47 protein-coding genes and 6 pseudogenes are annotated in these 56,421 nt (G+C 68.6%); 25 read left to right on the top strand and 28 right to left on the bottom strand.

The window, feature by feature from the left end:
* Nucleotides 1–756 precede the first annotated feature (756 nt).
* A complete protein-coding gene (locus ACIRDU_RS37185) occupies nucleotides 757–2,361 on the top strand; it encodes a tyrosine-type recombinase/integrase (RefSeq protein WP_403588400.1) in 1,605 nt (534 codons plus the stop codon).
* 70 nt (nucleotides 2,362–2,431) lie between these two features.
* Here the strand turns inward: ACIRDU_RS37185 and ACIRDU_RS37180 are convergent, their stop codons facing one another.
* Nucleotides 2,432–3,379 carry a LysR family transcriptional regulator gene (locus ACIRDU_RS37180; RefSeq protein WP_403588398.1) on the bottom strand — a complete coding sequence of 316 codons (948 nt, stop codon included), beginning with the start codon at nucleotides 3,377–3,379 and terminating at the stop codon, nucleotides 2,432–2,434.
* 99 nt (nucleotides 3,380–3,478) lie between these two features.
* Here ACIRDU_RS37180 and pcaD point away from each other — a divergent pair, with 99 nt between their 5' ends.
* From pcaD to ACIRDU_RS37165, 3 genes are all read left to right on the top strand, one after another.
* Nucleotides 3,479–4,285 carry a 3-oxoadipate enol-lactonase gene (gene pcaD / locus ACIRDU_RS37175; protein WP_403588396.1) on the top strand — a complete coding sequence of 269 codons (807 nt, stop codon included), beginning with the start codon at nucleotides 3,479–3,481 and terminating at the stop codon, nucleotides 4,283–4,285.
* Between the two features lie 146 nt (nucleotides 4,286–4,431).
* A complete protein-coding gene (locus ACIRDU_RS37170; RefSeq protein WP_403588449.1) occupies nucleotides 4,432–4,746 on the top strand; it encodes a MarR family winged helix-turn-helix transcriptional regulator in 315 nt (104 codons plus the stop codon).
* 110 nt (nucleotides 4,747–4,856) lie between these two features.
* Nucleotides 4,857–5,042 carry a hypothetical protein gene (locus tag ACIRDU_RS37165; protein ID WP_403588394.1) on the top strand — a complete coding sequence of 62 codons (186 nt, stop codon included), beginning with the start codon at nucleotides 4,857–4,859 and terminating at the stop codon, nucleotides 5,040–5,042.
* Between the two features lie 71 nt (nucleotides 5,043–5,113).
* On the opposite strand, the gene ACIRDU_RS37160 is transcribed toward ACIRDU_RS37165, so the two are convergent.
* Nucleotides 5,114–5,389 (bottom strand): hypothetical protein, encoded by a 276-nt coding sequence (locus ACIRDU_RS37160; RefSeq protein WP_403588392.1) that lies wholly within the window; start codon nucleotides 5,387–5,389, stop codon nucleotides 5,114–5,116.
* A 77-nt stretch (nucleotides 5,390–5,466) separates the two neighbouring features.
* On the opposite strand from ACIRDU_RS37160, the gene ACIRDU_RS37155 reads away from it, so the two are divergent.
* Nucleotides 5,467–5,664, top strand: a complete 198-nt coding sequence (locus ACIRDU_RS37155) for a DUF6896 domain-containing protein (RefSeq protein ID WP_403588390.1) — start codon at nucleotides 5,467–5,469, stop codon at nucleotides 5,662–5,664.
* On the opposite strand, the gene ACIRDU_RS37150 is transcribed toward ACIRDU_RS37155, so the two are convergent.
* Nucleotides 5,645–6,489 (bottom strand): IS5 family transposase gene (locus tag ACIRDU_RS37150; RefSeq protein WP_403588388.1). Its coding sequence is split into 2 segments (ribosomal slippage): nucleotides 5,645–6,156 and nucleotides 6,156–6,489, totalling 846 coding nucleotides; the frame shifts between segments, so codons are not numbered across the junction. The two genes, ACIRDU_RS37155 and ACIRDU_RS37150, sit on opposite strands and share 20 nt — an antisense overlap.
* 274 nt (nucleotides 6,490–6,763) lie before the next feature.
* On the opposite strand from ACIRDU_RS37150, the gene ACIRDU_RS37145 reads away from it, so the two are divergent.
* The gene (locus ACIRDU_RS37145; protein ID WP_403588386.1) at nucleotides 6,764–8,122 is read left to right on the top strand and encodes a hypothetical protein; all 1,359 of its coding nucleotides are present in this window, start codon (nucleotides 6,764–6,766) and stop codon (nucleotides 8,120–8,122) included.
* A gap of 842 nt (nucleotides 8,123–8,964) precedes the next feature.
* Nucleotides 8,965–9,579, top strand: a complete 615-nt coding sequence (locus ACIRDU_RS37140) for a hypothetical protein (RefSeq protein ID WP_403588384.1) — start codon at nucleotides 8,965–8,967, stop codon at nucleotides 9,577–9,579.
* Nucleotides 9,580–9,952: 373 nt separating this feature from the next.
* Here ACIRDU_RS37140 and ACIRDU_RS37135 read toward each other — a convergent pair whose 3' ends face one another.
* Nucleotides 9,953–10,867 (bottom strand): S41 family peptidase, encoded by a 915-nt coding sequence (locus ACIRDU_RS37135; RefSeq protein WP_403588382.1) that lies wholly within the window; start codon nucleotides 10,865–10,867, stop codon nucleotides 9,953–9,955.
* Between the two features lie 427 nt (nucleotides 10,868–11,294).
* Here ACIRDU_RS37135 and ACIRDU_RS37130 point away from each other — a divergent pair.
* A pseudogene (locus tag ACIRDU_RS37130) lies at nucleotides 11,295–12,169 on the top strand (IS5 family transposase).
* Nucleotides 12,170–12,444: 275 nt separating this feature from the next.
* On the opposite strand, the gene ACIRDU_RS37125 reads toward ACIRDU_RS37130, so the two are convergent.
* Nucleotides 12,445–12,615 (bottom strand): hypothetical protein, encoded by a 171-nt coding sequence (locus ACIRDU_RS37125; RefSeq protein ID WP_031106884.1) that lies wholly within the window; start codon nucleotides 12,613–12,615, stop codon nucleotides 12,445–12,447.
* Between the two features lie 1,094 nt (nucleotides 12,616–13,709).
* Between ACIRDU_RS37125 and ACIRDU_RS37120 the strand changes: the two are divergent.
* A pseudogene (locus ACIRDU_RS37120) lies at nucleotides 13,710–14,044 on the top strand (hypothetical protein).
* A gap of 269 nt (nucleotides 14,045–14,313) precedes the next feature.
* Here the strand turns inward: ACIRDU_RS37120 and ACIRDU_RS37115 are convergent.
* Entirely contained in the window at nucleotides 14,314–15,291 is a 978-nt protein-coding gene (locus ACIRDU_RS37115) for an NAD(P)H-dependent flavin oxidoreductase (protein ID WP_403588380.1), read from the bottom strand.
* 274 nt (nucleotides 15,292–15,565) lie between these two features.
* On the opposite strand from ACIRDU_RS37115, the gene ACIRDU_RS37110 reads away from it, so the two are divergent.
* The 4 genes from ACIRDU_RS37110 to ACIRDU_RS37095 all read left to right on the top strand — a co-directional run bounded on the left by ACIRDU_RS37110 (nucleotide 15,566) and on the right by ACIRDU_RS37095 (nucleotide 18,928).
* Nucleotides 15,566–16,345, top strand: a complete 780-nt coding sequence (locus ACIRDU_RS37110) for an alpha/beta fold hydrolase (RefSeq protein ID WP_403588378.1) — start codon at nucleotides 15,566–15,568, stop codon at nucleotides 16,343–16,345.
* Nucleotides 16,346–17,330: 985 nt separating this feature from the next.
* Nucleotides 17,331–17,567, top strand: coding sequence for a hypothetical protein (locus ACIRDU_RS37105; protein WP_403588376.1), 237 nt, complete (start codon nucleotides 17,331–17,333; stop codon nucleotides 17,565–17,567).
* A 175-nt stretch (nucleotides 17,568–17,742) separates the two neighbouring features.
* On the top strand, nucleotides 17,743–18,336 hold the full coding sequence (locus ACIRDU_RS37100; RefSeq protein WP_403588447.1) for a class F sortase: 594 nt from the start codon (nucleotides 17,743–17,745) through the stop codon (nucleotides 18,334–18,336).
* Between the two features lie 412 nt (nucleotides 18,337–18,748).
* Entirely contained in the window at nucleotides 18,749–18,928 is a 180-nt protein-coding gene (locus ACIRDU_RS37095; RefSeq protein WP_403588374.1) for a hypothetical protein, read from the top strand.
* Here ACIRDU_RS37095 and ACIRDU_RS37090 read toward each other — a convergent pair.
* From ACIRDU_RS37090 to ACIRDU_RS37070, 5 genes and pseudogenes are all read right to left on the bottom strand, one after another.
* Nucleotides 18,914–19,084 (bottom strand): annotated as a pseudogene (locus ACIRDU_RS37090) (IS5/IS1182 family transposase); the annotation flags it as partial. The gene ACIRDU_RS37095 and the pseudogene ACIRDU_RS37090 sit on opposite strands and share 15 nt — an antisense overlap.
* A gap of 255 nt (nucleotides 19,085–19,339) precedes the next feature.
* Nucleotides 19,340–19,717: a hypothetical protein gene (locus ACIRDU_RS37085; protein ID WP_403588372.1), complete on the bottom strand. Its 378-nt coding sequence runs from the start codon at nucleotides 19,715–19,717 to the stop codon at nucleotides 19,340–19,342.
* Nucleotides 19,665–20,483: a YdcF family protein gene (locus tag ACIRDU_RS37080; protein WP_403588370.1), complete on the bottom strand. Its 819-nt coding sequence runs from the start codon at nucleotides 20,481–20,483 to the stop codon at nucleotides 19,665–19,667. Before ACIRDU_RS37080 ends, ACIRDU_RS37085 begins: the two co-directional genes overlap by 53 nt.
* 307 nt (nucleotides 20,484–20,790) lie before the next feature.
* Nucleotides 20,791–21,666, bottom strand: a complete 876-nt coding sequence (locus ACIRDU_RS37075) for a PaaX family transcriptional regulator C-terminal domain-containing protein (RefSeq protein ID WP_403588368.1) — start codon at nucleotides 21,664–21,666, stop codon at nucleotides 20,791–20,793.
* Nucleotides 21,663–22,307 carry a GNAT family N-acetyltransferase gene (locus ACIRDU_RS37070; RefSeq protein ID WP_403588367.1) on the bottom strand — a complete coding sequence of 215 codons (645 nt, stop codon included), beginning with the start codon at nucleotides 22,305–22,307 and terminating at the stop codon, nucleotides 21,663–21,665. Before ACIRDU_RS37070 ends, ACIRDU_RS37075 begins: the two co-directional genes overlap by 4 nt.
* A 113-nt stretch (nucleotides 22,308–22,420) precedes the next feature.
* Here ACIRDU_RS37070 and ACIRDU_RS37065 point away from each other — a divergent pair, with 113 nt between their 5' ends.
* Nucleotides 22,421–23,482, top strand: a complete 1,062-nt coding sequence (locus ACIRDU_RS37065) for an alpha/beta hydrolase family protein (RefSeq protein ID WP_403588365.1) — start codon at nucleotides 22,421–22,423, stop codon at nucleotides 23,480–23,482.
* Nucleotides 23,483–23,557: 75 nt separating this feature from the next.
* Here ACIRDU_RS37065 and ACIRDU_RS37060 read toward each other — a convergent pair whose 3' ends face one another.
* A complete protein-coding gene (locus tag ACIRDU_RS37060) occupies nucleotides 23,558–24,232 on the bottom strand; it encodes a TetR/AcrR family transcriptional regulator (protein WP_403588363.1) in 675 nt (224 codons plus the stop codon).
* 104 nt (nucleotides 24,233–24,336) lie between these two features.
* Between ACIRDU_RS37060 and ACIRDU_RS37055 the strand changes: the two genes are divergently transcribed.
* Nucleotides 24,337–25,359: an NAD(P)-dependent alcohol dehydrogenase gene (locus ACIRDU_RS37055; RefSeq protein ID WP_403588361.1), complete on the top strand. Its 1,023-nt coding sequence runs from the start codon at nucleotides 24,337–24,339 to the stop codon at nucleotides 25,357–25,359.
* A gap of 530 nt (nucleotides 25,360–25,889) precedes the next feature.
* Here ACIRDU_RS37055 and ACIRDU_RS37050 read toward each other — a convergent pair.
* The 10 genes from ACIRDU_RS37050 to ACIRDU_RS37005 all read right to left on the bottom strand — a co-directional run bounded on the left by ACIRDU_RS37050 (nucleotide 25,890) and on the right by ACIRDU_RS37005 (nucleotide 41,376).
* Entirely contained in the window at nucleotides 25,890–27,590 is a 1,701-nt protein-coding gene (locus ACIRDU_RS37050) for an alpha-amylase family protein (protein WP_403588359.1), read from the bottom strand.
* Nucleotides 27,581–28,585: a TIGR03885 family FMN-dependent LLM class oxidoreductase gene (locus ACIRDU_RS37045; protein WP_403588357.1), complete on the bottom strand. Its 1,005-nt coding sequence runs from the start codon at nucleotides 28,583–28,585 to the stop codon at nucleotides 27,581–27,583. The genes ACIRDU_RS37050 and ACIRDU_RS37045 overlap by 10 nt, the downstream gene beginning before the upstream one ends.
* Nucleotides 28,586–29,437: 852 nt before the next feature.
* Nucleotides 29,438–33,010 carry a GH32 C-terminal domain-containing protein gene (locus tag ACIRDU_RS37040; protein WP_403588355.1) on the bottom strand — a complete coding sequence of 1,191 codons (3,573 nt, stop codon included), beginning with the start codon at nucleotides 33,008–33,010 and terminating at the stop codon, nucleotides 29,438–29,440.
* An 86-nt stretch (nucleotides 33,011–33,096) separates the two neighbouring features.
* Nucleotides 33,097–34,638, bottom strand: coding sequence for a glycoside hydrolase family 32 protein (locus ACIRDU_RS37035; RefSeq protein ID WP_403588353.1), 1,542 nt, complete (start codon nucleotides 34,636–34,638; stop codon nucleotides 33,097–33,099).
* Nucleotides 34,635–35,678 carry an ATP-binding cassette domain-containing protein gene (locus ACIRDU_RS37030; protein WP_403588351.1) on the bottom strand — a complete coding sequence of 348 codons (1,044 nt, stop codon included), beginning with the start codon at nucleotides 35,676–35,678 and terminating at the stop codon, nucleotides 34,635–34,637. Before ACIRDU_RS37030 ends, ACIRDU_RS37035 begins: the two co-directional genes overlap by 4 nt.
* Nucleotides 35,675–36,628, bottom strand: a complete 954-nt coding sequence (locus ACIRDU_RS37025) for an ABC transporter ATP-binding protein (RefSeq protein WP_403588349.1) — start codon at nucleotides 36,626–36,628, stop codon at nucleotides 35,675–35,677. The genes ACIRDU_RS37030 and ACIRDU_RS37025 overlap by 4 nt, the downstream gene beginning before the upstream one ends.
* Nucleotides 36,629–36,631: 3 nt before the next feature.
* Nucleotides 36,632–37,552, bottom strand: coding sequence for an ABC transporter permease (locus ACIRDU_RS37020; RefSeq protein WP_403588347.1), 921 nt, complete (start codon nucleotides 37,550–37,552; stop codon nucleotides 36,632–36,634).
* Nucleotides 37,553–37,566: 14 nt separating this feature from the next.
* Complete coding sequence (locus tag ACIRDU_RS37015) at nucleotides 37,567–38,544, bottom strand: ABC transporter permease (RefSeq protein WP_403588345.1); 978 nt, start codon at nucleotides 38,542–38,544, stop codon at nucleotides 37,567–37,569.
* Nucleotides 38,545–38,626: 82 nt separating this feature from the next.
* Complete coding sequence (locus tag ACIRDU_RS37010) at nucleotides 38,627–40,309, bottom strand: ABC transporter substrate-binding protein (RefSeq protein WP_403588343.1); 1,683 nt, start codon at nucleotides 40,307–40,309, stop codon at nucleotides 38,627–38,629.
* Between the two features lie 74 nt (nucleotides 40,310–40,383).
* A complete protein-coding gene (locus tag ACIRDU_RS37005; protein ID WP_403588445.1) occupies nucleotides 40,384–41,376 on the bottom strand; it encodes a LacI family DNA-binding transcriptional regulator in 993 nt (330 codons plus the stop codon).
* A gap of 239 nt (nucleotides 41,377–41,615) precedes the next feature.
* Between ACIRDU_RS37005 and ACIRDU_RS37000 the strand changes: the two genes are divergently transcribed.
* Nucleotides 41,616–42,605, top strand: a complete 990-nt coding sequence (locus ACIRDU_RS37000) for a carbohydrate kinase (RefSeq protein ID WP_403588341.1) — start codon at nucleotides 41,616–41,618, stop codon at nucleotides 42,603–42,605.
* Between the two features lie 677 nt (nucleotides 42,606–43,282).
* Here the strand turns inward: ACIRDU_RS37000 and ACIRDU_RS36995 are convergent.
* The 3 genes from ACIRDU_RS36995 to ACIRDU_RS36985 all read right to left on the bottom strand — a co-directional run bounded on the left by ACIRDU_RS36995 (nucleotide 43,283) and on the right by ACIRDU_RS36985 (nucleotide 45,205).
* On the bottom strand, nucleotides 43,283–43,465 hold the full coding sequence (locus tag ACIRDU_RS36995) for a hypothetical protein (RefSeq protein WP_403588339.1): 183 nt from the start codon (nucleotides 43,463–43,465) through the stop codon (nucleotides 43,283–43,285).
* 169 nt (nucleotides 43,466–43,634) lie between these two features.
* Complete coding sequence (locus ACIRDU_RS36990) at nucleotides 43,635–44,612, bottom strand: CU044_5270 family protein (RefSeq protein WP_403588337.1); 978 nt, start codon at nucleotides 44,610–44,612, stop codon at nucleotides 43,635–43,637.
* The gene (locus ACIRDU_RS36985) at nucleotides 44,609–45,205 is read right to left on the bottom strand and encodes an RNA polymerase sigma factor (RefSeq protein WP_403588335.1); all 597 of its coding nucleotides are present in this window, start codon (nucleotides 45,203–45,205) and stop codon (nucleotides 44,609–44,611) included. The genes ACIRDU_RS36990 and ACIRDU_RS36985 overlap by 4 nt, the downstream gene beginning before the upstream one ends.
* 394 nt (nucleotides 45,206–45,599) lie before the next feature.
* Between ACIRDU_RS36985 and ACIRDU_RS36980 the strand changes: the two genes are divergently transcribed.
* The gene (locus ACIRDU_RS36980; RefSeq protein WP_403588333.1) at nucleotides 45,600–45,968 is read left to right on the top strand and encodes a hypothetical protein; all 369 of its coding nucleotides are present in this window, start codon (nucleotides 45,600–45,602) and stop codon (nucleotides 45,966–45,968) included.
* A 91-nt stretch (nucleotides 45,969–46,059) separates the two neighbouring features.
* Nucleotides 46,060–47,472 carry a cytochrome P450 gene (locus ACIRDU_RS36975; protein ID WP_403588331.1) on the top strand — a complete coding sequence of 471 codons (1,413 nt, stop codon included), beginning with the start codon at nucleotides 46,060–46,062 and terminating at the stop codon, nucleotides 47,470–47,472.
* 513 nt (nucleotides 47,473–47,985) lie between these two features.
* Here the strand turns inward: ACIRDU_RS36975 and ACIRDU_RS36970 are convergent.
* Entirely contained in the window at nucleotides 47,986–49,422 is a 1,437-nt protein-coding gene (locus ACIRDU_RS36970) for an FAD-dependent monooxygenase (RefSeq protein ID WP_403588329.1), read from the bottom strand.
* Nucleotides 49,423–49,591: 169 nt separating this feature from the next.
* On the opposite strand from ACIRDU_RS36970, the gene ACIRDU_RS36965 reads away from it, so the two are divergent.
* The 3 genes and pseudogenes from ACIRDU_RS36965 to ACIRDU_RS36955 all read left to right on the top strand — a co-directional run bounded on the left by ACIRDU_RS36965 (nucleotide 49,592) and on the right by ACIRDU_RS36955 (nucleotide 51,272).
* Complete coding sequence (locus ACIRDU_RS36965) at nucleotides 49,592–50,191, top strand: TetR family transcriptional regulator (protein WP_403588327.1); 600 nt, start codon at nucleotides 49,592–49,594, stop codon at nucleotides 50,189–50,191.
* A gap of 98 nt (nucleotides 50,192–50,289) precedes the next feature.
* Nucleotides 50,290–50,493, top strand: a pseudogene (locus tag ACIRDU_RS36960) (transposase); the annotation flags it as partial.
* A gap of 272 nt (nucleotides 50,494–50,765) precedes the next feature.
* Nucleotides 50,766–51,272, top strand: a pseudogene (locus ACIRDU_RS36955) (GNAT family N-acetyltransferase).
* A gap of 865 nt (nucleotides 51,273–52,137) precedes the next feature.
* Here the strand turns inward: ACIRDU_RS36955 and ACIRDU_RS36950 are convergent.
* Complete coding sequence (locus ACIRDU_RS36950) at nucleotides 52,138–52,281, bottom strand: hypothetical protein (RefSeq protein WP_403588325.1); 144 nt, start codon at nucleotides 52,279–52,281, stop codon at nucleotides 52,138–52,140.
* Nucleotides 52,282–52,718: 437 nt separating this feature from the next.
* On the opposite strand from ACIRDU_RS36950, the gene ACIRDU_RS36945 reads away from it, so the two are divergent.
* Complete coding sequence (locus ACIRDU_RS36945; protein ID WP_403588323.1) at nucleotides 52,719–53,267, top strand: GNAT family N-acetyltransferase; 549 nt, start codon at nucleotides 52,719–52,721, stop codon at nucleotides 53,265–53,267.
* A 23-nt stretch (nucleotides 53,268–53,290) separates the two neighbouring features.
* Here ACIRDU_RS36945 and ACIRDU_RS36940 read toward each other — a convergent pair.
* Nucleotides 53,291–53,497: pseudogene (locus tag ACIRDU_RS36940) on the bottom strand (IS982 family transposase); the annotation flags it as partial.
* A gap of 328 nt (nucleotides 53,498–53,825) precedes the next feature.
* On the opposite strand from ACIRDU_RS36940, the gene ACIRDU_RS36935 reads away from it, so the two are divergent.
* The 3 genes from ACIRDU_RS36935 (at nucleotide 53,826) to ACIRDU_RS36925 (ending at nucleotide 56,330) form a co-directional block, all read left to right on the top strand.
* Nucleotides 53,826–54,410, top strand: a complete 585-nt coding sequence (locus tag ACIRDU_RS36935; protein ID WP_403588321.1) for a YrhB family protein — start codon at nucleotides 53,826–53,828, stop codon at nucleotides 54,408–54,410.
* 215 nt (nucleotides 54,411–54,625) lie between these two features.
* The gene (locus ACIRDU_RS36930) at nucleotides 54,626–55,636 is read left to right on the top strand and encodes a protein kinase family protein (RefSeq protein ID WP_403588319.1); all 1,011 of its coding nucleotides are present in this window, start codon (nucleotides 54,626–54,628) and stop codon (nucleotides 55,634–55,636) included.
* A 244-nt stretch (nucleotides 55,637–55,880) separates the two neighbouring features.
* Complete coding sequence (locus ACIRDU_RS36925) at nucleotides 55,881–56,330, top strand: hypothetical protein (protein WP_403588317.1); 450 nt, start codon at nucleotides 55,881–55,883, stop codon at nucleotides 56,328–56,330.
* The last annotated feature ends 91 nt before the right edge of the window (nucleotides 56,331–56,421 follow it).

Genomic DNA, 56,421 nt, shown 5'->3' with positions numbered 1-56,421 from the left:
CGAGGACGCCTGGCCTGCCACCAGCCAGTCCTACGAGGAGGTCGTGGCCCGGCTAAACCGGCCTCCGCTCCGGGCCGCGAGCGAGTCCACCCACTTCTACCGGCGCCGGGGTCCAACGCTCATTCTCCGCTGGCTCCAGGACCAGCCGGGCGTCACCTGGCAACAACGGTGGAACGCGAGCCCCGCCGCAAGCTCGACCGGGGGCACAGTGGAACAAAGACAACTCCAACTGGGTCGGCTACGACGCGGCGAATGCGAACGGCATCCTGAACACCGGCCTCTTCGCCCTGGTCTGCGCCGATGTGCTCCCGCCATCGCTCCACTGGCAGCTCACCCGGACCTCGACCAACCTGCGCGCCATCATCTGCCAATACCGTGACCCTGAGGGATTTGCCCGCCTCCAGGACTTGGTGGGCCCAGAAGCGTGGTCCTCTCATCTCGGCATCCGCGCCAAGAACGTGCTGGTCAAGCTGGTCATCGCCAAGGGCGGGGGTCTGGCCGACATCAATGTCGGAGACTCCATTGAGTACATGGAGGCGCATCGGGAACAGCGGGCCACGTCGGGCGGTCAAAGCCTGTTCTATTCCTGGCTGAGGGAACTGGGGCACCTCCCGCCCGACGCGCCCGTGTCACTGAGACTCCTGCACCGAACGTCCGGCCAGGTCTCGGTCGAGCAGCTCGTGGACCGCTACCGGCCACAGTCCAAGCCGATCCGGGACCTGCTTGGTCGAGTACCTCAAGGAACGCCAGCCCACCATGGACTACGCGTCCTTGGAGGACGCGTCGCGGACGCTCGTGAGGAACTTCTGGCTGCAGATTGAACGCATCCAGCCCGGCATCAACACACTCCGACTGCCGCCCGAAGTCGTGAGCGCATGGAAGCAGGTCAGCCGGACGAAAGTCACGCGCCGCCGACTGCCCGATGGCACAGTCCACGAGGCAGTGACGGAGCGCGCCAACTACGGCAGCCTCATGATCGGAGTTCGAGCCCTATACCTCGACCTGGCCCACTGGGCCGTCGAAGAACCAGAACGCTGGGGACCGTGGGTTGCTCCCCGCCCGGTCAGCGCTGCTGATGCCAGTACCTCCAAGCACCAGAAGCGCCGCAAGGCGAAGATGGACCAGCGCACCCGTGAACGACTGCCCGCGCTGTCCACTGTTGTCCGCGCCGCCAGCGCAAACTGGACGGAGGCCGGGGAGGGAATGGCCGCCCTACAGGCCGCCCCACTCGGCGGACAGTTCACGTTCAGGGGCAGAACCTACACGCGCCAGAAGAAGGACTCGTCGACTCCGTTCCGGGCCTGCGACGAGTCCGGTCGACGCGTCCATCTGGGTCTGCTCGAGGAACGGGCATTCTGGGCCTGGGCCACGATCGAGTTCCTGCAGCACACCGGCGCCCGCATCGAGGAGATGCTGGAGGCCAGCCATCACGCCCTGATCCAATACAAGCTGCCCACCAGCGGTGAAGTGGTACCTCTGCTCCAGGTCGCTCCCTCAAAAACCGACGAGGAACGGCTTCTCCTCGTCAGTCCGGAACTGGCCGACGTCCTCAGCACGATCATTGCCCGCGTCCGTGACCCTCGAACAGGCGCGATCCCGATGCTGCCCAACTATGACGTCGCGGAGAAGATCTGGAACCCGCCGATGCCCCTGCTGTTCCAGTGGACATACGGAGGCCAGCGCACATCAGTATCTCGGCAAATGATCCGCGACGGTCTCAACGAGGTCCTGGAACGAACCGGGCTCACCGACTCCGCGGGCCAGCCCCTCGACTTCGCTCCGCACGACTTCCGAAGGATCTTCATCACTGACGCGATCTGCAGTGGCCTGCCGCCCCACATCGCGCAGGTCCTCGCAGGTCACTCCGACATCAACACCACGATGGGCTACAACGCCATCTACCCGGCGGACGCCATCGAAGCCCACCGCGCGTTCATCGCCCGTCGCCGATCGCTGCGTCCCAGCGAGGAATACCGGGCCCCGACGAACGAGGAGTGGGACGCCTTCCTCGCCCACTTCGAGAAGCGCAAGCTCTCTCTGGGAACCTGCGCTCGCGCCTTCGGAACAGCATGCATCCATGAGCACGCTTGCGTCCGATGCTCGCTTCTCCGGCCCGAGCCGTACCAACAGAACCGCCTGATCGAGATCCGCGACAACCTACTCGACCGGATCGCCGAGGCTCAGCGCGAAGGCTGGCTCGGAGAGGTCGAGGGCCTGGAAATCAGCCTGGCCGGCGCCGAGGAAAAGCTGACCCAACTCGAAGCCGCACTCAAGCCTACGGTGATCCACTTGGGCCTGCCCACCTTCGATCAGATCGCGGGACGGTCCACCCGCTCTGATCGTCCCTCTCAGAGCCTTTGAACAAACATGAGGGCGCTTAGGACCTGTTGTTCTTTGGTTCATGGCGCGCATCAGCCGAGCTCCGGCAACATCACCTGTCGCGTTCCGGTGCCTTCTTCGCTCCGGGTACACGGCCTAGCGTCGGCTTCAGGACCGGTACATGGCGGGCCAAGAAGTCCCACAGCTGGTCGGCGACTGGCCCGTGCGGACGGTCGCGCCGTCGCGCCGCCGAGAGTTCCTCGACCACACCGGGAAAGTGCTGTCCGGCAATGGAAAGCAGGCTTCCATTGCGCAGCTCAGTCTCGATCATGAACCGCGGCACGTGCCCCCACGCCATGCCGTGCAAGATCAGCTCCTTCTTCATGAGGTGGTCCGGAACAGAGGTCTGGGGCGCGCCCTCGACCAGGAAATGGCCTTGTTCGGACGGATGCCGCGACGAGTCCCGGACCACGCATTGGGTTAGGGCCTGCATCCGCTGCGGTGTGATGTCGGCGTCCGGAGGGAAGGGCAGGAAGCCGGGCGCCACGACGGGCACCAGGGCGACGCGGCCGAGGTCGATCCACTCCATCCGTACGTCGCTCTTGGGGACGCGGTGCACGATGAGGTCGGCTTCATCCTCCAGCAGTCGCTCCCAGGGGCCGGTGACGGTCTCGAATAGCAGGTGCAGTCGTGTCTGCGGGCGCTGAGCGAAGAAGCTGCTGAGTATCTCCAGCACTGGTGGAAGCGGACATAGGTCCCCGAGCGCCACGCGCAGCTCGGACTCTTCGCCCATCGCCAACTGCGCGGCGTAGGTCTGCAGTTCCTCGGCGTCGTGCAGCAGGACGCGCACCTTGCGGTGGAAGGCGTGCCCGGCCTCGGTCAGCTGAACCCGATAGCCCGAGCGATCCAGCAGGTCCAGACTCAGCTGGCGCTCCAGCTTGGCGACCGCTGCGAACACAGAAGGGTGTGAGCGGTGCAATAGATCGGCGGCGGCCTGGAAGCCGCCGCCGCGCACAACGGCGTTGAAGCACTGCAATTCATGGAGCGTGAAGTTCGACATTATCCAGAGAATCTACAGTGTGTGTCCAATCTTTGTAATAGATATCTGCAGACAGTGTTCCTAGGCTGAGCGCATAGCCGCTAGATCACTGGAGCTGACATGACTTCTCGAACCCGTACCGCCATCACCACCGGAGACGGTGTCCGCATCGCCTACCGCTTCGACGGTGATGAGAACAAGCCCGTGCTGCTGCTTTCGAACTCCATCGGCACCGACCTCCACATGTGGGATGGTCAGGTGCCGGCTCTGACCGAGCACTTCCGGCTGCTGCGCTACGACGCACGCGGCCACGGCGCCTCCGGTGTCCCGAGTGGCCCGTACTCCATGGACCGGCTGGGGCGCGACGTGGTGGAGCTGCTGGATGCCCTGGGCCTGCAGCGGGTGCACGTGTTGGGGCTGTCTCTAGGGGGAATGGTCGCGCAGTGGTTGGGGATCCATGTTCCGGAGCGTGTCGACCGTCTCGTGCTCTCCAACACCGCCGCGTACCTCGGCCCGGCGAATCAGTGGGATCGGCCGATCGCCGAACTGCTGGAGGCCCCCGACATGCAGGTCACCGCGGAGAGGTTCCTGAACAACTGGTTCCCGGCCCGCATGCTGCGGGGCGACAACGAGGTTGTCGAGGGTTTCCGCCGCACTCTGCTCGCCACGCGGCGCGAGGGTGTGGCCGGCAGCTGGGCTGCGGTGCGTGACTACGACCTGCGCCGCACGGCCACACTCATCCAGAACCCGACCTTGGTCATCGCGGGCGAGCATGACACCGTCACGTCGGCCGACCACGGCAAGGAGCTCGCCGCGACCGTACCCGGGGCGCGGTTCACTGTCCTGCCCACGGTGCACATGGCGAACGTCGAAGGGCAGACGAAGTTCCTGGAGGCTGTGGTGGCGTTCCTTACAGAAGGGTCTTGACCTGTAGCGAAAAGTGGAGGGTGGCATGGGCGTGAGTAGCCGCAGGGCTGCCCGGGACGACTGGGCAGCCCTGCGGTATAGAGAATCTTCGTCTCAGGGCGTGACAGTCCTGGCTTCTTCGGGATTCTGCCCGTCGGCTTGTTCTCATCGAGCTACGGCGCGGGCCCGAACGCGGTACCCGCGTGCAGGAGCTGTCCGAGGCAGCAGGGCTGGACCAGTCCTCTACGTGTCGCCTTGTGACGCGCCTGGAGCGCAAGGGGCTCACGGCCAGAGTCTCCTGCGAGCATGACCGCCGCGGCGTGTACTGCACGCTCACGCCAGAGGGCCTCAAGCGCGGGCAGCAAGGTGAGGCGCGGTGCCGCGAGGAGTTGTCCGGGCTGTTGAATGTTGCCGCCTTCGATGACCGCTGGGCCTCCATGATCGCGCGCCTGCGCTACACGGCAGCCGACGTCACGCCCTGACGTCTTGTCCGCCGTGCCTCACCATCCACTGACCCGGTGCGATCCGACCTCTACAACGCCGGTCGCATGGGTAGTTCGGAGAAGGCCTCCTATGCACCCAGTGCAACCGGGTGTTGGAGGAGTGCCCGCACCTCACCGGGTGTCCCAGGGCCGACTACCTGCTCGCGCCCCCGGCGACCGGGCTGAACCTCCTCTACCCGGCCAGCCAGCAGTGGCGGCCCAAGGAAACCACCCGTCAGCGGGTGATCGAGCAGCTGGGCTTCGATCCCTTCGAGGGGCTCCATCCGGCCCCGTAGAGCGGAAAGCAGCGGGCCCCGGCGCCCCCTCGTATGGGGATCGCCGGGGCCCGCCGTCGGCCGCCGGATGCTCAGTCTTCGTCCGCCGGGCCGAAGACCCCAAGGCAATCCGCACACATGACCTTGCCGCGCCGCAGCGTCCTCGGCGAGGCCCTGATGACGTTGGGCGGGTCACACTGGCAGACGCCCTTGGCGTAGTTGCGGTCCTCCCGCTCCGGCTTCTGCGGGCCGTCATCCTCCTCGACCTCGTCGCCGTCCGCGCCCTCGTACCCTTCGGTGTCCAGGTCGTCGTCAGCCTTCGTGCCGGTCCGGGAGTGGCCACCCCGGACGCCGTAGAAGTTGGGCACGCGGGTGGCACGGATCGCCGCGTCCAGGGCCGATCCCCTCGCTTGAGCGACTGGCAGATGTCCTCGGCCTCGCCCGGTTGCGCCGGATCAGCCGGACTGATCACATCGGCGCCTACTCACACACGGTTCATGGGACAGGCTGCCGCTTCGTCAGCGACAACGGCACTGAAGTCGATGTGGACTTCGCAGCCGACGGGAGTGAAGTCTTCGACCTCTGGCGGCTGCGTCGGTACGGGCTAGGCCGTTTCCTTCGGATCATCTCGCTGACCAGATGAAGATGGCGGCGACGTGGAGTCCGGCCAGGTAGATGGTGGCCGTCTTGTCGTATCGAGTGGCCAGACCGCGCCACTGCTTGAGCTTGTTGATGCACCGCTCGACGGTGTTGCGCCGCTTGTATGCCTCGCGGTCGAAGGCCGGCGGGCGACCGCCGGATCGGCCTCGCTTCTTGCGCTTGGCGACCTGGTCGGAGGGTTGAGGAATCACCGCGCGGATCCCGCGCCGACGGAGATGTGTCCGGATCGCGCGGGACGAATAGGCCTTGTCGGCCAGGACCACGTCCGGGGTGGTTCTGGGCCGGCCGATCGGCCGCGGCACCCGTAATTTGGTCATGACCTCGGGGAACGCGGGTGCGTCGCCTGCCTGGCCGGGCGTGAGTACGAAGGCGAGCGGCCGGCAGCGGCTGTCCGCGGCGAGGTGGATCTTGGTGGCCAGACCGCCGCGGGACCGTCCGAGGGCATGGTCGTCTGGCTCACTGGCCGGGGCCCCTTTTGACGGGCCCCGGCGGCGTGCTGATGAGCCCGCACGATCGTGGAGTCGACCCCGACGATCCAGTCGAGATCGCCTTCGGCGTCGGCCTGGGCGAGCAGGGCGGTGAAGACCTTCTCCCAGGTCCCGTCAGCGGCCCACTTGCGCAGACGGTTGTGGGCGCCTTTCCACGAGCCGTAGTGCTCGGGCAGGTCCATCCAGGGCGTGCCGGTGCGGTACTTGAACGCGATCGCGTCGATCACCTGCCGGTGATCACGCCACCGCCCTCCCCGCTTCGGTGTTCGGTCCGGCAGCAGCGGCTCGATCCTCGCCCACTGGGCGTCAGTCAACGACACACATCAACCAACGATCAGATGATCCGAAGGAAACGTCCTAAGCCTGCCGGAGGCTGTTGACGTCACCGATGAAAATCTGCGGTCCGCAGTGAGGTCGCTGCAACCGCTTCTGACCGAGGGTGCGGCCGGGGTGGTTCAGCGTAGCCAACTCCGTTTCATCGTCTGACCAGCGTGTCTTGAAGCAGCTCAAGGTGGGCCCGACCAGCTCCCCCATGCCTTCATGCACCACAAACAGGGGGGAACCCTGACACCTCACATCATCAGGAGATCCGCGTTGCGCGCCGCCTGGGCCGCATGCGTCGGCTCCCTCATCGCCTCGGCCGCGATCGCTCCCCAGGCCATCACCCCGAGTACAGCCCATGCCGCCGACGAGGCGTGCACTTCCTCGGTGGGCACCTACGTGCTGAGGCCGTCGGGCAGCAGCAACGCCGCCAAGAAGCGGACTCTGGCCAAGTACATGGACTGGGGGCCCAAGGGGAGCGAGTCGAGCTTCTTTGACACGGAGTTCACCGCCCAGATAGCGGCAGCCAGCAAGCTGTTCACCGCACCGAACGGCTTGATCTACGAAATCTCCAGCAGCGACCGTGACGCGCCGCTGAAGTCCTACAAGGACAACACCGCCACCGGCGGCGCGCTGCTGACGCCGGTGAAGTCGTACAAGCCCAACTGGGCCGGGGCCAAGCGGGTGTGGTCGAACGGCAAGCGGATCTTCGTCGTCAGCGACGACACGGTGAACGTGCTCGAGCAGAGCGCACCGGCTACCGGCGACGGCACCATCAGTCTGATCGCTACACTCCCCCGCTCGAGCAGGCTGACCGAGATCATCACCGCTCAGGACGTGTGGATGGTCGGCTCGGTCATCTACACACTGAGCACCGATGGTGCGATAGCGCACCGCACCTACCTGGAGACCAAGGACTCCGCCGGCACCATCAAGCCGACGCTGGGCGCCACGGTCACCGACAAGACCGGGCTGAGCGGGGTCACACAGGCGTGGAGCCCCGGCCCCGGCGTCATCAACACCCTCAGCACCACTGATGATCCAGACACCACGGGCCGCATCAGCAAGTCCACCACGGACCCGTTCACCACGATCAACGACGAGGTAACCGTCGGCGTCCTGGGCGACGTCATGGCGGCCCCCGCCTCCTGCCTGGCCGACGCCGATCCCAACATCGTGCCCCACTTCGGCACCCGACGAGAACGACCTGCCGACCGCGCAGGAAACAACCGACCCCGACACACCGCAACCGTCGAACACGGTCACGGGAAAGTTCACGCTGGGCAACGGACAGCCCGCCGCCGGCCTGGAGGTCACCGTCACCGCTGCCGACGTCGTCGCCGGCAGCGACAGTGCCTCCGGAGCGAAGGAGCCCGTGCTGAGCAAGGCGATCACCACCGCCGACGGCACCTGGTCGGTGACGCTTCCGCCAGCCCTCCCAGAGGCTGTGCGCACGGCCATGGACGCCAACCGTGGCGCATTGAACCTCAACGCCACCACGACCGGGACCACCACCTCCGGCGTCCCCGTCCTCGGCATCGACGCCCTGGTCGCCGTACCGCCGCCCCGGCCCACGGCCCTGCGGGCCGCGAGCAGCGCGGACGCGACCGCTGCGGCGGAGGCGATCGATGACGGCCACAGCGTGCCCATGCTGCCCAACACCGTCGACGACGTCACGGCGAAGGACCCGACGCCGGAGCAGGAGAAGCTTTCGTTCGCCGCTCAGACTGAGGCCGACCCGATGGCCACGGACGACACGACGCCGACCTGGCAATCCGACCGAGGCACCCTCTCTGCCGATTACAACCCCTACCTCGCGGGCGGCAAGGACATCAGCGCGGAGAAGATCACTCCTCTCGCTTCGGGCTCGTGTGACAACGTGCGGTACAAGCAGTCCTCGAGGATCAAGTACACGGTGGTCGGCGAAGCCCACGCGAACTGGGACTCCAAGGCGACGTTCGAGTACGACGAGTCCATGAACAGCACCATCGACATCGACTTCAACAGCAACGGCGACTGGAAGGTCGGCGGCAGCAAGCAGGTGTCGCACGAGACGGGTGTGTCGACGGGTTACACCAACAAGGGCTCGTACTACGCCCGCCAGTACAAGGCGCCGATCGAGTACATCAAGTACAAGCACCAGCGGATCTGTTTCGGCGGTGTCCGCTCCACCTGGTACACGATCGAGGCCGGCCGCTACAAGGTTCCCTCCGGCGGCTCGGTGGGCAAGATCGGCAAGAACGTCTCCTCCAAGGACGGCTCCCGCAACTACAACCGGTCACGCAAGAGCCATCGGGCCAAGGTCGATCCGGGTACCTACTTCCAGCTCAGCAGGAAGAAGTCGAGTAAGTTCGGCAACGCCGTCAACTTCATGGGCGTCGCACTCGGCGTGACCACCGGCTACGACACCAATCACAAGCAGAAGATCACCGCGGGCAACCGCACCAATGCAAAGCACCTGATCTGGGGGAAGAATGGGCCGGTTTCGAGCAAGCCTGGCGTCTTCTACTCCAACTAGGCGCCGCGCCGCCCTTGGTGTTCTTGGCTGTTGCCTGGCGGCCCTAGCGGCCGGCGCCGTCTGGCTGATCACGGGCGCACCGGCCGGCGGGGTCCGCGAGGGCTCAGCGCTCGACGGTGGCACCCAGTCGGCCGGGGACGTCGGATACGAACACGCACAGGTCGGCGAGGAGTACTGGGCAGGACTGCCACTCCCCTGGAACACCTCCGGCCAGGACCTGGAGATCACCAAAGCGGAGTTCTCCCAGGTCCCCAAGGGCGTTAAGGTCATCGAGTACCAGGCCGTCAACGGCAACGAGACGGACGGGAACATCCTGTTCGCCCGCACCGACGGCAAGGGCGGCGTCCCTAGCCTGTCCCGAGCCCGCAACTACGCCGGGCACCCGTTTACGGTGAAGGCGAAGTCCGGCAGCGACATCCACTACGTCGCCCGGGTCAAGGTCACCGGCCCCATCCGCGGGGCGCTGAAGGACTGCCGGTTCTGGTACCGGCAGGGCTCTCAGCAGTACCAGCAGCAGCTGGACTGCTCAACCATCATCCGCCTTGGACCGCCCATCAAGTACGAGAACTGACGGGTAGGACCCACTGGCCCGTGCCGGACCCAACTGGCACGGGCCTTCCGCGGTACTGGCCGCCGCGCATGCCACCGAGCCACGTTCAGGAGGGTTCGCCAAGTGCAGGACGGCGCTTGCCCTCGTCGACATTCGATCCAGACCTGGGAGACCTTTACCGCGGTGCCGGCCTTAGACATGCAGAGAGCTGATGCCGGATCCGGCTGTGTGCGACCCGCTTACCAGCCTCTGGACGCTGCCGTCTTCGTTCACGGAATGGGCATGCCGCCTTCCCCGGGTCAGAGCCATCGTGGCGGCGGTTGAGGGCCGTGCGGGTGGCCCGAGCACGGAGCGCGCTGGTGCTCCAGCGAATCACGGCCATCACCCAGCCCGCCTACGCGCAGCCAGGCTGCTCGGACAACCATTCCGTTGCCGCGTCCAAGACGGGGTCCTTGCTTCCCCCGCGTCCGAGGTTGTCGACGACTGGCTGGTCAGGCGGGATGGGGCTGTCGTATGCACGCCCCGTGCGGTCGGCGTCCTTCACCTCTGTCAGGTTGAGAATGGCCCCGTCGGACAGTCGGTGTTGTACGTTGCCGGTGGGGACGCCTGTGGTGTCCTCGCCGAAGGATCGCGTATCAGGGCGCCCGCGGAAGGCCACAGTCACCGCCTCCCCAGAACTGGCAGTGGAACGGCTGGTGAGTATCGCAACAGGGGCTGATCCGCCGCCTATGGGAGGACTTGTTCCCCAGCCGGTGGAATCACCGTCCAGATGAGGGCTGCCCTTCTCAATGGACCACACCGTCTTCTTGCCGTCCGCATCGACGAACGACCCGACGTCGCCATCACCGAGGATCGGTCCCACGACGGTAAGCATCGGCCACATGTTGCCACCGCGGTTGCGGCGCAGGTCGATCACCCAACCGCAAGCGTTCGGACGATCAGCCTTCGCCACGGCATCTCGCCCCTCCCGCACGTACTGCTGATAGACCTTCTCAGATCCCTGCACTCCTGGGAGCGACAAATACCCCATGCCGCCGGCCAACACCCGCCCCTCAACAGGGCTTCGGACCTGCTCGTCCCCGTGCGACTCCTCTGCCCTCTTCGGGTCGAAGAAGCTACTGTGCCCGTCTCCCAAACTGCCCAGAGCCGCCTCAATGGCCCGATAGGTATCGCCAGGACGCTGCGCGCTGCCGGCTTCGATGAAGGCTGTTCGCCGTATCTCATCCCAGTCGACATCGTGGCGGCGAAGTGCCTTGTCCTCCATGAGGTCCAACGCGGTGGACAGGTAGGACCGGGCCTTGTCAGACATTGCCGCCCCCGGAGTCGACGCTTCCTCCCCCGAGCACCCAGCCCCAGCAGCGAGAACACACACCAACCCAGCAGCCCTTAAACGCGGCAAACGCCTCCAAACCATGTGCCCTCCCAGTCAGCCAAACCAGTCGATCTATTGGTGACCCTAACCTCCGATGATCAGTGCGCGGCCGACTCCGGTTCAGAAACGATGTCTAAGAGGTCGTTTTCACCTGGTCTGCCCGCGTATTCAGCGATTTTCGGGCCGCCGGGTTGTGGTGCTCGTACTGCTGGGGATACTGGTTGGTTTTTGCTGGTCAGGTGGGTGACAGGTGGGGCGGGGAGTGGCTTGCGCCTGTCTCATCCCAGGACGTCCGGCCTTCGCGGCCGCGTGCTTCCGTTGTCGTCGCTGTGTGCCTGGGCGCACTCGGTCCGCGGCGGTACGCCTGAAGCATGCCGACGCGACGCCGTATCCGAGTGATCTGTCCGATGCCCGCTGGGAGTTGATCGAGCCGGTGCTGGCGGCCTGGCGCTTCGAGCGCCGCGGCAGGGCTCTCGACTTCGGCCGGCCGCCGGAACACGACCTGCGCGACATCATGGACGCGATCTTGTACGTGGACCGCACCGCGGTGCAGTGGCGCTACCTCCCGCACGACTTTCCGCACTGGAATACGGTCTACGGCTACTTCGCCAAGTGGGCGGACGAGAGCGTGGCCGCTCAGCTCAACGGCCTTCTCCGGCAGCTTCTACGGGAGAACGAAGGACGGGACGCCGAGCCGTCGGCCTGTGTAATCGACGCGCAGAGCGTCAAGACCTCCACCAGCGTCCCGCCGCCGGCCAGGGCATCGACGCCGGGAAGAAGATCGCGGCCAGGAAGCGGAACATCGTCACCGACACGCTTGGACTCTTGCTTGCCGTGCTGGTCACTGCGGCAAGTGTGCAGGACTCCGCCGCCGGCGCCCGGCTCCTGGACCAGGTCGCCGCTGACCATCCTGGTATCCGCAAGGTGTGGGTCGACGGCAGCTACCGCTAGCACCTCGTCGAGCATGCCGCCGTTCTCGGCATCGACATGGAAATCACCGCCCGCAAGCCCGGCACCAGGGGTTTCGCCCCTATACCGAAGCGGTGGGCGGTCGAACGGACCTATGGCTGGCTCCTGCTGCACCGCCGACTGGTCCGCGACTACGAAACCCTGCCCACTCGCTCCGAAGCTGTGATCCACGTTGCCATGACAGATCTCATGGCCCGCCGCCTCACCAGCGAGAACACCATCTCCTGGCGCGACCCGACACCGCAGACCAAACACCCAATTCCGGGATGAAACAACGGCAGAAAACGACCTCTCAGGGCGGGGACCCTGGTGGCTGCCCGCTCCGGCTGTGAGGGGCGAAGCCAGCCGTGCGGGGTGTCGGGGTGTGGCTGGGGTCCGGCGGTTGGAGGTGCAGGTTCCGCTGCTTCACCGGGCCCCAGCTATGGAGCCTTGTGCCCGGGATGGTGGTGGATACACGGTTTGCCTGGCGGGATGTCCTGAGACCCAACAGGCCTGTGGGCCCCGGGAACACCCGGGGCCCACAGGCTGGCTTCTGTGTTGCGGGATTACCAGCGATACCAGCGGCCCTTGCGGCCTCCTGTGTCCGCACTGCGCAGCACGAAGCCCAGCAGCCAGACGACCAGCACGATGACGGCGATCCACCACAGTGCCTTGAGCGCGAAGCCCGCGCCGAAGAGGATCAGAGCCAGAAGCAGGACGAGAAGCAGGGGAACCATAGTTATCAACCTCCGTTGCTCCTGGTGCCCGGTGATTCGAAGAACACGCGGCTGATCTGCCTGGTTTCTTCACTGCTCTTGCGGGAACTGGGCTCAGTTTCGTCACTGGTGTTCCTCTCACGGCCAGCGGGCGCCCGGCGCGTCCGCGCCAATTCGGACGCGCATCTTGGAGCGGGACTTGCTGTCCGCGCCCCGCTCGCACTGAGTACGGGCACCAGGAGCACGACCAGGCCGTGCCCGAGTAGAGGGCCGAGGGCGGTTGGCTCTCCCCGCTCCTGAACCACCACCGTGCCGCCGGGAGCGTGGCGTACCAACGCGATCAGGTGGCTCTGCGCTGCCATTCCGCCAGGAACGCGGCGGCACCCGCAAGAGCGGGGAGCAGACATAGCGCCACCCACAACCTGGACTGCGCAAGGACAGGCCCCAGCAAGCTGGTCCCGTGCTCTACGAGAGTGTTCACATCACAGAGTCGAACGGACAGCCCAAAGTGCTGCCTCAGATCCCAAGATTTTCTGGATTGTGGTGTGACCCCGTGACCGAACCGATCACATCCGGCGCGGACGGCCTGGCGTACCACCGCGCGCACCGTGGCTGCGCGCCCTCCTGGGTGTCCCCCTGGCCGCCGTCCGTTCCGACGAACGCCACGCCACCCGCTTCCTGGAAAGCGTCCTGTGCCCGCCGCCCGCGACCGAAGGGAACATCCCGTGACCGGCATCGAAGAACTCCTTCCAGAGCCCTGCTCGTCCGCGAGCGCACCCTGCCCCGCGACACCGTCCCCGCATCACCCTCGCGACCGGCGCCCGAAGCCGCCCGCACCGGCCAGAGTGCTCCGAGTGGCAGCCGCCATGTGGCGGCCGAGGACCTGCGTGCCCTGTGCGAAACCCTCGTTTCCTACACCCCGCCGCACACCGTCGCAAAGTTCGTCACCGAACCCGCCGGACCCTTGAGGCCGCCGCCAAGCTCCAGGACGGCATCCGGGAGCGCGCCGTCGCCCACGGCCCCCGACCGCAGCCCGCCCCGGCGACGGCCCTGCCGCCGCACACCCAGCAGCCCGGCACCCAGCACACGCCGGGCCGGACCACAGGAGGAGTCGCGTGAGCACCCCGGAAGAACAACCCAGCCTTGATGACACCCGCGCCCGCGCAGCCGCCAAGGACAATCCGCCGCGCTCGACGAGGACCAGGAGCCCGAGTCCGATGAGCCCCTGGGGTGGCAGCCGATCTGGAAGCGGCCCCGGAAGTCGAAGGCGGCGAGCAAGCAGGAGCTGCGCAAGCAGCGGCGCCGACTCCAGGAGGCCGGACGCCGCCGCCTCGCCGCCGCGCAGTCGCGCCGGCCCCGGTCCCGGCAGAACCGGATCGGCAATGCGGCCGCGCGCCGCGATGCCCGTGCCCTGTCCCGGGTGCAGCACTCCACCGCCCGGATGTGGTGACGATGCCGGGCATTGATGGGGACATTTGAATCTCCCCACCCCCTGCTCGGAGTGGCTTCAGAGTTGCTCGGCTTGATCCCCAGGCAGACCCAGAGGTTGGGGCAAATCGGAACGAAGCCGGCGCCCGCAGCCGACGCCGGGAAGCATCCCGCGTAGAGGTGCGGGGATTCCCGGCGAACCTCCGTACGCCGACATCGTCGGTTCGGGTGGTCGAGGTCTGCTTCCGGTGCTGGAGGTTCGCAGGCGAAGGGTCGGGTGAAAGGCGACGATCAGTGCGGAGCGGCCCGCGTGCACGACTCGGCGGTCCGGTGCAGGATCGTCTCAGCGTCATCGACGATTCGCCGCACGATCTCGGCTGCTGGAAGGATGTCGTGGACGAGGGCCGCGGACTGTCCGGTGAACGGGAGGAACTCATGTCCTCGTCCGGCGAGCATGGCCTCCACAATGCGGGGACCGGCTTCGGCCGGCTGTACCCGCTCTGGATGCGCTTCCACATCCTCGAGAAAGGCGGTACGCAGCGACCGGGGGAAGCCGTAGGCATCAGGCCGTGAGAACGGCGGCATGAACCTGTCGCTGTGTGCCAGCTTGATCGTGTCGCGCGCCTCGGCGGCGACGATCCGGCTCTTCCACTCCTCAGCGATGTTCATCTCCACCGACGCGAGCAGCCGTGTGCCGATGACCACGCCCTGAGCTCCCAGGACAAGTGCCGCCGCCAGCCCCCGGCCATCGGCGATCCCGCCTGCGGCAACGACCGGAGTGCCTGCCGCGATGTCCACGACCTGCGGCACCAGCACCATGGTCGACACCTCGCCGCCCTGGCCGCCCGCCTCGCCGCCTTGGGCGACGATGACGTCCACGCCCGCGCGCGCCGCCTGCTCGGCCTGACGGACGTCCATGACCTGTTGAATCCACAGGATGCCCGCATCATGGGCGCGCTCGACCAGGTCGTCGGGGACACCGAGGTGGAAGGAGATCGCAGCCGGACGCTCGTCCAGCGTCGCCTGAAAAGCCTCCTCGTTCAGGGGGCGCAGGGTGTGGTTGATGGCGAAGGGGCGATCGGTCAGCTCCCGCATCCGGGCCCACTGACGCCGCAGATCAGAGACCGGGCGCACCGCAGTGCCCAGGCTGCCCAGGCCGCCTGACTCGCAGACGGTCGCGGCCAGCTCGACCTGGTCGAATGGTCCGTATGGTGCGCCGATGAGGGGCACCTCGATACCGAGCACGTCGCACAGCCGCGTCCGGAGCATTGCCGCCTCCTCCCGGCACCGCGATCGAGCGGAGCTGGCCGTTTTCTCCATTTTGCCCCGGTGGCCAGGTGTGTGCACTGCGGTCCGCGGCGGCAGCTGGCCAGGAGTGCTCGGAAAGGTCAGGAGCCGCAGCTAGGAGCCGAGCCGGTGCGCGGGGCGACGTGGCCGGTTGCCAGGCGGAAGTGACCGGAGGCTCCTTCGTGCTGTGTCCTAACCCGTTCCCCGATGAGCGACCGAATCATCACTTAATTGTGCATACCCATATTATGGGAATATGTCGGAGATTCAGCTCGCCAGCAACCGCCGTGGCACGGGGTCGCCTCTGGTTGTGATCCGGCAGCTGGACCGGGAGGGCTGGGCGCCCGTTATCGATCTGTTGGCCCACGAACGCGAGGTCGTGGCCGTCGACCTTCCGGGATTCGGCGACAGCCCACCGCTACCGGGCACAATGCCCACCGTCCAGGCACTGGCCACCGAGGTCGCCCGGTGGTTCTCCACGGTCGGCCTCACTCGCCCGCCCGTCGTGGGCAACTCGCTCGGCGGAGCCGTCGCACTCGAACTCGCCCGGGCCGGCGTGGTCGCCAGCACCGTAGCCCTGTCCCCCATCGGCTTGTGGGCCGGCCCCGGGGCCGCCTACGCCCTCGGCTCGCTCCGCTTCGCGCGCACGATGGTGCAGACCCTCGGCCCCCGCACGGCACGGCTGACCAGAAGCCCGCTGGGTCGAACACTCGTCTTCTGGCAACTCGCCGCGCGTCCCTGGAAGATGACGGCAGAGGCGGCCGACGGTGCCCTGCGCAACCTGGTCCGCTCACCAGGCTTCGAAGCCACACGCCGGGCAGCCCGCACCTACCGGCTCACCGGCTTCACCCCCAGCGTCCCGGTCACGGTCGCCTGGGGTACCCGAGACCTTCTGACACCCCGGCACCAGGCCCACCGCGCAGCCCAACTTCTGCCCGTAGCCCGCCATGTGCGGCTGCTCGGCTGCGGGCACTCACCCATGTCCGACGATCCCGGCCGGATTGCCCGCCTCCTGCTGTCCACGAGTACCGGCTGAGGCAGGGGAGTCGGCGTCCTGCTCAAGTCTCAACAACAGCCCCCCGCCACTGACATGCGGTCGGGCGCCACAAGAGAGGGAACAATGGGGCGGCCCAGCTCATCGGCGGCCTGCCGCTCGCCGACTTGCCCACTCCGTTGATGAGGGGGACTGAGTGGTGGGAGGAGCAGCCCCGGCCGTTTTCAAGAATCCCCATCAGCATCGTCCACCGGGTGGAGCCCACGATGTTCTGCATCCAATGGCGATGCACGGCATCGGGTGGACTTCACTCAGTGGACTCCACCCGATGGGATCCACCGAGTGGACTCCACTCCGGTGCGCCGGATGGCGATGCACGCCACGTGGTGCGCACCGCGATGTCCGCCACCGCATCCAGCCCGCGCACCACCCGACGATGCCCGGCACTCTCGCGCGCGCCCGGTGCGGGCTGTAGACGCAGGACGACACGCTGCTGTCCGTCCGCATCATGGTCACTACCTTGCCGGTCGTGGGATCCCAGATCCGCACGCCCGGTCACCTGTGCGGTGCATTTTCCAATCTCGACCTCGGGGCCGCTCACCTGCGTAAATGAGCAAAGGAGTGCGGTCGCTGGGTGTGGCCGGGTAACCCATCCGTCCGTATGTCGTGTTGCAGCCCTGACGATCTGTCGGTCTTCTCATGAGCGGAACACAACCACGGTGCCGCGCATTCCGGCCGGCCACTGCTTCCCCGGAGGAACTTCATGCATATCAAGTGTGCAAGCGCCGGTATCGGTCTGGTTCTCGGTGCCGTCGGTCTCTCGAGCTCAGCCGCAGCAGCCGGGAGCGGCCCCAGTGGAGATTCACGTATCCACATCAGCACGAGACACGCCGCCCCAGGCTCTACCGTCAGCGTCAGCACCACAGCCTGTGGCTCGGAGACCTATGGGAAGGGCGAGGCTGAGGCAGGAGGCAAGTTCCACCTCTTCCCAGGCGACCGCAAAGGCGTACTGACCGGCGAATTCCAGGTGCCGAGTGGCACCGAGCGCGGTGCTTACACCGTCACCCTGAAGTGCCCGCCCCGAGTCAAAGTCACGGGCACGTACCTCGTCGGCAGCGGCAGCCCCAGTGGAGCGGTCAATGCTGGTTTCGGGGCGGGCAACGACAAGGACACACAGCTTGCCCTAGGGGCGCTGCTGATCGCCGGAGCCGCCGCCGGAGGCGTGATCAAGATGCGCCGCCGCCCGGCCGGTGCCCGCACCTGACGCTCCCCTCTATCGGCCCAGCCCCCGGGCCCGTGTCGGTCCGGGGGCTCGAGTCGCAACCCGTCTCCACTCATTTCGGCCGCGAAGCGGAGGCGCCAGAGCGATGGCACCCGGCGACGAACCCGTCGATCCTTCACCCCCGTTCACCCCCTCCACCAAATTTCTCGCCTGCACCATGCTGGCGGGCTTGATGCTGGTGATCACGGCGCTCGGACAGCCTCCGCAGCCTTCGCCCGCGCAGTCCTACTCCCCCTCCCAACGGCCCGGTCCCAGCAACACCGCCTCGGCCCACTACCCCTCCGTGTCGGCGCTGCCCCCGTCTGAGCCAGTCCGGCTGCGGATCCCCATCATCGGCGTGAATGCCCCGATGACGGAATTGACCCTCGACGAGACAGGGGCACTGCGCCCGCCATCGGCAGATATGCCGGCCTTTGCCGGGTGGTACGGCGACGGCACGACCCCCGGCTCAGTGGGGACAGCCGTCACGACGGGACATGTCGACACGCACGAAGGTCCCGGGGTTTTCTACCGGCTCGGGGCACTGGCCAAGGGCGACACTATCGAGATCGCCCGGGCAGACCGGCGAACAGCAGTCTTCGCGGTCGACGCCGTAGAGCTCTACGACAAGGAGGCGTTTCCGGACGAGAAGGTCTACGGCAGTTCCCACCAGCCCGAACTACGCGTGATCACCTGTGGGGGTGAATATGTGGAAGAAACTGGTTACCGGGGCAATGTCGTGGTCTACGCGACGCTGACCGCGGTGACGTGAGCACACCGAACCAGCCTGTGCCCAGCTCGCCGTGTTCGCGGGCCGGCGGGTACTGCTGCGCTCACGGCGCGGCACGGACATGACGGCCTCGTTCCCCGAGATCCGGGCGGCGGCCCTGGCGCATCTGCCGGAGGACACCGGGCTCGATGGCGTGCTGGTGGTGTGGGAGCGGGCCCGGTTGGCGTTCGAGCGGCTCAGCAGCGGCTCGCCCGGCGCGGGGCAGCTACCGTTCACGCGGCGCGGGATTGGCCGGCGCACTTCGTGGCCTTCGACTGGTCCGCCGAGGCGACGACCTGACTGGCTGGCCGTACGCCCGGCGCCGTACGGCGTTGGAGGCGCTGTTCGCTGAGCACGGCCTGACGGCGCCGTGGGTGCTGTGCCCATCGACGACCGACCCGGCCGTGGCGCGGAAGTGGCTGGAGTGGACGCGGCCGGGGTGGAGGGGCTGTGCTTCAAGCGGCTGGAGGAGTCCTATCGCGGGGGCGTGCGCTCGTGGCGGAAGTACAAGGTGCGGGTCACCACTGAAGCCGTGATCGGCGCGATCACCGGGCCGCTCACCGCGCCCCGCACGCTGCTGCTAGGTCCTGTCTGACAAAGGATCTTGGGTGGCTTCGCGGAGCCAGAGGATGAGTGCGGCAAGGTGGACTCCGGCTTTGTAGCGGTCGGCGAGTTTATCGAAGCGGGTGGCGATCGCGCGGAACTGCTTGAGGCGGTTGAGGCAGCGTTCGACCACATTGCGGGCCTTGTAGCGGCGCAAGGTGACGATGTTCAGGGGCGGCGGAGTCGGTTCTCACCGAACGCGCCATTCGTGCAGCGGATCAGGACCCGTCGCATTGGGGGGCGTCCTGCGCCGATATGTTCCACGCCTCCGAGCTCACCAGGGTGGGCTGCCCAGACGGTGCCCATGCGTCCATGCGCGCGAGGGCCCCGCCGCTGTTACGGATCCAGGCCTTGCTCATCGGGTCCATGAACTCCAGCCGGAGTTGGACCAGGTCCCCTTCCGTCAGATGTTCACCACGATGACCTCCGAGCCCATTCGGTAGAAGTCGACAAGGTTCGCGTACGCCTTCTCCCGGTCCTCCTTGGACCGGCTCTCCTCCGCGGCCGCCCGCTGCTCCGCCTTCTCGGCGCGCTGATCCTCCCTGCCGGCGTACAGCTCGGCCCGAATGCCGAGAATCAGTCCATTCCGTCCGGAGGCCCGGACCTGGTACGGCAGTCCTTTGGGGACAGGGTCGTCCCGCAGCGGATCACCCATGTACCGCACGTGACGCAGCAGACCGAAGAACTGGTAGTCCCAGCCCCACGGGTAGGTGTCGTTCGTGACGGGGTCACGGCGGTCCAGGGGGTTGGTGAAGAAGCCGTCCGGCACGCCGGGGGCCATGGTCGGGGGGAAGCAGACGAGGAAGGGCGCGGGCGAGGCGCCCGGGGATGGCGGCGAATTCGCGCAGTGTCGCGGCCAGCCAGTAGGCGGGGGAGGTCGGCGCGCCCACGACGTGCACGGGCACGCCGACGCGGCGGGCCAGCAGGGTCGTGCGGTAGACGTGGAAGCCGCTGGTGACCACCGTGGCGCAGTGGCCGGGAGTGGCGCAGTCCACGAGGGCCGCGCTGAAGCGGAGGTTCTGCCCGGTGTTGACGGAGCGGTCTTCCCGCACGATCCGGTCGGCGGGCACTCCGCGTCCGCGCAGATAGTCGGCCATCGCGTCCGCCTCGGAGCGGACCTCGTCGTCGCCCTGGCCGCCCGAGACGACGAACACCACACGAGGCGTGTCCGGTGCGCGGGCGGCGTCGATCGCCAGGGCGCGCTCGAGCCTGCGGGTCAGCAGCGGGCCGGGCCGGTCGCCGTTGAGCCCGGCGCCCAGGACGACGACATGGGTGGTTTCCGGCAGGGGGGTGCTTCGGCCCCGGACGAACACGTAGCCGGCGAAGACCAGGAAGAGCAGACTGAGGTATCCCGCGGCCGCGTTCACCGCGAGGACGAGGGCACCGAACGCCTCGCCGCCGACCGCGTGGAAGACCACGTCGAGGCCGAGCACCGCCAGCACCGCGCAGCCGGCGGCCCCGGTCGCCAGCAGGGCTGCCTGCGGTCCGTAGCGCCGCACCAGGAGGACGCCGTCGGCCAACAACAGCAGGCCCACCGCGAGCGCCAAGAGCAGGACGGCGAGGACGGTGGCGATGGTCGGGTGGGCTGGCCACCCCTCCCCCGCCCGTGGCCAGCCTCTTCTCCGGCACAACCGATCCACCGCAGACGGCAGCGCTCGCGCGCGGCGTCGGCCAGGCGGAATCATCTGGACACCATTTGGAGCTGTCCGGGCGGCATGGCGTCTGAGCGTGCCAGTGCCCGACTGTCGTGGGTGCTGACGGCCGGGACTCCGTCACGACGCGAGGTCGTGCGCGCCCTGCGGGCCGGCAGCCTGGATCTCGTCCGGCAGGCTGAGCGGCGCGGTCGGTGCGTCCTCAGCGCGTGGCCCGGTCTGCTGCTTCTCGGGTGATGCCGGCATAGAGACGGAAGAGGGTCGGCCGGTCTTCGCCGTGGTCACGTTCGGACAGTGCCGCCCAGCAGCGGGCGACGAGTTCCCGAGCCTGGGTACCGGGCCAGGACTGGGGCAGGAGCTGAGGCGGCAGCAGCGGGTCAGGCTCCATGGCGCGGGTGAGTTCGGCCGCCAGCTCGACAGCGATGGTGAGCAGGACGGCTGGGGAGAGTTCGGCAGAGCCAGTGAGCCGGTCGAGGCGGGGTCGAGTGATGCGGCTGAGGCGGTGGTAGCGGTCGGCGATCTCCTGCAGGGGCCACAGGCGGCGAACGAGTTCGGCAGGATTCTGGGTGTCGCCCCTGCGTAGATCCGTGGTGCTGAGGAGGGTGAGCGCACTGTGGGCGCCCAGGCGGCGCGCCGCGTCTTCGACGTACGGCTCCCAGGCGTTGGCGCAGACGTAGAGTCCGCCCTGGAGCGGGGCGCCACCGAGGTGGACGAGCGTCTCGCGCAGGGCGTCCCGGGCGGTGCGCGCCGATTCGGGCACGGCGAAGGCGGCCAGGTGCCAGACGCCGTCCCAGGGGGCGAGCCCAGCATCCTGACGGAATGCGAGCCGCAGAAAGTCCGCGTTGGGGGCCAGGGCTTGTGTCGTGTCGTCCGTGGCGTGCAGCACTGCTTTACGACCGCGGCCTCGGGAGGTGAACCGGCGCTCGGCCACGAGGCGTTTGACGCACAGCCGTACCTGCTGGTCGCTCATGCCGAGGGACGAAGCGACGGTGTACAGGTCGTTCGCGCTGACCGTGCCGTCCTCCCGGATCAGCGCGTGGACGAGCATGCGGGTGGGAATCTCGATGTGGTCGGTCACGGCGCGCACAGTCCTCTCGGCTCGTCCGCCTGGACGGGGCGGTGCATGGTGGTCACCGCGCCGAACCCCAGCAGCCCGCGGAGATAGGGCGTGTGCTCGGTCCGCACGGCCGTGAAACCGCGCCGCTCGTACAGGGCTCTGGCGCGCGGATTGGTGTCGATCACGTCCAGTCTGATCTCCCTGCAGTGCTCCTCGGCCGCGACGGCTGTCACTTCCTCGATGAGCAGGCTTCCGATACCGCGGCCGCGCGCGTCCGGGTCGACGGCGATGCCGTCCATGACGAGCTGCCCGGGCGCCGGCCGGCGTTCGAACAGGGCGAGGAGCAGGAGTCGATACAGCCCTCCCAGGTATCCGTACGTGCGCAGCACGGCGGAGGCCGACCCCCCGGTAAGGGCCCGCCCGCCGAGCTGGTAGCCGGCGAGGCCGACGAGTTGCCCTCCGGAGATCGCACAGACCGCGCGGTCGGCGTTCAGATGGGCGGCGATGAAGGGCACCGCCTTGCCCGGCGGGTTCAGCGCGGGACCGAGTTTGCGGCCGAAGGCGTCCCAGTACAGCTCGGCCGCCCGCCACTCGGCTCCCACCGGAAGACCTCGCTGGACGGTCACGGGCCCGGCACCGTGGTCTGTCTCGTCCAATCCCATGCCGTCCCTCCCTTCGCCTCGGAAACCGACCTCCAACCTATCAGACCCACTACGATCGTTCCCGCAATGATAGTTTGAGACCCTGCGCACACCCGAACAGAGGCGGCCGTCCCATGTGTCCGAAGACCCAGCCCCGACGGCGCGGGCTCCGCATCACCGTGTGCTCACTCGTCACCGTCCTGGTCCTGGCCGCCGGGCTCGCCGGTGTGGTGCTGTGGCAGAACTCCTACGACTTCGACGAGCAGCGGGTCACGATCCGCCACGGCGGCCACACCCTCACCGGCGTACTGGCCACCCCCAAGGACCGCCGCAAGTCCTACGGCCTGGTCGTCTACGTCCACGGCGACGGCCCCATCGACGCCACCCACGACGACGGGTACAAGCCCATGTGGGAAGCGAACGCCAAGGCCGGCTACGCCTCTCTGTCATGGGACAAGCCCGGCGTCGCAGGCGCACCTGGCAACTGGCTGGACCAGTCCATGGACGACCGGGCCGACGAAGCAGCCGCCGCAATCGCCTGGGCGCGTGCCCGCCCGGACATCGACGCCGATCGAATCGGGCTCTGGGGCGCCAGTCAGGCGGGCTGGGTCCTGCCGAAGATCGCGGCCAAGACCCCGGTGAGTTTCGTCATCGCCGTCTCCCCCGCAATCAACTGGCTCCGGCAGGGCCGCCACAATCTCCTCGCCGAACTACGCGCCGACGGCGCATCGGCAGCCCGCACCAAGGCCGCGATCGCCAAGAGCGACACCACCCGCCGACTGCTCGCGCGGCACGCGACCTTCGAGGAGTACGTGAAGGCGACGCGCGGTGACACGGACGGCATGACCGCCGACCGCTGGGGCTTCATCTCCAAGAACTACACCGCGGACGCCACGCAAGATCTGCGCGCTCTGCGCGGCATACCCGTGCTGCTGACCCTCGCGGGCCATGACATCAACGTGGACACCGCCGACACGGAGCGCGTCTACCGCGAAGTGCTGGGCCCTCGCAGGGCATTGACGGTCAAACGCTACCCTCACGGGTCCCATTCGATGCTCAGACAGTCCGTCGAGCAGTCGGACGTCAGGACCACGCTCACCGCACTCTTCTCCCCCCGCTCGCTCTTCGTGAACGGATTCCTGGAAGACCAGCGACAGTTCCTGAAGGACCTCGGCCGCGGCGGCAACGGTTCTTGAGTGCGCCGCTTCCGGCAGCGGCTCACCACTTCGACACGACAACGAACCGGATGCGGCCGGTACGCCGCCGGCCCGTCAGCTCGACGCTTGCCGGAGGCCGTCGAGGATGAGGTCCAGCCCGAACTCGAACTCGTCGCCGAACGCGTACCCCGGCCGCATGACGTGTGTGGTCGCCATCTCGGTCAGATGAGGGTACTCACCATCGCCGAAACCGCTCATGATGGAATCCGCCAATTCGGCGGTCTCCTGCGGAGAGTCGAAGGGCAAGGCCTTCTCCTGCAGGGCGAATCCGTAGATGTAGCTGTCGAGAACCGACACGGCGTGGGCGGTCAGTGCGAGGGAGAACCCGCCCTCGCGCAGGCAGCCGAGAACGGCGTCATGGTGACGCAGGGTGGCTGGGCCGGGAGTGGACCGTGACTCCATCAGCCCGATGGCCCAGCGGTGGCGGGACAGTACGAGACGCATGGAGATGGCTCGCTGCCGCATGGCCTGTCGCCATTCGTCACCCGGCGTGGGCAGCTCGACCTCGGCGAACACCAGGTCGACCATGCCGTCGATCAGGTCCTCCTTGTTGGCCACGTGGTTGTACAAGGACATTGCCTCGACTCCGACGGCCTCGCCGAGCTTGCGCATGCTGAGTGTCTCCAGGCCACCGGCGTCGGCGAGTTCGACTGCGGCGTGCAGCACCCGTTGCCGGGTGAGCGTCTCGCGGCTCGCCTGCCGGACGGTACGTCGGGTCACGGTGGACATCACTTCCTCTCGGTCTCCCAGCATTGACGAGCTTACGCCGTAAGTGCTGTACTTACGGCGTAAGTATGCGGCCGACACGAATGGGACCAGGGACCATGCGGAACATGAGTGAGCGGATCGCAACCGCCCGCGAGACCACGACGATGGCGGCAGTCGTACAGGAGCGTTACGGCGCCGAACCGGAAGCCGTGCTGCGCACGGGGCGGCTCGCTCGGCCCGACATCGAGCCGACCGAGGTGCTCATACGTGTGCGCGCCTCCAGTGTGGACCGGGGCACCTGGCACATGATGGCCGGCCTGCCGTACGCGGTTCGGCCTGTGAGCGGCCTGCGCAGGCCGAAGCTCCCCAATCCCGGCCGCAACATCGCCGGTGTCGTCGAAGCGGTCGGCCCCGAAGTGACCGACTTCGCGCCCGGCGATGACGTCTACGGCACGGCAGTGGCCGCGTTCGCCGAGTACGCCGCCACCCGTCCTGACAGAATCGCCGCCAAGCCGCCGGGACTCACCTTCGAGGAGGCGGCGACGGTACCCGTCAGCGCGCTCACCGCACTCCAGGCGGTTCGCGACAGGGCCAAGGTCCAAGAAGGCCAGCAGGTCCTGATCACGGGCGCCGCCGGCGGTGTAGGCACCTTCGCCGTCCAACTCGCCCACGCCTTCGGCGCCCGGGTCACCGCCGTCGCCAGCACCCCCAAACTCGACGCCGTACGAGCCCTGGGCGCCGACCACGTGATCGACTACACCCGCGAGGACTTCCTTGCCGACCCCCGACGCTACGACGCCATCATCGACATAGCGGGCCAGCGTGGTCTGCGGGATCTGCGCCGGGCCCTCACACCCCGCGGCAGGCTGGTCATCACCGGTGGTGAAACGGACGGCCGCTGGCTGGGCGGCACCGACCGGCAGCTGCGGGCACACATGCTCTCCCCGTTCACCGGACAGCACCTGGGCACCTTCATCTCCTCCGAGCACGCCGACGGGTTGCGCGACCTGACCGTTCTCATCGACGCGGGCACGCTCATGCCTGTCGTGGACCGTGTCTTCCCGCTCGCCGAGACTGCCGCAGCCATCCGGCACCTTCTCGACGGCCACACCACCGGCAAGGTGGCGATCGCCCTGCCCTCGGAGTAACGCCGCGGGCCGCTTCCGGCAACACGCCGACCACCAGCGGCTCATGAACATCGCCACCTCCGGCGGCTGACTGGCCCCCGCGCCCGACACGCATGGGCGCGCCGGGAGCCCATGAAGACCTGATACTCCTCTACGAGAAGGCAGTGGGAGCCGCGCCGCGCTGAAGAGGCGGGCCGCCGCGCGGTCTTGACACGGCTACGGCAGGGCTCCGCGACACCTGTGCGCGCACCGCGGCAAGGCGGGTGACCAGGTCGGAGGCCGCACAGGCCCTGCCCGCCGGGATGTGTCCGGGCGGGCAGGAGCACCTGGTTTCAGCGGCCGGTGCAGCGAGGCACAGGAGCACGCCGTCGGCCAGGCCGTTTTCCGGGGCGGTGACCGGGACCGGCTCCGGGTGGTCCTGGGGCCGGTCCGACGAGGAGGGGCGACAGGGTCCTCGAGGTACTTCCCCGCTGCCATGCGGCACTTGCCGCCTCTCTTCGTCCGTGCCGAGGGCCTCGATCGCCTCACCTGGCTTTCCGGTGGGCACCGTGTCAGTCGGTGGCGACCCTTTCGGGGTCGTCGCCCGGAGTGCCGACGCGCAGCCACCGGTACCCGTAGGCGGGCAGCTCGACGGCGAGCCGACCGTCGTCGGACACGGTGGCACCCGCGTGCCCTTCGTCGAGCAGATCCGTCAGCCTCCCACCGGCCCCGACATCGGGCAGCCGTACCCGCGCGGTGACCGGCCGGCCGGCGAAGTTGTGCAGGGCCAGGACGCTCCCGTCGGTGGTGTGGCTGACGTGGGCAAGGACGGAGCGCTCCCCGCTCTCGAGCAGCCGGTACTCGCCCCAGGCCAGCTCGGGAGCCTCCCGGTAGCGCTCGGCGAACAGGCGCATGCGGCTGAGCAGGGAGCCAGGGTCGCGGCTCTGCTCGTACACGTTGACCTCCTGTGGTGCGAACGCGCCCTCCGGCAGAGGGTTGGGGAAGGTGTCGGGTCCACCGGTGGAGAACCCGGCGCCGGGCTCCGGGGTCCACTGCATGGGCGTGCGGACGGCCTGACGGCCCTCGGCGGCCAGGTTCTCGCCCATGCCGATCTCCTCGCCGTAGAAGAGCACGGGGGTGCCCGGCAGGGTGAACAGCAGGCTGTAGGCGAGTTCGATACGGCGGCGGTCGCCGTCGACCATGGGGGGCAGCCTGCGGCGCAGACCGCGGTCGTACAGCTGCATGTCCTTGTCGGGGCCGAAGGCGGCGAAGACCTCGGCGCGTTCGTCGTCGCTCAGCTTGTCGAGGGTCAACTCGTCGTGGTTGCGCACGAACGTGGCCCAGTGGGCGTCGCGGGGGGCCGCGGGCCGTTCCCGCAGCGCGGCGGCGAGCGGGCCCGCGTCCTCGCGCGCCATCGACAGGTACGTCTGCTGCATCCCGACGAAGTCGAAGCACATGGTCAGCTCGTCCCCGCGGTCCGAGTCGGGGTCCCCGAAGAACCGGCAGAGGCCGTCGTACGGCAGGTTGACCTCGCCGAGCAGTACGGACTCGCCGTTGCGGCGGCCGAGGAAGGCACGCAGGTCGGCGAGGTACTCGTGCGGGTCGGGCAGCGCGTCGGCATCGTCCTGACCGTCCGTCTCCAGCAGGAAGGGCACGGCGTCCACCCGGAATCCGGACAGTCCGAGTTGTGTCCAGAAGCCCATGATCCGTGCTATCTCGTCGCGCACCTCGGGGTTGGCGACGTTGAGGTCGGGCTGCTGCTTGTAGAAGCGGTGCAGGTAGTACTGACCACTGCCCTCGTCGTACTCCCACAGGCTGTCCTCCGCGTCGGGGAAGACCACTCCCTCGGGCCCGTTCTCGGGAGGCTCGTCCTTCCAGACGTACCAGTCCCGGTGGGCGGAGTCCCGGCCGGAGAGGGCGTCCTGGAACCAGGGATGGTCCTCGGAGGTGTGGTTGACGACGAGGTCGGCGATCACGCGGATGCCGCGGTCCCGGGCCGTGCGGACGAACTCGGTGAAGTCGCCGAGCGTCCCCAGGCGGGGGTCGACACCGTAGAAGTCCGTGATGTCGTATCCGTCGTCGCGTTCCCGCGTCGGGTAGAAGGGCATCAGCCACACGCAGGTCACCCCGAGTCGCACCAGGTGGTCGATGCGCTGCGTGAGTCCCGCGAAGTCGCCGATCCCGTCGCCGTTGCCGTCCTGGTACGTCTCGACGTCCAGGCAGTACACGACGGCGTCCTTCCACCACAGGTCGGACGTGCGGGTCAGACGCATCGGTACTCCTCGGCCGTGGCGGGCAGCGGGCGGGTGACGTCGAGACGCGGCAGCACCTCGGCACCGAACGCGTCGATGAACGCGTGCTGTTCACGGCCGACGTGGTGCAGCATCACCGCGTCGAAGCCGAGTTCGGCGTACTCGTGGAGCCAGGCGGTGTGCCGGCCGAGATCGGACGAGACGTTCACGGTGCCCGCCACCTGCTCGGGTGTCACGTGCTCGCTGACGATGTCGAACAGTTCGGCGGAGTCCAGGTCCCAACTCGCGGGCGGGGCGTGCACGTTGGTGCGCCACTGGTCGTGCGCCAGAGCGAGGGCCTGGTCGTCGTCGGGCGCCCAGCTCAGGTGCACTTGGAGGTGCACCGGCCCGCGCCCTCCCGCGTCGCGGTAGGCAGCGACGATCTCGCGCAGTCTTTCCCGGGGGGCGTTGACCGTGATCAGGCCGTCCGCCCACTGCGCACACCAGGCCGCTGTGGCCGTGCTGCACGCGGCTCCGATCAGTGGCGGTACGGCGGGCGGCAGCGTCCACAGCCTGGCCCGGTCCACGGTGACGAGTCCGTCGTGGCTGACCTCCTCCCCGTGCAGCAGGGCGCGGATGACGTCGACGCACTCGCGCAGCCGCGCGTTGCGGACGTCCTTGCGGGGCCAACCGGCCCCCGTGATGTGTTCGTTGGACGCCTCACCGCTGCCGAGCGCCACCCAGAACCGGCCCGGGTACATGGATGCGAGGGTGGCGACCGCCTGGGCGATGATCGCCGGGTGGTAACGCTGGCCGGGGGCGTTCACCACGCCGAACGGCAGATGGCCGGTGGCCTGCAGGGCGGCGCCGAGCCACGACCAGGCGAATCCGGATTCCCCCTGCCGGACGCTCCACGGCGAGAAGTGGTCCGAGCACATGGCGGCGGTGAATCCCGTCTGTTCCGCGTGCACCACGGCGGCGAGCAGGTCCGCGGGCGGTATCTGCTCGTGCGAGGCGTGTAACCCGTAAACAGTCATGCCGAGCGGTTACCCCCGGGATCCCCACGCAGCGCAGAGCAGACCGGAAGAAGCCCGCGAAGCCGTTGTGCCCCGGCGGACCGGCGGCGAACCCGGGCGCGCGTTTCGTCGAGTTCGTACCGTCAGAAGTTATGGGATCAAGAGCTCTGTGTCGGGCCGGTCCCCACACCACCGCGGGCGGGTTCACGGAGACGGTCTCGTGGACCTCCCCGGTGTCGACGAGCACCTCGACGGCCCGGGTGGCCCCGGTGTCGGGCACCGTCTGCGTGGCGGGGATCTCCCCTGCCTTCTGCTTGTCCTTTTTCCATAGTTTGATCCTCGGCGTGAAGGTGCTGCCCTTCTTGATGCTGGTGACGCTGCACAGTGTGGCCACCTGGGAGAAGGGGAGGCGGAGACCGCGAACGATGGGGGGTGGCGGGTGCGGTGGCTTGGGCCCGCCAGGCCAGCGGGATGTGGGGCAGCGGCCGGGTATCGCCTTCGACCACGAGGTCCTGGACGTCGGTGCGTCCGAGCTGGCTGAGCAGGCTCTCCAGTGTCCGCCAGATCGCCTCCTTCGTCTCCGGGGCACAGGTGGGCAGGAGCTCGCGCTCCACGGGCAGGACCGCCGCGTAGGTGTCCGCCGTCCTGCGGCGAGCGTGCCGAACGTGAGGCGTCAGGTCGGTTTCTGGCAGGCGGGGTTGGAGGCGAGCGCCGAGTAGCCGCCGATCAATGCACCAGCGGGGACACGCGCGAAGCCCCAGTCCTGGAGAGCGTAGCCTCACCGCTGATCGCCTCTCGTTCGCAGTGGCTCCGCCGCCCGTACTCGCAGGCGGAGCCTCTGCGGTCATCGCTGCAGGTCAGCTTGACAGGCGGTCACAGCTTCCTGGCGTGCGTGTCCTGGTACGCCGCCCTCCCTCCGAACACGTTGAGGCCGATGTGTCCGTTGGTGTACGTCGTGTCCTTTACGTCGATGATCTGTGTGCCGTTGAGAAACACCTGGATGCGGGTGCCCTGGGCGAGGATGCGGATCGGGTACGTGGTGCCGCGGCGGACCAGGGCCGGGACGCGGGCGAGGGCGGCGGCGTCGTCGAAGTAGCCGTTGGCCTTGGCGACCAGGCGGATCACCCGGAGGTCGGGGTCGATGTTGAGGCAGTAGGCGTCGCTGCCGTCGGCGGAGGCGCGCCACAGGAGGGAGAGGGCGCCGCCGGTGTCCGGGGCGGGGCCGCCGAGGCGGACCAGGGTGGTGAGGTCCAGGTCCGTTGCCGTACGGGTCGACATGGCGTTGGAGTCCTGGTCGAAGGCTCCCGCGCGGCCCGCGCTGTCCGTGGACCAGTGGCCGGCCGGGGTGATCGTCAGCTCGCCCAGGTCCGAGCGGAATTCGCCGCCGGTCGGGGCGACTGTCAGCGGCTTCACCCGATCCACCAGGCGGCAGGTGCTGTCCAGTCGGTGCACCTTGAGCGACTCGATGTGCGCGGTGCCGCCCTTGGCGTAGAAGGCCATGCCGTCGGCGTCCGGGGTGGGGAAGATCAGGCTGGTCACCGCGGCTTGGCCGTCCGCGCCGAATGCCTCGACCGACGAAGAGTCGACGTACACGCGCAGGGTCACGCGGCCGTCGGTCGCCTTCATCGGGGCGGTCGTGCGGCCCGCGAAGTACTGCGTGAAGTCGCTCAGTCCCGAAGCCGTCCGGTCGACGAACAGCTGGTTCGCCTCCGCGTTGTATCCGACCGTCGTGTGCTGGTCGTCGTCGGCCCGGAGCCGGAAGCCGATCTCCGTGGCGGTGCCGAGGGTGATCTCGGCCTCGATCTCGTAGGCGACGCCCTTCACGCCCGCGAGCGGGTTCGCAGAGCCGGGGCCGACGGAGAGGTCCTTGCGGGTCGTCGTGGCCGTGCGCAGAGGCGTCAGCTCCTGCACCGGGCGCTGCACCAGGCGGGCCCCGTCGGCGGTTTCCGTGAGCGTCAGTGCGCGGGGGATGCTCAGCTGGCCGTTCCAGGCACCGGTCGGGGCGCTGAACGGGTAGTCCCAGTTGCTCATCCAGCCGAGCCAGACGCGGCGCTCGTCGGGCAGTCCGTAGAAGGACATGGCGGCGTAGTAGTCGCGGCCGGAGTCGGCGCGCAGGGTCGTGCCGGCGCTCTGGTCGGGGGTGAAGTCGGTGCCGTTCCAGTCGCCGGTGAAGTACTGGGCGGCCGAGCCGTTCGTGGCGCGTACGGCGCCTGTGCTCAGGGTGAGGACCCACTTCACCTTGTCCTTGTCGCCGTCGACCGGGAGCGGGAAGAAGTCGGGGCACTCCCAGACGCCTGGGGTGACCCAGTCGCCGTAGCCAAAGGAGCTGACCTGGGCCCAGGTGAGGAGGTCGGTGGAGGTGAAGAAGCGGATGTGGTCGCCGCCGGAGACCACCATCAGCCACTGGGCGTGCTTGTCGTCGCGGATCACCTTGGGGTCGCGGAAGGTCCAGCCGGCGTCAAGGCCGCCGGGATTCTGCACGGCCGGGGTCGAGCCGCCGTGCCACTGCCAGGAGCGGCCCTTGTCTTTGCTGTACGCGATGCGCACGCTGGCGTTCCCGCCCGGCTTGTCCGGGTGGTAGCTGGTGTAGTACGCGATCAGGCCCGATCCGCCGTCGAAGAGGCCGGAGGTGTCGTCCGCGTCCACGATCGCCGAGCCCGACCAGCAGTTGCCGTACTCGTTCCAGGGCAGGGCGATCGGTAGGGCCTGCCAGTGGACGAGGTCGGTGCTGACCGCGTGCGCCCAGCGGCCCTCGTCCTGGTGGAAGAGGTGGTATTCGCCGTCGTAGTACACCAGGCCGTTCGGGTCGCTGGTGCGGCCGGCGAGCTGGGAGTAGTGGTACGTGGGGCGGTACGGCTCGGTGAAATAGTCGGCGGTGCTGGTGAACTCGACGTTCTGGAAGTACGACGTGCCGTGTGCGGCCGTGGTGCCGACGGCGGCGCCCGTGGTGCGGGACACGCGGGTTCTGAGGGCCCGTACGCCGTCCACGTACACCTCGATCGTCTTGCCGGTCGCGCGGGCCTCGACGCGGTAGGTGCCGCCGGGCGCGATGCGCCGGACCGGGCCGGAGGTGGAGGCGAGGCGGGCGCCGGAGGAGCGGTCAAGGAGCACGACGGTGTTCCGGCCGGCTTCCAGGCGTACTTCGTAGCCGCCGGAGGCGTTCGCGGATGCGCGCAGCACGAGACCGGCCGTGGACGAGGTGCCGACGGGAGTGATGTCGGCCCTCGCCACCAGGTCCCCTTCGGTGAAGGGAGCTGTGCGCAGGCCGTTCTCGCCTCGGATGCCGCGCAGGTCGGGGGTCCAGGTGCCTGAGCGGGCCGTCCAGCCCTCAAGACCGGTGACGAGGTCGGGGGCGGCAAGGTTCTCGAAGGACACAGCGCCGGCCGAGGCAGTGACGGCGAGCCGGCCCGTTGTGTGGGTGGAGTCCTGGGCGGTGATGGCGGGGCTGTAGCCGTCGGGTGAGAGGAAGTTCGTCTGCCAGTGCACGCGCAGTTCTGCGCCCTCGGCTTCGAGGCGCAGGCGGTAGACCGTGTCGGCCTTGATGGTGGTCGGGTAGGTGCCGAGGGTGACGTTCCCGTCGACGCGGTAGAGCCTCAGCCTGCCCTGGCCCGGGTCCACTTCGACACCGTAGCCGCGTGTGGTCGTCGCGTCGGTACGCACCAGCAGCGAGGCCACCGCGGAGGCGTCGTGCAGGAGCAGGTCGGCCTGGAACGCGGTGTCGTACGCCCGGGTCGTGGTGACGGCACGGGCGGTGGCGCCCTGGGACGGGTCCGCGTGCCAGCCGAGCGAGGTCGCCGTCCAGGTGCCGCCGCTCGTGGTCCAGCCGGTGAGGTTGGTGGTGACCGCGGAGAGGGAGGGTGGGCCGAAGGTGACGGTGCCGCCCTGGGCGAGCAGGCCCACGGAGCCGGTGTCGTGGCGGTGGTCCTCGACGCGGAGGAGCCGCTTGCCGTCGACGGCCACCGTCAGCTGTGGTCCGTCCACGGCCACCGCGAGGTCGTGGGGCTCCCCGGTCCGGGTGCTCTTCAGTGGCGCGGTGGCGAGTGTGTCGCCGCTCGCCAGGTCGTAGAGCCGTATGCGGGCACGGCTCGCGTCCAGGGCGGCCACGTATCCGGTCGAGCCGTCCAGGGCAGCCCGGAACACCAGAGCGCCCACAGCGGATGCGGATTCGGGCGTCATGCGCGCCGTGTACGTGCCCTTGGTCGCGAGCTGCTGCTCGGACAGGGCGAGGGCGGGGCCGCGACGGCCGGCAGTCGCCTTCTGGCCGCCGTCCGAGGTGCGGGTCCACGCCCCCGTGATGGGAAGGGGGTCGGGGATCGGGGTGGGGGCGGGGGTGTCTCCGGCGGCGCTCGGCGTGGCGGCCTGCGCTGCGGGGAGGCCGCCTGCGAGGGGCAGGAGGGCGGCGGTGGTGCCGGTTGCGAGCAGGAGGGTACGGCGGGACACGCTCATGGCGGCTCCTGAGGGAAAGGCAGGGAAGGGTGGGCCACGGCCCGGGGCGACGTCCACCCCGCGGGCCGTGATCGTGGGTAAGCAGGTCACGGCCACAGCGGGCGGGGTCCGTCGGTGAACGCCGACGCCATCTGCCAGGCGTCGAACCGCTCCAGGGTCACGTCACCGTCGGCACCGATGCCGACGCCGACGGCCTCGTCGGGACGGGTGGGGTAGATGCGGGCGGTGAGGGGCCGCCCGTTGGCGAAGATCTCCAGTGCGGAGTGGTCGACGAGGACGCGCAGGTCGACCCGGCCGTCGGCCTCCAACGGCAACTCGCCGTACCGTGGTTCGTTGTCGACCGTCGGATCGAGGCTGCTGGTTTCGCGGTGCAGATGCAGGGTGCCGGTTCCGTCGTGCGCCCGGCTCACCTCCACGACGGTGCGTTCGGCGCCGTCCGGTGTCTCGCGGAGGACGAGGCGGGCGGACGCTCCCGGGGCGAGGTGCAGGGTCGTCTCGATGTCCAGTTGGTCTCCGCGCACGGTGTGCAGCCGGGTGTATGCGGTCTCCAGCGGTCCGGCGGGAATCTGTAGGTGTTCCCGCCGCAACAGCCGCAGTTCGGGCACCGGGGCCTGGTTCAGGCGGCCGTCCGCGCCGAGCGTGACGATCCTCGGCAGGGACATCACACCGCACCAGCCGGCCTCAGCGTTCGCCTCGTCCGTGCGGCCCTCCTGGAGCCAGCCGAACATGATGCGGCGGCCGTGCTCGTCGCGGGTGGACTGGGGGGCGTAGAAGTAGCGACCGCCGTAGTCGAGGCGGTTCAGGGCGGTCGGGGTGAAGGTGTCGCCCTGGTAGTGGCCGGTCCAGTACAGGGGGTGGTGGGTGGTGCCCTCGTCCCAGGCGGAGAAGACCAGCACCTCGGTGCTGCCGGCCTTCTCGTCCTCGCCGAGTCGGAAGAGGTCGACGCACTCCCACATCGTGCCGGTCCAGTCGAGCTCGCCCCGGTTCTGCGAGGCGTCGCCGGTCAGCAGCGGGCCGACGTAGCGCCAGTCGCGCAGGTCGTCCGACTCGTACAGGAAGGCCGTACCGCCGACACCCCGAATGCCCGAGCCGATCAGCTGCCGCCACACCGCGTCCTCACCGGAGCCCTCCCGCCACACGCAGTGGTCGCGGAAGGCCGTGATGTCGACGCCCTCGGGCGGAGCGGTGATGACCGGGTTGGACTGGTCCTTGGTCCAGTACCGAAGATCCGCTGATCCCCTTGCCACGCACGGGAGTTCACGGTCTCCGTGCCTGCCGGAGTAGACGAGTGTGGGCACTCCCCCGTCGTCTACGAGGACGCCGGACCAGCAGCCGTCGCGGTCGGGGCCGTCGGTGCCGGGGACGAGGGCGACCGGTTCGTCGGTCCAGTGGACGAGGTCGGTGCTGGTGGCGTGCCCCCAATGGATGCGGTCGTGGGCGGCGGCGAGCGGGTTGTACTGGTAGAAGAGGTGGTAGACGCCCCTCCAGTGAGTCAGGCCGTTGGGGTCGTTGAGCCAGCCACCGGGCGAGGTGAAGTGGAAGCGGGGGCGGTGGGGGTCGCGCAGGGCGCGTTCGGCCAGCCCCTCGGCGGTGGGTGTGCCGGAGGGGAGGGTGAGATCGTGGGTCATGCGGCGGGTATCTCCGCTTTCTCGGTGTCGTCGGTGGCCTCGCCGTCCGGCCGGTCGGTGGCCTTGAGGACGCGGCGGGCGATGTCGGAGGCGGGTGCGCGCAGGTGGCAGCGCACCCAGTGCGGTTGACCGTCGTTCTCGCCGACGATGTGGCGGACGGGCTCGGTGCGGCTGCACGTGCCGTCGTCGCCGTAGGGGCAGGACGTGGGGTTGAGGATCGCTTCGCGCAGGCGGGCGCGCTCAGCCGGGTCGTAGCTCCCGGCCCGTTCGGGGTCGGGTACGGCGGACAGCAGCAGGCGGGTGTAGGGGTGGGCGGGGGCGTCCATGACGGCCAGTGCGTCGCCGCCTTCGACGATTTCGCCGGCGAACATGACCATCGTGGTGTCCGCGAGGTAGCGGGCGGAGCCGAGGTCGTGGGTGATGTAGAGCATGGCGATGTCGCGCTCGTCACGCAGGCGCCGCATCAGGTTGAGCACGCCGACGCGCACGGAGACGTCCAGCATCGACGTCGGTTCGTCAGCGAGGATCAGCCGGGGTTCGACGGCGAGGGCGCGGGCGATGGCGACGCGCTGGCGCTGGCCGCCGGAGAGTTCGTGCGGGTAGGACTGGAGCATGTCCTCGGTCAGACCGACCGTCGCCATCAGCTCCCGCAGGGCCTCGGGTGTGGCGGGGTGGCCGTGCAGGACGAGAGCGCGGGTGAGGAAGTGCTCGATGCGGTGGACGGGGTTGAGCGAGCCGAAGGGGTCCTGGAAGACCATCTGGACCTTGCGGCGGTACGTCCGTGACGCCCGGCGCCGCTCGGTGCGCAGGACGTCCTCGCCGTCGAGCAGCACCTGTCCGGAGGTGGGCTGTTCGAGGCGGGCGAGGCAGCGGGCGATGGTGGACTTGCCGCTGCCGGACTCGCCGACCAGGGCGGTGATCCGGCCGGCCGGCAGGTCGAAGGAGACGTCGTTGACGGCGCGGACACGGCGCCGGGAGAAGACGGTGCCGACCTGGAAGTCCTTGGTCAGGCCGCGTACGGACAGCAGGGGTTCGGTCATCGGGGGCCTCCTTCCGGGCTGCGGGCCACCCAGCGGCCGGGTGCGACCTCGCGCAGGTCGGGGATGTTCATGGAGCAGTCCGAGCGGTTCTCGGGGCAGCGCAGGTGGAAGCCGCAGCTTTCGGCGGTGCGCGGGGCGTCGAAGAGGCCGGTGAGCTCTTGGCGCGGGCCGGTCAGCGGCGGGAAGGCGTTCATCAGCGCCGCGGTGTACGGGTGGAGGGGATCGGCGAACAGGTCTTTGGCGTCGGCGAGTTCGACGATCCGCCCGCCGTACATCACGCCCATGCGGTCCGACAGCTCGACCATCAGGGACATGTCGTGGGTGATGAAGAGGATGGAGAAGCCCAGCTCCCGCTGGAGGTCACGGATCTGCGCCATGATCTCCTGCTGCACGACCACGTCGAGCGCGGTGGTCGGCTCGTCCATGATCAGCAGCCGGGGTTTCAGGGCGACGGCCATGGCGATGACGACGCGCTGGCGCATACCGCCGGACAGCTGGTGCGGGTATGCCTTGAGGCGCCCGGGGTCGATGCCCACCAGCTCCAGCAGCTCGCCCGCCCGCTCCCGGGCGGCCCGCTTCTTCAGCTTCTCGTGGGTGGTGAAGATGTCGACGATCTGCTCGCCGATGGTCAGGACGGGGTTGAGGGAGTTCATCGCCGACTGGAAGACCATGGCGATCTGCCGCCACCGGAAGGCACGCAGCTCCCGCTCGTCCAGCGTAAGGACGTCGCGGCCCTGGAAGCGGATGCTGCCCGCGGTGATCTCCGCCGGAGGCTTCAGCAGCCGCATCACCGCGTTGGCGATGGTCGACTTGCCGCAGCCGGACTCCCCGGCGAGGCCGAAGACCTCTCCGGCGCCGATGGAGAAGGAGACGTCGTCGGCACCCACGACAGTGCGTCCGGCGCCGCGGTATTCGACGCGCAGGCCGCTCACCTCGAGTACGGGTTCCATGGCTCAGGCCCTCCTCTCACGCCGGGCACGGCGGCTGCGCAGCTTCGGGTTGGTGATCTCGTCGACCGCGTAGTTGACCAGCGCGAGCGCGAAGGCGACGAGCGCGATGCACATGCCGGAGGGGACGAAGGCCCACCACGCCCCGGTCATCAGTGCGCCGTCGTTGCTGGCCCAGTACAGGTTGGTGCCCCAGCTGACGACGCTGCTGTCGCCGAGGCCGAGGAACTCCAGGCCGGCCTGTGCGCCGATGCCGAAGATCACGCAGCCGAGCAGCGTGGTCATCACCACGGACGCCATGTTGGGCAGGATCTCGCGAAACATGATCCGCAGGGGTCGTTCTCCGGTGACGACGGCGGCGGCCACGAAGTCCTTGCCGCGGATCGACTTGGCCTGCGCCCGCAGCACCCGGGCCGAGCCGGCCCAGCCGGTGACGACGAGGACCAGGATCACGGTGGAGGTCCCGGGCGGCAGGAACGCGGCCAGGATGATGAGCAGCGGCAGCCCGGGCAGCAGCAGGAAGATGTTGGTGACCAGGGTCAGCGCGTCGTCCACGATGCGGCCGAGGTAGGCGGACGCGAGGCCGACGAGGATGGCGACCGCGGTCGCCGCGAGCCCCACGGTGAACCCGACGAACAGGGAGCTGCGCGCGCCCCACAGGGTGAGGGCGAGCACGTCCTGTCCCTTGGCGGTCGTCCCGAGCCAGTGCGCGGCCGAAGGGGCCTGGCTGCCCGTGGAGTTGATGAGGGACGGGTCGCCCGGCTCAAGGACGGGGGCGAGCAGGGCGAGCAGCGCGCAGAGAGCGAGCAGGATCAGCCCGGCAAGCGCCTTCTTGCTGTCGATGAGCTGGCGCAGCAGTCCGCGCCGGCGGGACGTGGGCGCGGTGGCGGTCGGCGTGGTGGCCGTCGCGATCTCGATGGCGGTCATGTCGGCAACCCCCTTCAGCGGACGCGGACGCGCGGGTCGAGGCGGACGTAGACGAGGTCGACGAGGAAGTTCGCGAGCAGCACCGCCGCCGTGATCGTCAGGAAGATGCCCTGCATCAGGGGGTAGTCCAGGCCCTGGACTGCCATCAGCAGCTGGTAGCCGATGCCGGGGTAGGCGAAGACGACCTCGGTGAGCAGGGCGCCGCCGACGACGAAGCCGAGCGCCATGCCGAAGTTGGTGACCGAGGGCAGCAGGGCGTTGCGTGCGGCGTAGCGGAACATGATCCGCGACGGGCTGAGCCCCTTCGCCTCGGCCATCGTGATGTAGTCCTCGGCCGCTGTGGCGATCATGGTGTTGCGCATGCCGAGCATCCAGCCACCGATGGAGACCAGCACGATGGTCAGCGCGGGCAGCACCAGATGGGTGGCGACGTTCGAGACGAACTCGCCGTTGAAGCCGGGTGTCAGTCCGACGTCGTAGGCGTGCCGCAGCGGGAACCAGCCCAGGCTCACGCCGAACAGGTACAGCGCGCCCATCGCCAGCCAGAAGTACGGGAAGGAACCGACGAAGATCAGCAGGGGCGGGAAGGCGGAGTCGAGGACGCCGCCGCGCCGCCAGGCGGCGACGATGCCGAGGAGATTGCCGAGGACTGCGGCGATGACGAGGGCGACACCGCCGAGCAGCAGGGTCCAGCCGATCTGCTGGCCGATCACGTCGGAGACCGGGGTCGGGAAGCGAGTGATGGAGATGCCGAGGTCGCCGGTGAAGACGCTCTTGACGTATGAGAGGTACTGCTCCCACAGGGGGCGGTGGTCCAGGCCGAAGAGTTTGCGCAGTTGGGCTATCTGGTCGGGCTGCATGGTGCCCTGGGCTTGAGCGAACATCCGGGAGACCGGGTCACCCGGCATCAAGCGCGGGAGAACGAAGTTCAGGGTGATGGAGGCCCAGAAGGCGAGCAGATAGAACCCCAGGTTACGCAGGATGAGACGCACGGGTCGTGCTCCTGTCGGTGGGGGCGAAGGGGTCGGTGGCGGGGCGGCCGTCCGGGGAGGAGGACGGCCGCCGGTCCGTGCGTCAGCCCTTGACGGGCTTGAGCGAGGTGAGCACGAGGATGGTGCTGCCGTTGCGGTTGCCGAGGGTCGCGTACGGGTTCTTCTCGGAGGGCCAGCCGGTGAAGCGGGCGTCCGTGTACGCGCCCCACTCGGGGCCGGTGAACAGCGGGACGATCGGCGCGTCCTTGTTGTACAGCTCCTGCAGGCCGTTCATCTGCTCGCGCTGCGTCTTGTCGTCGGTGGCGGCGGCGAAGGCGTCGATGAGCTTGTCGGCCTTCTTGTCGCCGAAGCGGTGGTAGTTCTCGGTGGCCTGCTGGCCCACCGGCTTGAGCATCTTCGTCGACATCACGCCGCGGTAGTACTCGTAGGGGGTGGCGCCGTTGTTGCTCCACACGATGCCGGTGTCGAAGGTGCCGGTGTTGTACGACGACTGGACGGCCGACCAGTCGGGCGTCTTCACGGTGGCGATGATGCCGACCTTCGCCAGGTCCTGCTTGATGATGTTGGCGACGGAGATCCAGTCGGAGGAGGCCGAGCCGACGGAGATGTCGAGCGTGAAGTTCTTGCCGTTCTTCAGCTTCCGCTTGCCGCCGCTCTCCTTGTAGCCGGCCGCGTCCAGGGCCTTGGCCGCCGCGTCACTGTTGTACTTCGTCCACGTGCAGGAGGCAGCCAGCGACGTGTCGCGCCACTTGTCGTAGGTGCGGGCCAGGCCCGTGCAGTCGGCGGGCTCGGCGTAGCCGTTCATCGCGACCTTGGTGATCTGGTCCCGGTCGACGGCCATGCTGAGCGCCTTGCGCACGGCCGGGTCGTTGAAGGGCGCCTTGGTGGTGTTCAGCTGCCAGTTGATCATGGCGCCGGTGGCCGGGAACCAGTAGTGGTTGTGCTTCTTGTCCTTGGCCACGAAGGACTTCTCGATGTCCGGGATGAACGACTGCGTCCAGTCCACCTCGCCGCTGGTGAAGGCGATGTTGGCACTGTCGTTGCCGGAGAAGGCGAGCATCTGGATGCCGGCGATCCGCTGCTTGGCCGGCTGCCAGTAGTCCGGGTTCTTGCCCAGCTGGTACGACTGGCTCTGGAACTTCTCGACCTTGGTGTACGGGCCGGTGCCGACCGGGTTCGGGTTGGTGAACTTCGCCGGGTCCTTCACCTTGGACCAGATGTGCTTCGGGACGATCCAGTGGCCGCTGATCTCGTAGAAGGCGGGCGAGAAAGGCTTGTTGAAGGAGAACTTCACCGTGTGCGCGTCGAGGGCGGTGACCTTGTCCAGGTAGTCGAAGCCGCCCAGCACCTTTTTCTGCAGCTGGAAGGTGTAGACGACGTCGTCGGCGGTGAGCGGCTTGCCGTCCGACCACTTCACACCGTCGCGCAGCGTGAAGGTGAGGGACTTGGCGTCCTTGGCCTGCTCCCACTTGGTGGCCAGCCACGGTGTGTCCTTGGCGTCCGACATGCTGTGCACGACCAGCGGCTCGTAGATCGCCTGCAGGGTCATGGGGGCGGGCTGCGGGGCGAGCGGGTTGAAGTTGCGCGTGAACGTCGCCAGGTCCTCGCGCGGGATGGTGAGCATCTGGTTGCCGGAGGTGTCCCCGGCGCCGGAGGCGCCAGAGCCACCCGTGCAGGCGGACAGGACCAGGGCCGCGGCGGCGGTCGCGGTGACCGCTCTCAGGACGGCCCGTGGCCGCCGTGAAGATATGCGGGAGGGTGCCATAATGGAGACTCTTTTCCTCTCTTCAACACACAGGGCGAAGACGGGATGGGATTCCTCGGCGGGCTGATTAGCGGTCAGACCGACGAGCGTTCGAGCAGCGGGCAGTCGACCGTCACCCGGTGGGTGTCGAGCGGCTGCCCCGCTGCGAGAGCGGCGAGCATGTCGATGCCCTTGGTGCCCATGGCCTCGAAGGGCAGGGCGAGCGTCGTCAGCTTCGGCCGCAGATAGGCGGCGATGAGTTCCTGGTTGTCGAACCCCACCACGGCCACGTCGTGCGGGATGCGCAGCCCACGTTCCTTGATCGCGTCGTACGCGCCCATCGCCATCCGGTCGTTGCCGCAGAACAGTGCGGTCGGCCGGTCGGCCACCGGACGGTCCAGCAGCGCGCAGGCGGCGTCGTAGGCGCCGTCGGCGGTGGCCCAGCCGGGGATGACGAGGGAGGGGTCGGGGGTGATCCCGGCCTCGCGCAGGGCACGTTCGTACCCCTCGCGCCTGCCGACGGCGGCCGGGATCGCCGGGTCGAGGTTGATGAACGCGATGCGGGTGTGCCCGGCGTCCAGGAGCCGGCGGGTCGCCCGGTATCCGCCCGATTCCTCGTCGGGCAGGATGCACGGCAGTTCCCCTGCCGCGTCGTAGCAGTTCACGAGCACGGTCGGCACTTCGCGGACGGCCTTGGGCAGCGTGACGGCCCGGTGCCAGGTCGTGGCATACAGCAGCCCTTCCACACGGTGCTCCAGCATCTGGTCGAGCGCGGCGGACTCCTGCGCGGGGTCGCCCTCACTCGCGGCGATCAGCAGGAACCTCCGGTCACCCCAGGCGCGGCTCTGCGCTCCCGTGATCACCTCGGCGGCGAAAGGGCCGGTCACGATCTCGGTGATCAGACCGAACCAACCGCTGCGCTTCGCGGCCAGCGCCCGCGCCCCGGCGTTGGGCCGGTAACCGAGCTCGTCGATCGCCTCCAGGATCCGCCGACGGGTCTCGTCGGGGATGGCGGCACCGGGCCGGTCGTTCAGGACGAAGGAGACCGTGGTCCGCGAGACACCCGCGTGGCGCGCCACATCGCTCATGGTCACGCGACTCGCCTTGTTCGTGGCCACTTCCAGTCCCTTTCGGCCGGACGGAGGCGAGACATCACCTCCGGTTTCGCGCTTTAATAACGCGCGTTAGTTCCGTGTTGCACGGAAGTTACGTCCGTCTTGAGTGGCATGTCAATACCTACGGCATGGGCTGCATCCGGCCACCGGACCGGGCCCCGGGCGCGGGGCAGAGCGGCCCCACACCTTCCTGAGAGAGGCAGACCGTCAGCATGGCCCGACCCCAGTCCCCCCGCGGTGTCACCGTCCTCGGGGAGTGCGTCGCCGACGCCTTCGTCGACCCCGCCGGATCCGGCGCCGGCGAACTCGCGCTGCGTGCCCTGCCCGGTGGCGGCCCCGCCAACACCGCCGTCGCCCTCGCCCGGCTCGGCACCCCCACCCGGTTTCTCGGGCGGTTCTCCAGCGATGCCTTCGGCGCGCTCTTCCGCGCCCGCCTCGCCGCATCAGGGGTCGACCTGACCGGCAGCGTGGCCGCCCCCGAGGCCAGCACGCTCGCGGTCGCCGACCTGGAGGAGACCGGTCAGGCCACCTACACCTTCTACGCCGACATCGCCGCCGACTGGCAGTGGACGGACGACGAGCTCGCCGCCACCCGCCAGGACGACGCGGCCTGCCTGCACACCGGCTCTCTGGCCCTCATACGCCAACCCGGCGGCAGGCACATCGAGGACCATCTCGCACAGACCCGCGAGCACGCCACCGTGTCCATCGACCCCAACGTCCGCCCGCTCCTCGTACCCCCCTCCGCCTACCGTGAACGGCTCCCCCACTGGTGCGCCCTCGCCGACATCCTCCGCCTCAGCGAGGACGACCTCGCACTCCTCCTCCCCGGCGCCGGCCCCGACCAGGCTTGCGACACCTGGCACGCCGCCGGCGTGCGCCTCGTCGTCATCACCCTCGGCGGGCGGGGTGCCGTCGCTTCCCTCGACGGCGTACGGGTCACCGTCCCGGCCCCAGCCGTCGACGCCGTCGACACCGTCGGCGCGGGGGACTCCTTCACCGCGGGCCTGCTGCACCGCCTCGCCAACCTCGGACCCCTCGGCGGCCGACTCGACGGACTGAGCCTCGAAGACGTCACCGACGCGTGTCATTTCGCCGCCCGTGTCGCTGCCCTGATCTGCTCCGTGGTCGGCGCAAACCCGCCCCGGGCGAACGAGGCGGCGCTGCAAACCGGCGTCGAACGGTTCCTGCCACACCCCTGAACGCGGCACGCGCTTTTCCCGCGTCAGCGGGGACATCGGCAAAGCCGACATCGGAGCACTGCTGATGTGGAAGCGGCTCAGAGCCGACACGCCCTGGGCCGCCGAACTCATGGCCCTCCCCGACGCCGACGTACGCCGCGCAACCGCCGCAGCCACCACCGCTGCCCGCGACACCTCCCTCAGCCGCAGCACGTCGGCACAAGCCGGCCGGGCAGCACTCGCTCCCCTGCCGGGCTTCCGCACCGGCGACGCCCTCGCCTCCGCCGTCCTCACAGCAGCCGCACCCGACCGCATGGCCATCTACGACTGCCGAGCCCACACCGCCCTCCACACCCTCGGCGTCCCCCCACGCACCCGGCCGCTACAGCCGCTACATCGAAACGGTCGACCAGCTCCTGGCCGCCGTCCCAGACCCCATCCGCAACTGGACCCCAAGCGACATGGACACCGCCCTGTACTGGCTCAACACCACCGCATAACAGCACTCAACGAACCTGAGCAGAACGCAAGAGAACTGACCACACCTGACCCCCACTCCATACACCTGACAAAACAGCAGCCCAGTACACACAACCCAAGCCCCCTGGCCCCGCATCACCGGCCAACCACAGCCCCGGCCTACAACCCCACCACCCAGCACCAAACTGATCAGCCCAGGCCAGCCCACCACCCACTGATCAGAAAAACCGCTCCTGGACAGGTGAAGCAGCGATCCTGCCGGGACGGGGCTGGTGCTCCGGCCTGTCCGGGGCGTCGACGGGGGTCTGCGCGGCGGCGGGGATGTCGGTCGGCTCGTTGGTGAGCTGGGTCTGGTTCGGCTTCGGGCGCAGCAGGGCGAGCAGGGCGTCGTTGACCGTCATCGGGTGGGAGGCGCCGGTGTGGTCTGGTCTTGGAGGCCTGCGCGGGCGTGGAGCGCGCGCTGGAGGCCCGGGCCGCGGACGCGGACGCGGATTCGGATGCGGCGGCCTGGAGTAGCCGGTAGGGCGGCGGGGGGGCGCCCGGTGTGCGCGGGGCGCCCCTTGGGGGTGCTCAGGGGCGGGCGCCGGGCTTGTTGACGACGCCCCAGGCGGCGCGGGCGCTGATCATTTTCCCGTCGTCCCGGGTCTGCGCGAGGTAGGCGTAGCTTTCGGGGTCGAAGAAGATCTCCTGCTTGCCCTGCCAGCCCGAGAGTGTCTTCTCGGCGTAGGTCACGCTCACGCCGATCGCCGCGCGGCCGAGCGGGTCCTTCACGCCGGTCGTCACGCGGGCGCCGGGGATCTTCGCGAGAGCGCGGAACAGGCCCGCCTGGACGTTCGGCGGGATCAGCACCGACCGGTACAGGACGTCGATCTCCCGCCAGTCGCGCTGGGCACGGGTCTCCCCCTTGACGGAGCCGATGGCGTGCTCTTGGCGGATGTGCTGCATCATGCGGTCAGGGTCGCTCGGCAGGGTGGTGAGGAAGCGGTAGAACTGGCGCTGGGAGCGGTCGTCGTAGCCCTCCTTCTTCCACTTGGCCTCCTGGTTGGGGCCGTACCAGACCTGGAGCTTGTCCGGGTCGAAGTCCGAGACGTCACCGGCCGGGGGGATGCCGGGCAGATTGGCGTGCCCGGTGCCGTCCCAGCGGGTCCACTCCTCGCTGCTTTGCGGCTTGCCCTGGACGAAGACGGTGCTCTTGTCGTACACCCACTGCTTCGGGCCGGGTTCGGTGCCGTCGTGCTTCTCGACACTCGTGGCGGCCAGTTCGAGGGCGTCGGCGGAGGCGCCTGCCGACAGCATCTGGGGGCCCTTCCTCGCGGAGGCGTGGGTGCTGTCCTGGGGGAGGGTCGTGACGATCCCGGCGATCACGGCGAGGGTCCCTGCGGTGGCGGCGCCGGCCAGGATCATCCGGCGCGCCGGGAGGGCGGCGCGCCCGCGACGGGTCTCGTGCCGGAGTGCCGCGGTGAGCCGGGCCCGCGGCGCGGTGAGCCGGTCGGCGTCGGGAAGGGGTGCGTCGGCGCGCAGGCCGCGGAATGCGGAGAGCTCGTTCATGCGGGGTCACCTTCGTGGATGCGAGCTTCGATGCGGGGGCCGCCGGCCGTGCCCGTAGCGGTGCGCAGCTTGCGGCGGGCGCGGTTGAGGCGGGAGCGGACGGTGCCGACGGGAATGCCGAGGGCTTCGGCGATCTCGTGATAGCCGAGGTCGGCCCAGGCGAACAGCAGCAGGACATGCCGGTCCCCCGCCGAGAGACGAGCCAGTGCCCCGGCCAGTGGGCGGGCGGCGGCCTCGGCGGCGAGACGGTCGTCGGCACAGTCGGTCCAGCTGTGGGCGACCGGGTCGTGGCCGGTGCGGGCGAGCAGCTTCAGCGCCTTCACCTCCTGTCGGCGGTGCCGGCCGATCTGCTTGGCGGCGATGCCGTACAGCCAGGGCCGCACCCCGGCACGGGCCGGGTCGAACCGGGCTCGTATCCGAAAGGCCGTCAGGAACGTCTCGGCGGTGACGTCATCGGCCGCGTCCCGGCCGAGCCGTCGGGCGACGTACTGGTGGATCGCCGGGGCGTGGCGGTCGAAGAGCGCTGCGAAACGCTCGGGTTCCTCAAGTGAGGCCGCGATGAGCTCGGCATCGCCGTCGGCCGGGTCGGTCATGGACAGTCCGTCCGTTGGTCGGGTCGGTGGGTGTCACGGTGGTGGGTGTTCACACCCTGTACTTGCCATCTCGCGGTGAACGGGTTCACGCCGCGACGGCCTGATGCGCTGCACGGCTTGCGCGGCCCCCGCAGTACAGCCGTAGGCGCGGCCTTTCGACCGCGGCCTCCTCCTGCCCCCCTTGTGCATGGCCGCCATCATGAGCCGGACCGGGGCGACCATCCGACCGCCGGGCGGGGCAATCATGAGCCGGACCGGGCAGCCGGGGTCCAACTCACGCAACGCCGTGGGGCACGACGGCCGTGCAGGACGCCGGGGCCCGCCCCCCTTCACCCCATCCCGCACTGGTATGTCACGGGGCAAGCCGCTACGAGGAGTTAGCGCCTCCGTATGAGTGGTCCAGCGGGGCCCCAACAGCGAGATGGTCGGCCGCTACCAGCCGCGGCTGTTGCTGCGCATCGGCCTGGCCGCGATGCTGGCCGCCTCCACTGCGGCGCTGCTGGTCAGTCTCGCCGGCCAGCTCAACCGCGTCCTCGCCCTCGGGCTCGCCGGGACCGCCTTCCTCGGTGTCGGCCAGGTCTTCGGCACCGCCTCGGTAGCGGCCAGGTCTTCGGCACCGCCACGACGCTCGCCATCGAGCGGGTCCCGCACGCGGCCGGAACCGGCTCGGCCGTACTCGGAGCCCTGCAGAGCGTCCTGGGCGGCTGTTGCCTCACCGCTTGCCGGCCCAGGCGGCGAGGACGACGGGTGGGCCGGTGTGTGACGCACGGATCGTTGTCTCGGTGCATCGAGAGAAGCTGTGATGGGCATGCATTTCGGGGTTTGATCCCTCTTCCACGAGGAGTGAGTGCGTGATGAGCGCCCCCACCACGGCACCCGTCCCCACCCCCACGGCCCCCGGCGGACTGCCGCTGATCGGGCACGGACTCCGCCTCGTCCGCGACCCCCTGCCGTTCATCACCTCGCTGCGCGAATACGGCAGGGTGGTGCGCATCCGCATCGGCCCCACACCCGCCTATGTGGTCACGGACCCCGCACTGACCCGCCAGCTCCTGGTGACCGACGCCGCCCACTTCCCCAAGGGCGGCAGGTATTACGATGCGCTGCGGGTCTTCCTCGGTGATGGAGTCGCGACCGTCGCCGACGGCGACACTCATCTGCGCAACCGCCGTCTGATGCAGCCCATGTTCAGCAGGGCGCATATCGCCGAGCGGGGCAACGCCATGATCGATCAGGTGCGGACGATGGTCGGTGCCTGGCCCGCGGCCGAGTCGCGCGACATGTTCGCCGGCATGAACGAGATCACCCTGGCTACGTTCCTCGTCGCTGTGTTCGGCACGGACCTGCCCGCACACCTGGAGGGCGAGTTCACCGCCCTCATGCCCGAGATCATGAAAGGGACGATCCGGCAGGTCATTCTTCCGCCCTGGATCACGCGGCTGGCGCTGCCCGCCAACCGCGCGCACGCCGACCGTGTCGTCCGCCTGCGCGCCCTCATCGACCAGGCCATCGACCATCACATCGACGTCACCGCACCCGGATCCGCTTCGGCGGGGGGTGCCTCCGGCGCCGAGGCATGCCCGCATGCGTCCGGGTCTCGCCGCGAGCAGAGGGGTCTGTTCGAGACCCTGCTCGGTGTTGAAGACCAACTCGGCCGCCGGCAACTCCAGGACGAGGCCATCACCCTCCTGGCCGGCGCGATCGAGACCACCGGCACCACACTCGCCTGGGCGCTGTACGAGATCGCCGGCCATCCCGCCGTCGAACGACGTCTTCGCGAGGAACTGGTCTCGGTGTGCGGGAACCGGCCGCTGCGCTACGACGACATCGGCCAACTCCCCTACGCCCGACGGGTTCTGCAGGAGGCCATCAGAAAATACGGACCGTCCTGGATGGTGACGCGGACCGCCGCCCGCGACATCGTCCTGGGCGGACACCTCATACCCGAGGGCGCCGATGTCGTGTGGAGTCCCTATCTGCACCAGCACGACTCCGCCTGTTTCCCCGACCCGGACACCTTCGATCCGGACCGTTGGGAGGCAGACCGCGTCGCGGCCACCCGAGGGTCCTTTCTCGCCTTCGGCGACGGCCGCCGCAAGTGCATCGGAGAGAACTTCGCGTGGGTTGAGATGCACATCCCCCTCGCGACCGTCCTGCAAATTTGGCCCCGGTTCAAGGTGACCTCCCGTCCACCGCGTGCCCAGGCCGTCATCACAGTGAAACCCGACGCCTTGGCCATGGAGTTCCATTCGGACTCGGCCGGCTGACGGGTCGGTCGAGCAGCCCGCATGCGCGGGGCGGCCCTCCGTGTGCCAACGCCGGGCAGCGGCCGTGTGCCCGCAGGTCGGCGAAGTCGTCGCACGCCCGGAAGCTGGGCGTCGACCCGGCCGAACCAGCGTCGAGGAGTGTGGCGCGGACTCCGCCCCCCGTCCGAAGTGTGTCGAGGGGGGCGGTGGGGGGTGGTGGGGGGTGGTGGTGGAGGCGGGCAGGCTGCCGGGGACGACTGGGCAGGGGCGATGACGCGGGCGCGGTCGGCGGCCTGCGCGCGCCGCCCAGCAGGCGCTGGACGGTGGCGGGCGGGAGCCGGTCGGCATGCCGATCGCTGGGCACGCCGTAGTCGTGCAAGACCTGCGCCGGACGCGGCCCAAGCCACGGAGCGCCCCGATCAGCAGGCCGACGGCACCGGCAGCTCTGGTGTTGGCCGGCATCCAGTCGCGGCGGTGCCGGCCGTGCTCCCTCCTCCGGAGCTTGCACGTCCTCGCGCCGTTCCCCAACCCCCATTACCCGGCCAGCGCCTTCTCGATCGCCGCCGCGTCCGCAGCCTCCGCCGCCCAGGCCACGTATCCGTCGGGCCGTACCAGGACGATCGTCCGGCGGTCGCCCGCCCAGCGCTCCACGGTCAGCCACCCCTCACGGACACCGGGGCCTTCGTACGTCCCGGGCGTGATCAGCACGAACCGGCCGCCGCGCAGCGCCTCGTAGAGCCGGCCGTCCTTCAGGGCGACGTCGGGGACGCGGGTGCCGGTGAGGCGGTGGGCGCCGCGGGGGGCGGGGTAGGCGTAGCCGATCCCGGTGATCTGCCCCAGGGCCTTGCGCTGGACGGGCGGGGCCATGTCGACGAACGCGGAGACGAGGGCGCGGGCGGCACGCAGCAGCGGATTCCGCGCGCGGGCCAGCCGGACCAGTCCGCCACTGCTGCGCAGCACCATCCTGCCGACAGGGTGGCGCTCGGCCTCGTAGCTGTCGAGGAGCCCTTCGGGCGCCCGGCCCCGGATGGCCGCGGCGAGCTTCCAGCTCAGGTTGGCGGCGTCCTGGAGGCCGGTGTTCATGCCCTGCCCGCCGGCCGGGGAGTGGATGTGCGCGGCGTCCCCGGCGAGGAAGACCCGCCCGACCCGGTAGTGCGGTGCCTGGCGCTCGTCACTGTGGAAACGGGAGAGCCAGCGGGCGTCGTGCATGCCGTAGTCGGTGCCCAGGGCACGGCGGGTGATCTCCTTGACCTCGTCGAGGTCGAGCGGGGCGTCGTCGTAGACCTCGTTGCGGCGGTTCCAGCCCATGACCCGGTACCAGCCGTCGCCGAAGGAGGCGATCATCGCGAAGGCGTCGCCGCGGCCGTTGACGGTGAGGACACCCTCGGGCTTCTCGGCCAGCCGGACATCGGCCAGAATCAGCGACTTGATGACAGATACACCGGGGAAGTCCAGGCCGATCGCCTCCCGCACGGCGCTCCGGTGACCGTCGGCGCCGACGACATAGGCCGCCCGGCGGGTGACGACCGCCCCGTCCGCGCCGCGCACGTCGAGGTCGACCCCCTCGTCGTCCTGCCGCAGCCCCACGACCTCGCTCTCGTACGCGAACTCGACCCCGGCCTCCCGGGCCCGCCGCTCCAGAAGCCGCTCGACCTCGTACTGCGGGGTGATGAGCAGGAACGGGAAGCGCGACGGCAGGGTGCTCAGGTCGAGGGAGAGGCGGCGGAAGAGCCGCAGGCCGGTGATGGTGTCGCCGGTGGTGAGGAGTTCGTCGGCGAGGCCGCGGGCGTCGAGGTGCTCCAGGGTGCGTGCGTGCACGCCGAAGGCGCGGGAGAGGTTGCTGATCTTGCGTGGCCGCTTCTCGACGAGTGTCACGGTGACGCCGGCTGTGGCGAGGTCACCGGCGAGGAGGAGGCCGGTGGGGCCGGAGCCGACGACGATCACGGTGTGGTGGGTGGCGGTGCCGTGCATGGTGGCCTCCTGTTGCCAACGCCTGCTTGTCATCGCCCATCGCCAACGAATGTTGGCCAACGCTCGTTGACGAAAATAGTGAGGCGCCGAGAAGGATGTCAACGGCTGTTGGCAAACAATCGTTGGCGAACACTTGTTGACCTACACTCGTTGGCCTACGTTTGTTGGCATGAACGGCAGCGACAGCACCCCCATGGTTCCCGGCTCCGGCGCCCCCCGCCGCTCCGACGCCACTCGCGGCGCGATCCTCGCGGCGGCCCGCGAGCGCTTCGCGACCGACGGCTATGAGCGAGCCACCATCCGCGCCATCGCCAAGGACGCGAACATCGATCCGTCGATGGTGATGCGGTACTACGGCAACAAAGAGGGCCTCTTCGCGGCGGCCGTCGCCATCGACCTGCGGCTGCCGGACGTGAGCGGGGCAGACCGCCGGCAGGACGCGGGGCGGATCCTCGTCGAGCACTTCCTCGACATGTGGGAGAACAACGAGGTCCTCACCGCCCTGCTGCGGGTCGGCGTGACCAACCAGGCCGGGGCGGAGCGCATGCAGGGCATCCTGCGGGACCAGCTGCTGCCGGTCGCCCGGCAGGTGTGCCCCGACCCCGAGCAGGTTTCGGCACGGGCGGCACTCATGGCGTCGCAGCTGCTGGGGCTGGCGCTCACGCGGTACGTGCTGCGGATGCAGCCGGCGGTGGGGCTGGCCCGGGCGGAGATCGTGGCATGGCTGGCACCGACGATCCAGCGGTACCTGACCGCGCCGAGTCCCTGAGGCTTGCCGAGCACTCGTATCCGCCGGGACCACGGGACCGGTAGGGCGCGAGAAAAGGGGGCTCCGACACCTGTCTTCCGCCGGTCGACCGGCGGAAGACAGGCAGCAAACTCCACCTGATCTGCGACGGACGCGGCACTCCGCTCAAGGTCATCACGACCGCGGCGAATGTCAACGACGTCACCCAGACCCTCGCCCTGGTCGACGGCATCCCGCCCGTCGCCGGCCGCCCCGACCGGCCACGCAAGGACGCCAACTCCAGCCCCTACACGCCCAGACCGCAGCAGAACGCTCGTTTCTGATCGTCATCCATGCGGAAGGCGCGCGGCTTCCCTCGTGCTCAAGGAACCCCAGGAGGGCCCCGTGCCGCCCCCGCCCGGCACCTCGAAGCCGCCGGACGGGAGCCAACGGCCACTCCCTCGGGTCGGCCCCGGCAGCCGCTCCCCCAAGCGTCCAACCTCGCCGGGCCGGTGAAGTTCTGCGGGCAGAACCTCGCTGGGTGAGGGGCCGGGTGACCGCCGCGTACTGTGACCTCCCGGTGAACACCGCACGTGGGTGCGATATGTTGCCCGCCATGACCGAGCCCGGACCCGTCGCCTGGCCACCTGCCCCGATCAGGACCGAACAGCTCGTGCTCCGCCAGTCCGAAGCCGCGGACCGTCCCGCGTTCATCGAACTGTTCGCCTCGTTTGAAAAGCGCACCTACCTCGGTGGCCCTCACTCGCGCGATGAACTCGAACGCACGGTGTCCTAGCTGCCCGGGCGCCGCCCGGGCGTCTTCGTGGTCGCTTTGGACGGAGCAATGATCGGCAGCATCACGCTCCTCGACCGGCGCGACGCCACACGTCCGGGACACGTCCGCCCCGAGCCCGGGGGAGCCGAGCTCGGCTACATGTTCCTACCGCAGGCGTGGAGATGGGGGTACGCCGGCGAGGCGTGCGCAGCACTCGGCTGGTTCGCCGGCGCGCTCCCCGGCGAACCGGTGGTGCTGTGCACCCAGACCGCCAACCACTGCTCGATGCGCCTCGCGGCAAGCGTCTCGGCGACGATCACCGGGCAGAACAGCCGCGCGGGCAGCTGACCTTGCGTCAGGCCCACGGCTTGAAATGCGCCGTCTACCAGGAGGCTCCCGGGCATCCAGTCAGTGCCCTTGACCATCACCTGGAGGACGTCGGTCTCCGCGAACGCGGCGAGTTCCTTGACCATGTTCCGGTACAGGGTGGCGAGGTCGAGATAGCCGCCGTCCGCGGGCGTGATCGTGGCCGTGTAGGGGCCGTGGTGCAAGCAGACCGCTGCCACCCTGGCGAGGCCACGGTCGGCCCACTCCACTCGGGTGCGCTGTGCGTACTTCTCCGCCCATCCGCAGGAGCGCGGGCAGGGCACCCGCAGGTGCGGCACTCCGGTGGAGGGCGCCAGCCACATGCCGGCGGCTTCCAGGCGGGGCAGGACCCGTAACCCCGTTTCCCGGAACAGGGAAGTCTGCTGCTGTTGTGAGAAGGTTTCCACGCCGTACGGCCCGGCCAGCCGCTCTGACAGAGCGTCGAAGAGGGGTTGGTAGAGGGTTTCGACGAGGTGAGCGATGCCGTCCGTACCGAGGGCTTGGGCGTTGGCCCCCTGGTAGCGGTGCTCCGATACGGGTCGGTGACCAGCTCGTGCGGCGCGTTGTCCAGTGCCGAGAACCGGACCTCCACGGGCAAGCCGTGACGTTCGCGGGAGGCGGAACCGGCCGCGGGGCCGGGCGCTTCAGGGGATCAGCGGTCTGTTCAGCCAGCGACCAGGGCGGCCGCTGCGATCCATCCCTTGTGCCCAGGACTGATCCAGTAGGGGCCCGGCGCCTGGGTCGCATGCGAGAGGCGCACGCCGGGGCTTGCTGGCATCGGGAGTGCGCTCCTGCCGTGTGTGAAGGCCTGCGCCCGGTCGTGGCACCGGGGCGGACATGCTGCTGGTTATCCGACGACCGCGAGGACGGCGATCAGGAGCAGGGCGAGAGCGGCGAGGATGATGTCGACCGCGCGGGCCAGGCGCTCGAACTTGCCGAGGGCGATGAGGGACAGCGCCTGAACGCGGACAGCTCGGGTGTCCTGCCGCATCGCATTGTGCAGGTATTCCTTGCTCAGTTACGCCCAGCGAGGAAAGCCCTACCGCACGACACGGCCCTCCCCTCGAGGTTGGGACGCACGACCAGGAGCATCAGCACGGCCGAGGCCGCGAGGGTCAGGACGGCGCAACCGCCGACAAGCTGGGCGGGCCGCGGTAAGTCCTTGTCCGGCAAAGACCGCGCCGTTGAACGACAGGAGCAGCGAGGCCTTGTCGTCGGTGCGGCTGGAAACGCGTGGGTTCCCGGATTCCTGCGGGTCGGGCCTGCCGATCTCGGACGAGAGTCCCGCCTTGGGAGTCAGGTGGGGGGTTCCTCGATGCTGTTGTGCAGATTGGCTGCCCACGCTGATCAGGACTCGACGAAAGTGGGGCTCCGGGCTGGGTCTTCTCCTTCGGATCACCCTCACGGGGGTGCGATAGGTTGCCCGCCATGACTGAGCTCGGATCCGTCGCCTGGCCGCGTGCTCCGATAAGGACCGAACGGCTCATGCTCCGCGGGTCCGAGGCCCGGGACCGTGCGGCGTTCATCGAGCTGTTCGCCTCGCCAGAGGTGCGCACCTACCTCGGTGGCCCTCGCCCGCGTGATGAGCTCGAACGCGCGGTGCCCGAGGTACCCGGGCGGCGCCCTGGCCTTTTTGTGGTCACTCTCGACGGGGCGATGATCGGCACGGTCACGCTCGATCGGCGTGACGCGGAGCGTCCGGGTCACGTCCGTCCGAATGCCGGGGACGCCGAGCTCGGCTACATGTTCCTGCCGGAAGCGTGGGGCTGCGGGTACGCCGCCGAGGCGTGCGCAGCGGCACTCGACTGGTTCGCCGACGCGCTCCCCGGCGAGCCGGTGGTGCTCTGCACTCAGATCGCCAACACCCGCTCGATGCGCCTCGCGGCAAAGCTGGGTTTCACCGAGGTGGCGCGGTTCGAGGAGTGGGGCGCCGAGCAGTGGTTCGGCGTGTGGTGCCCGGTCACACCGTTCGGTTGAACTAGATGATCTATTTCAAGGGGTCAGTGATCGTAGGCGATGAGTGAGCGTAGGACGGTTTGTCCGGTGGCGTCGTTGTGCCAGATCAAGGCGGTCAGCGCGAGGATGCGTTGCATGACGTGGGCTATGACACTTCCGGGTGTGCGCCCTCGGTGCCGTTCGAGGTCAGGCTGCCCCTTGAAGGTCTCGTTGATCGATTCGATGACCTGTCGCAGCGGCTTGGACAGCGATAGCGCGGACCGTGGCGTTGGTGAGGGTGCGCGGCAGGGTGAACAGGGGAAGCTGCCCCCACACCTGCGGCTCCAGTACCGCCGCACCGGCCGGCTCTTCGCACTGCTGATTCAGCGTGCGCTTCTATTTGGCGTTCACCCCACGCCCGCCACTCTCACCGTGCAGAGGTGGGCCTCGTGTGGCATCGCGGGCACACCCCGCGTGCTACTGGCGCAGAGCACTTGTTCCGTTGCTGTCGTATTCCTGGGCAAGGACGTCAGGAAGCTGCTCCTACGGGCCGCGGGGAAATGACTGGATGGACCCGGGTCCGTGCGGAATGCTGCAGGCGTGATCGAACGAGAAGCCGCAGTTCGGGCCGTCCAGGAACAACTGGAGCGCGACTATCAAAGGTGGCGTGCTGGGGGTGCAGAGGCACTGCGCATGGCTGTGGTGGACGTCGAGGAGCATGAATTGGTGTGGATCGTCTACTGGACGTCCGAGAGGTTCGTGCGCACTCGGGATCCGGAGTTCATGCTGGCAGGCAACGGGCCGTACCTGGTCGACCGTGTCGACGGGGGACTGCATCAGGTCGGCGTCGTCTCCGCGGTGACCGGGGAGTGGGAGGCTGACTACCGGGCTCGGATACGTGGGCTGCCGGTGCGTACTGCAGTGGACGATCTACACGATGTGCTCCGCGGAGTCGCCGCTACGCGCGGACGGATGCATGCCGTGCGGACACTGCGCCAAAGGCTGCCTGTGCTCTCGGCAGCGGAGGCCATCGAGTACGTGAACGCGTTGCTGGAGGGTGATGCACCCGCCCGCCTCGTGGCCGTCGCCACCAAGGAACTCGTGGAGCCTCTCAACCCGGTACTTGCGGTGACGACCGTTCTGAGCGGGGCGACAACCCGAACCGGTCAGAGACCCAAGGGATGAGCGACCGCCTTGGTAGCGCGTTCGAGGCTGTGGCCCTGGCAGGGGGGCACGCGAGTGCGGGCGCTGAACCGTGGCAACCAGCGCCGTCCGTCGATTCCGCTGATCTCCACATCGACCTGCACCTACAGTGCAGAGGCAGCAGCTGGTGAACACTCGCGGACAGGGCGAAAACGAGGTTCGGCGTTTCGATGCAGGTAGCAGTCGAGCATCTCGACATGTCGGAAGAAGCGCGCTTGGCTGCCTACAGCGCTGTTTCCACCTCACTAGCCCTGCGAAGTGATCACCGACTGGCCGAGCTTGTGGACGCCACCGTGCCGCTCGGCTCCGGTATCGGCGGCAAGTCCGCGCTGATGGAGGTCGACGGAAAGCCGGTCTTCGTGAAACGGGTGCCGCTCACGGACATGGAGCGGCTGCCGGAGCACGTACGGTCCACGGCCAACCTGTTCGAGCTGCCCAGCTACTGCCAATACGGCGTCGGTGGGCCCAGTTTCGGTGCGTGGCGGGAGCTCGCTGTTCACACCATGACGACGAACTGGGTGCTCGGAAGGCAGTACCAGGGGTTTCCGGTGATGTACCACTGGCGCGTGCTGCCGGACACAACCGCTCTTCCGGAAGAACTCGCGGACGTGGAGCGGGCCGTGGTCTACTGGGGAGGTCGACCCGAGGTACGCCGTCGTATCGAGGCCCTTCAGCAGTCCTCTGCGAGCCTCGTGCTGTTCCTGGAGTACATCCCTCAGACGCTCCACGAGTGGCTCACCAAGCAGGTGCAGGCTGATGACGAATCTGCCGACCGGGCTCTCTCCCTGGTTGAGTACGAACTGGAAGCCGGCACGTCCTTCATGAACGCTCGCGGGCTCCTGCACTTCAACGCCCATTTTCAGAACATCCTGACCGACGGCCGACGCCTCTACTTCACGGACTATGGCCTCGCCCTCTCCTCCCGATTCGATCTGTCACCGTCCGAAACACAGTTCTTCGAACTGCACCGGACCTACGATCGCTGCTACACGGTCAGCTGGCTGGTGAAGTGGCTGATCACTGCTCTATACGGATACGAGCGGAACGAACGCGTGGCGCTCATTCACGCATGTGCCGATGGGAAGAAACCGCCGGACGGATCGCCAAAGGCCAGGGCGTTCCTCTCCCGCCATGCACCGCTCGCCGCAGTGCTGACGGACTTCTACCTCAAGATTCAGGAGGAGAGCAGGGAGAGCCCGACCCTTTGAAGGCGCTCCGCCGGGTCCTCGAAGCGGACAGGTCACGTCCTAGTTGAGCAGGCCTCAGAAGACGTATCTCGACCGATCTTGGCGCGGATCGAACGGAGTTCCTGGACAGTGATCTTCCGGTGGTACGCGCATGAAGGCAGGGTGAGTGTCCGTTTGTGGTCGTTGCGATATGAATCGAGAGAGCTTTCAGTTCAGGACGGGGGCTAGCCTGACGGTCCTGCTCGCTCGATGGTGAGGAGAGTAAGTGCCCACTCTCATCAATGCAGTTGATGTCCGCCCGCGCGTGTACTACAGGACCATCCAGATCGGCCCCATCCTCTTCGAAGAAGCGCCGGCGGAGGACGACATAGTTCAGATCCCCGGGGAAGGCTGGAGTCTTACCTCCAGCGACAACGATTTTTACCCTTTGGTGCGTTTGGAGGTGTGGGACGGGCCCGCTCCTCAGCCATCAGGCTCTTGGGAGTACGAACGGGCTTTTTATTCTCCGATGGCAGATCGCCTCGCGGTGGTCGACTTGAATGGCGTCTGCTACGGCGAGATTCAGCTGCAGCCGGGGTGCTATCACCTGCGTTTGCTCTGTCGAGGGCGGGATCATGTCGAGGCCCTGCTGGCACTCGATCCCTTCCCTCCTGAAGGGCCGCACGAGGATCCTCTTGAGGTATGGGTTGTCCAGATTTGGCCTAATGCTGACTAACTGATCATTTCAGAATGAGGTTCGGAGTCGTCTCAAGCAGATGATGCTGCAGGCGAGTTGGAGCAGTCCGAGGTGGAGGTCGGCTCGTATC

The organism is Streptomyces sp. NPDC093598 (assembly GCF_044764825.1).
In the GTDB taxonomy this organism is placed as follows: domain Bacteria; phylum Actinomycetota; class Actinomycetes; order Streptomycetales; family Streptomycetaceae; genus Streptomyces.
Note: the sequence above shows the minus strand (reverse complement) of the source record. Positions and strands in the feature narration are given on the sequence as shown.

Coding starts and splice junctions, on each gene's coding strand:
- ACIRDU_RS37185 (WP_403588400.1), top strand. CDS start 757: ATGGACTACGCGTCCTTGGAGGACGCGTCGCGGACGCTCGTGAGGAAC.
- ACIRDU_RS37180 (WP_403588398.1), bottom strand. CDS start 3,379: ATGTCGAACTTCACGCTCCATGAATTGCAGTGCTTCAACGCCGTTGTG.
- pcaD (WP_403588396.1), top strand. CDS start 3,479: ATGACTTCTCGAACCCGTACCGCCATCACCACCGGAGACGGTGTCCGC.
- ACIRDU_RS37140 (WP_403588384.1), top strand. CDS start 8,965: ATGGGCCGGTTTCGAGCAAGCCTGGCGTCTTCTACTCCAACTAGGCGC.
- ACIRDU_RS37135 (WP_403588382.1), bottom strand. CDS start 10,867: ATGTCTGACAAGGCCCGGTCCTACCTGTCCACCGCGTTGGACCTCATG.
- ACIRDU_RS37125 (WP_031106884.1), bottom strand. CDS start 12,615: ATGGTTCCCCTGCTTCTCGTCCTGCTTCTGGCTCTGATCCTCTTCGGC.
- ACIRDU_RS37115 (WP_403588380.1), bottom strand. CDS start 15,291: ATGCTCCGGACGCGGCTGTGCGACGTGCTCGGTATCGAGGTGCCCCTC.
- ACIRDU_RS37110 (WP_403588378.1), top strand. CDS start 15,566: ATGTCGGAGATTCAGCTCGCCAGCAACCGCCGTGGCACGGGGTCGCCT.
- ACIRDU_RS37100 (WP_403588447.1), top strand. CDS start 17,743: ATGCTGGCGGGCTTGATGCTGGTGATCACGGCGCTCGGACAGCCTCCG.
- ACIRDU_RS37085 (WP_403588372.1), bottom strand. CDS start 19,717: ATGGCCCCCGGCGTGCCGGACGGCTTCTTCACCAACCCCCTGGACCGC.
- ACIRDU_RS37070 (WP_403588367.1), bottom strand. CDS start 22,307: ATGGGATTGGACGAGACAGACCACGGTGCCGGGCCCGTGACCGTCCAG.
- ACIRDU_RS37065 (WP_403588365.1), top strand. CDS start 22,421: ATGTGTCCGAAGACCCAGCCCCGACGGCGCGGGCTCCGCATCACCGTG.
- ACIRDU_RS37060 (WP_403588363.1), bottom strand. CDS start 24,232: ATGTCCACCGTGACCCGACGTACCGTCCGGCAGGCGAGCCGCGAGACG.
- ACIRDU_RS37055 (WP_403588361.1), top strand. CDS start 24,337: ATGAGTGAGCGGATCGCAACCGCCCGCGAGACCACGACGATGGCGGCA.
- ACIRDU_RS37050 (WP_403588359.1), bottom strand. CDS start 27,590: ATGCGTCTGACCCGCACGTCCGACCTGTGGTGGAAGGACGCCGTCGTG.
- ACIRDU_RS37045 (WP_403588357.1), bottom strand. CDS start 28,585: ATGACTGTTTACGGGTTACACGCCTCGCACGAGCAGATACCGCCCGCG.
- ACIRDU_RS37040 (WP_403588355.1), bottom strand. CDS start 33,010: ATGAGCGTGTCCCGCCGTACCCTCCTGCTCGCAACCGGCACCACCGCC.
- ACIRDU_RS37035 (WP_403588353.1), bottom strand. CDS start 34,638: ATGACCCACGATCTCACCCTCCCCTCCGGCACACCCACCGCCGAGGGG.
- ACIRDU_RS37030 (WP_403588351.1), bottom strand. CDS start 35,678: ATGACCGAACCCCTGCTGTCCGTACGCGGCCTGACCAAGGACTTCCAG.
- ACIRDU_RS37025 (WP_403588349.1), bottom strand. CDS start 36,628: ATGGAACCCGTACTCGAGGTGAGCGGCCTGCGCGTCGAATACCGCGGC.
- ACIRDU_RS37020 (WP_403588347.1), bottom strand. CDS start 37,552: ATGACCGCCATCGAGATCGCGACGGCCACCACGCCGACCGCCACCGCG.
- ACIRDU_RS37010 (WP_403588343.1), bottom strand. CDS start 40,309: ATGGCACCCTCCCGCATATCTTCACGGCGGCCACGGGCCGTCCTGAGA.
- ACIRDU_RS37005 (WP_403588445.1), bottom strand. CDS start 41,376: ATGAGCGATGTGGCGCGCCACGCGGGTGTCTCGCGGACCACGGTCTCC.
- ACIRDU_RS37000 (WP_403588341.1), top strand. CDS start 41,616: ATGGCCCGACCCCAGTCCCCCCGCGGTGTCACCGTCCTCGGGGAGTGC.
- ACIRDU_RS36995 (WP_403588339.1), bottom strand. CDS start 43,465: ATGACGGTCAACGACGCCCTGCTCGCCCTGCTGCGCCCGAAGCCGAAC.
- ACIRDU_RS36990 (WP_403588337.1), bottom strand. CDS start 44,612: ATGAACGAGCTCTCCGCATTCCGCGGCCTGCGCGCCGACGCACCCCTT.
- ACIRDU_RS36985 (WP_403588335.1), bottom strand. CDS start 45,205: ATGACCGACCCGGCCGACGGCGATGCCGAGCTCATCGCGGCCTCACTT.
- ACIRDU_RS36975 (WP_403588331.1), top strand. CDS start 46,060: ATGAGCGCCCCCACCACGGCACCCGTCCCCACCCCCACGGCCCCCGGC.
- ACIRDU_RS36970 (WP_403588329.1), bottom strand. CDS start 49,422: ATGCACGGCACCGCCACCCACCACACCGTGATCGTCGTCGGCTCCGGC.
- ACIRDU_RS36965 (WP_403588327.1), top strand. CDS start 49,592: ATGAACGGCAGCGACAGCACCCCCATGGTTCCCGGCTCCGGCGCCCCC.
- ACIRDU_RS36950 (WP_403588325.1), bottom strand. CDS start 52,281: ATGCGGCAGGACACCCGAGCTGTCCGCGTTCAGGCGCTGTCCCTCATC.
- ACIRDU_RS36945 (WP_403588323.1), top strand. CDS start 52,719: ATGACTGAGCTCGGATCCGTCGCCTGGCCGCGTGCTCCGATAAGGACC.
- ACIRDU_RS36930 (WP_403588319.1), top strand. CDS start 54,626: ATGTCGGAAGAAGCGCGCTTGGCTGCCTACAGCGCTGTTTCCACCTCA.